The organism is Serratia sp. OS31, assembly GCF_014164835.1.
GTDB lineage: Bacteria > Pseudomonadota > Gammaproteobacteria > Enterobacterales > Enterobacteriaceae > Serratia > Serratia liquefaciens_A.
Map to the genome: position 1 here is coordinate 1 of NZ_JACJFQ010000031.1, position 54,577 is coordinate 54,577.

The 54,577-nt window shown below is 51.5% G+C and carries 62 protein-coding genes, 1 other RNA gene and 2 pseudogenes (1 of these 65 cut by a window edge); 33 read left to right on the forward strand and 32 right to left on the reverse strand.

Annotated elements, in window-relative coordinates; all coding sequences use genetic code 11:
• From H5P17_RS21015 to H5P17_RS21060, 10 genes and pseudogenes are all read right to left on the reverse strand, one after another.
• Window positions 1-571: hypothetical protein (locus tag H5P17_RS21015; RefSeq protein ID WP_370570051.1), on the reverse strand; the 571-nt coding region annotated here is incomplete at its 3' end.
• A complete protein-coding gene (locus tag H5P17_RS21020; protein WP_182825004.1) occupies window positions 553-1,464 on the reverse strand; it encodes a hypothetical protein in 912 nt (303 codons plus the stop codon). The genes H5P17_RS21015 and H5P17_RS21020, both read right to left, overlap by 19 nt.
• 167 nt (window positions 1,465-1,631) lie before the next feature.
• Window positions 1,632-2,707 (reverse strand): annotated as a pseudogene (locus tag H5P17_RS21025) (integrase domain-containing protein); the annotation flags it as partial.
• Window positions 2,708-3,046: 339 nt separating this feature from the next.
• A complete protein-coding gene (locus H5P17_RS21030; RefSeq protein WP_255477973.1) occupies window positions 3,047-3,742 on the reverse strand; it encodes a hypothetical protein in 696 nt (231 codons plus the stop codon).
• A 453-nt stretch (window positions 3,743-4,195) separates the two neighbouring features.
• Window positions 4,196-6,529, reverse strand: a complete 2,334-nt coding sequence (locus H5P17_RS21035; RefSeq protein ID WP_182825006.1) for a primase-helicase zinc-binding domain-containing protein — start codon at window positions 6,527-6,529, stop codon at window positions 4,196-4,198.
• Window positions 6,530-6,541: 12 nt separating this feature from the next.
• Window positions 6,542-6,880: a DUF5375 family protein gene (locus H5P17_RS21040; RefSeq protein ID WP_182825008.1), complete on the reverse strand. Its 339-nt coding sequence runs from the start codon at window positions 6,878-6,880 to the stop codon at window positions 6,542-6,544.
• On the reverse strand, window positions 6,877-7,140 hold the full coding sequence (locus H5P17_RS21045) for a hypothetical protein (RefSeq protein ID WP_115058178.1): 264 nt from the start codon (window positions 7,138-7,140) through the stop codon (window positions 6,877-6,879). The genes H5P17_RS21040 and H5P17_RS21045 overlap by 4 nt, the downstream gene beginning before the upstream one ends.
• Window positions 7,137-7,679, reverse strand: a complete 543-nt coding sequence (locus H5P17_RS21050; RefSeq protein WP_182825105.1) for a host cell division inhibitor Icd-like protein — start codon at window positions 7,677-7,679, stop codon at window positions 7,137-7,139. Before H5P17_RS21050 ends, H5P17_RS21045 begins: the two co-directional genes overlap by 4 nt.
• A 5-nt stretch (window positions 7,680-7,684) precedes the next feature.
• A complete protein-coding gene (locus H5P17_RS21055) occupies window positions 7,685-7,930 on the reverse strand; it encodes a hypothetical protein (RefSeq protein ID WP_182825010.1) in 246 nt (81 codons plus the stop codon).
• Window positions 7,927-8,187, reverse strand: a complete 261-nt coding sequence (locus H5P17_RS21060) for an AlpA family transcriptional regulator (RefSeq protein ID WP_182825012.1) — start codon at window positions 8,185-8,187, stop codon at window positions 7,927-7,929. Before H5P17_RS21060 ends, H5P17_RS21055 begins: the two co-directional genes overlap by 4 nt.
• A 545-nt stretch (window positions 8,188-8,732) precedes the next feature.
• On the opposite strand from H5P17_RS21060, the gene H5P17_RS21065 reads away from it, so the two are divergent.
• Entirely contained in the window at window positions 8,733-9,458 is a 726-nt protein-coding gene (locus H5P17_RS21065) for an NAD-dependent aldehyde dehydrogenase (protein ID WP_182825014.1), read from the forward strand.
• The gene (locus tag H5P17_RS21070) at window positions 9,455-9,709 is read left to right on the forward strand and encodes an ogr/Delta-like zinc finger family protein (protein WP_046374795.1); all 255 of its coding nucleotides are present in this window, start codon (window positions 9,455-9,457) and stop codon (window positions 9,707-9,709) included. The genes H5P17_RS21065 and H5P17_RS21070 overlap by 4 nt, the downstream gene beginning before the upstream one ends.
• A gap of 614 nt (window positions 9,710-10,323) precedes the next feature.
• Here H5P17_RS21070 and H5P17_RS21075 read toward each other — a convergent pair.
• The 5 genes from H5P17_RS21075 to smpB form a co-directional block, all read right to left on the reverse strand.
• Complete coding sequence (locus H5P17_RS21075) at window positions 10,324-10,872, reverse strand: SLATT domain-containing protein (protein WP_182825016.1); 549 nt, start codon at window positions 10,870-10,872, stop codon at window positions 10,324-10,326.
• A 64-nt stretch (window positions 10,873-10,936) separates the two neighbouring features.
• On the reverse strand, window positions 10,937-12,205 hold the full coding sequence (locus H5P17_RS21080) for a nucleotidyltransferase (protein ID WP_182825018.1): 1,269 nt from the start codon (window positions 12,203-12,205) through the stop codon (window positions 10,937-10,939).
• Between the two features lie 447 nt (window positions 12,206-12,652).
• A complete protein-coding gene (locus tag H5P17_RS21085) occupies window positions 12,653-13,846 on the reverse strand; it encodes an integrase domain-containing protein (protein WP_182825020.1) in 1,194 nt (397 codons plus the stop codon).
• 194 nt (window positions 13,847-14,040) lie between these two features.
• Window positions 14,041-14,404, reverse strand: a transfer-messenger RNA (tmRNA) gene (gene ssrA, locus H5P17_RS21090).
• A gap of 49 nt (window positions 14,405-14,453) precedes the next feature.
• Window positions 14,454-14,936, reverse strand: a complete 483-nt coding sequence (gene smpB / locus H5P17_RS21095) for an SsrA-binding protein SmpB (RefSeq protein WP_020828274.1) — start codon at window positions 14,934-14,936, stop codon at window positions 14,454-14,456.
• Window positions 14,937-15,097: 161 nt separating this feature from the next.
• On the opposite strand from smpB, the gene H5P17_RS21100 reads away from it, so the two are divergent.
• Window positions 15,098-15,532: a type II toxin-antitoxin system RatA family toxin gene (locus H5P17_RS21100; protein ID WP_020828273.1), complete on the forward strand. Its 435-nt coding sequence runs from the start codon at window positions 15,098-15,100 to the stop codon at window positions 15,530-15,532.
• On the forward strand, window positions 15,525-15,809 hold the full coding sequence (locus H5P17_RS21105) for an RnfH family protein (protein WP_044554525.1): 285 nt from the start codon (window positions 15,525-15,527) through the stop codon (window positions 15,807-15,809). The genes H5P17_RS21100 and H5P17_RS21105 overlap by 8 nt, the downstream gene beginning before the upstream one ends.
• 114 nt (window positions 15,810-15,923) lie before the next feature.
• Here H5P17_RS21105 and bamE read toward each other — a convergent pair whose 3' ends face one another.
• From bamE to nadK, 3 genes are all read right to left on the reverse strand, one after another.
• Entirely contained in the window at window positions 15,924-16,262 is a 339-nt protein-coding gene (gene bamE / locus H5P17_RS21110; protein ID WP_012146393.1) for an outer membrane protein assembly factor BamE, read from the reverse strand.
• A 113-nt stretch (window positions 16,263-16,375) separates the two neighbouring features.
• Window positions 16,376-18,037, reverse strand: a complete 1,662-nt coding sequence (recN, locus tag H5P17_RS21115; RefSeq protein ID WP_182825022.1) for a DNA repair protein RecN — start codon at window positions 18,035-18,037, stop codon at window positions 16,376-16,378.
• A gap of 86 nt (window positions 18,038-18,123) precedes the next feature.
• Complete coding sequence (gene nadK, locus H5P17_RS21120) at window positions 18,124-19,002, reverse strand: NAD(+) kinase (RefSeq protein WP_020828270.1); 879 nt, start codon at window positions 19,000-19,002, stop codon at window positions 18,124-18,126.
• A gap of 124 nt (window positions 19,003-19,126) precedes the next feature.
• Between nadK and grpE the strand changes: the two genes are divergently transcribed.
• The gene (grpE, locus tag H5P17_RS21125) at window positions 19,127-19,699 is read left to right on the forward strand and encodes a nucleotide exchange factor GrpE (RefSeq protein WP_020828269.1); all 573 of its coding nucleotides are present in this window, start codon (window positions 19,127-19,129) and stop codon (window positions 19,697-19,699) included.
• 51 nt (window positions 19,700-19,750) lie between these two features.
• Here the strand turns inward: grpE and ung are convergent, their stop codons facing one another.
• Window positions 19,751-20,434 (reverse strand): uracil-DNA glycosylase, encoded by a 684-nt coding sequence (gene ung, locus H5P17_RS21130; protein WP_020828268.1) that lies wholly within the window; start codon window positions 20,432-20,434, stop codon window positions 19,751-19,753.
• A 345-nt stretch (window positions 20,435-20,779) separates the two neighbouring features.
• Between ung and grcA the strand changes: the two genes are divergently transcribed.
• The 3 genes from grcA to H5P17_RS21145 all read left to right on the forward strand — a co-directional run bounded on the left by grcA (window position 20,780) and on the right by H5P17_RS21145 (window position 23,060).
• A complete protein-coding gene (gene grcA / locus H5P17_RS21135; protein WP_182825024.1) occupies window positions 20,780-21,163 on the forward strand; it encodes an autonomous glycyl radical cofactor GrcA in 384 nt (127 codons plus the stop codon).
• 186 nt (window positions 21,164-21,349) lie between these two features.
• The gene (locus tag H5P17_RS21140; protein WP_182825026.1) at window positions 21,350-22,312 is read left to right on the forward strand and encodes a DUF2974 domain-containing protein; all 963 of its coding nucleotides are present in this window, start codon (window positions 21,350-21,352) and stop codon (window positions 22,310-22,312) included.
• Window positions 22,305-23,060 (forward strand): ankyrin repeat domain-containing protein, encoded by a 756-nt coding sequence (locus H5P17_RS21145; protein WP_182825028.1) that lies wholly within the window; start codon window positions 22,305-22,307, stop codon window positions 23,058-23,060. Before H5P17_RS21140 ends, H5P17_RS21145 begins: the two co-directional genes overlap by 8 nt.
• A 58-nt stretch (window positions 23,061-23,118) precedes the next feature.
• Here H5P17_RS21145 and srmB read toward each other — a convergent pair whose 3' ends face one another.
• The gene (srmB, locus tag H5P17_RS21150; RefSeq protein ID WP_182825030.1) at window positions 23,119-24,444 is read right to left on the reverse strand and encodes an ATP-dependent RNA helicase SrmB; all 1,326 of its coding nucleotides are present in this window, start codon (window positions 24,442-24,444) and stop codon (window positions 23,119-23,121) included.
• A gap of 99 nt (window positions 24,445-24,543) precedes the next feature.
• On the opposite strand from srmB, the gene H5P17_RS21155 reads away from it, so the two are divergent.
• Entirely contained in the window at window positions 24,544-25,326 is a 783-nt protein-coding gene (locus tag H5P17_RS21155; RefSeq protein ID WP_182825032.1) for a tRNA1(Val) (adenine(37)-N6)-methyltransferase, read from the forward strand.
• Between the two features lie 42 nt (window positions 25,327-25,368).
• Here H5P17_RS21155 and nadB read toward each other — a convergent pair whose 3' ends face one another.
• Window positions 25,369-26,970 (reverse strand): L-aspartate oxidase, encoded by a 1,602-nt coding sequence (gene nadB / locus H5P17_RS21160; RefSeq protein ID WP_182825034.1) that lies wholly within the window; start codon window positions 26,968-26,970, stop codon window positions 25,369-25,371.
• Window positions 26,971-27,183: 213 nt separating this feature from the next.
• Between nadB and rpoE the strand changes: the two genes are divergently transcribed.
• From rpoE to rseC, 4 genes are read left to right on the forward strand one after another with little or no spacing between them, the layout of a single operon-like run.
• A complete protein-coding gene (gene rpoE / locus H5P17_RS21165) occupies window positions 27,184-27,759 on the forward strand; it encodes an RNA polymerase sigma factor RpoE (protein ID WP_012146382.1) in 576 nt (191 codons plus the stop codon).
• 30 nt (window positions 27,760-27,789) lie between these two features.
• Window positions 27,790-28,443, forward strand: a complete 654-nt coding sequence (gene rseA / locus H5P17_RS21170) for an anti-sigma-E factor RseA (protein WP_044554534.1) — start codon at window positions 27,790-27,792, stop codon at window positions 28,441-28,443.
• Complete coding sequence (gene rseB / locus H5P17_RS21175) at window positions 28,443-29,402, forward strand: sigma-E factor regulatory protein RseB (protein WP_020828260.1); 960 nt, start codon at window positions 28,443-28,445, stop codon at window positions 29,400-29,402. The genes rseA and rseB overlap by 1 nt, the downstream gene beginning before the upstream one ends.
• A complete protein-coding gene (gene rseC / locus H5P17_RS21180; RefSeq protein ID WP_182825036.1) occupies window positions 29,399-29,866 on the forward strand; it encodes a SoxR-reducing system protein RseC in 468 nt (155 codons plus the stop codon). The genes rseB and rseC overlap by 4 nt, the downstream gene beginning before the upstream one ends.
• Here the strand turns inward: rseC and H5P17_RS21185 are convergent.
• A pseudogene (locus tag H5P17_RS21185) lies at window positions 29,866-30,701 on the reverse strand (hypothetical protein); the annotation flags it as partial. The gene rseC and the pseudogene H5P17_RS21185 overlap by 1 nt on opposite strands.
• A gap of 542 nt (window positions 30,702-31,243) precedes the next feature.
• On the opposite strand from H5P17_RS21185, the gene lepA reads away from it, so the two are divergent.
• The 7 genes from lepA (at window position 31,244) to acpS (ending at window position 37,869) form a co-directional block, all read left to right on the forward strand.
• Window positions 31,244-33,043 carry a translation elongation factor 4 gene (gene lepA, locus H5P17_RS21190; RefSeq protein WP_020828257.1) on the forward strand — a complete coding sequence of 600 codons (1,800 nt, stop codon included), beginning with the start codon at window positions 31,244-31,246 and terminating at the stop codon, window positions 33,041-33,043.
• 30 nt (window positions 33,044-33,073) lie between these two features.
• Window positions 33,074-34,051, forward strand: coding sequence for a signal peptidase I (gene lepB, locus H5P17_RS21195; protein WP_044554538.1), 978 nt, complete (start codon window positions 33,074-33,076; stop codon window positions 34,049-34,051).
• 307 nt (window positions 34,052-34,358) lie between these two features.
• Entirely contained in the window at window positions 34,359-35,039 is a 681-nt protein-coding gene (rnc, locus tag H5P17_RS21200; protein WP_041414862.1) for a ribonuclease III, read from the forward strand.
• Complete coding sequence (gene era / locus H5P17_RS21205) at window positions 35,036-35,944, forward strand: GTPase Era (protein ID WP_044554539.1); 909 nt, start codon at window positions 35,036-35,038, stop codon at window positions 35,942-35,944. Before rnc ends, era begins: the two co-directional genes overlap by 4 nt.
• 8 nt (window positions 35,945-35,952) lie before the next feature.
• Window positions 35,953-36,684: a DNA repair protein RecO gene (gene recO / locus H5P17_RS21210; protein WP_020828253.1), complete on the forward strand. Its 732-nt coding sequence runs from the start codon at window positions 35,953-35,955 to the stop codon at window positions 36,682-36,684.
• Between the two features lie 73 nt (window positions 36,685-36,757).
• Window positions 36,758-37,489: a pyridoxine 5'-phosphate synthase gene (gene pdxJ, locus H5P17_RS21215; protein ID WP_020828252.1), complete on the forward strand. Its 732-nt coding sequence runs from the start codon at window positions 36,758-36,760 to the stop codon at window positions 37,487-37,489.
• Window positions 37,489-37,869, forward strand: a complete 381-nt coding sequence (gene acpS, locus H5P17_RS21220; protein WP_044554540.1) for a holo-ACP synthase — start codon at window positions 37,489-37,491, stop codon at window positions 37,867-37,869. The genes pdxJ and acpS overlap by 1 nt, the downstream gene beginning before the upstream one ends.
• A gap of 64 nt (window positions 37,870-37,933) precedes the next feature.
• Here the strand turns inward: acpS and H5P17_RS21225 are convergent, their stop codons facing one another.
• A complete protein-coding gene (locus H5P17_RS21225) occupies window positions 37,934-38,194 on the reverse strand; it encodes a YfhL family 4Fe-4S dicluster ferredoxin (RefSeq protein WP_182825040.1) in 261 nt (86 codons plus the stop codon).
• A 215-nt stretch (window positions 38,195-38,409) separates the two neighbouring features.
• Between H5P17_RS21225 and H5P17_RS21230 the strand changes: the two genes are divergently transcribed.
• Complete coding sequence (locus H5P17_RS21230) at window positions 38,410-39,807, forward strand: recombinase (protein WP_182825042.1); 1,398 nt, start codon at window positions 38,410-38,412, stop codon at window positions 39,805-39,807.
• Here the strand turns inward: H5P17_RS21230 and H5P17_RS21235 are convergent.
• From H5P17_RS21235 to H5P17_RS21265, 7 genes are all read right to left on the reverse strand, one after another.
• A complete protein-coding gene (locus H5P17_RS21235) occupies window positions 39,804-40,019 on the reverse strand; it encodes a helix-turn-helix domain-containing protein (RefSeq protein WP_182825044.1) in 216 nt (71 codons plus the stop codon). The two genes, H5P17_RS21230 and H5P17_RS21235, sit on opposite strands and share 4 nt — an antisense overlap.
• Before the next feature lie 14 nt (window positions 40,020-40,033).
• On the reverse strand, window positions 40,034-40,603 hold the full coding sequence (locus H5P17_RS21240) for a 3'-5' exonuclease (protein ID WP_182825046.1): 570 nt from the start codon (window positions 40,601-40,603) through the stop codon (window positions 40,034-40,036).
• 75 nt (window positions 40,604-40,678) lie between these two features.
• Window positions 40,679-41,212 carry a hypothetical protein gene (locus tag H5P17_RS21245; RefSeq protein WP_182825048.1) on the reverse strand — a complete coding sequence of 178 codons (534 nt, stop codon included), beginning with the start codon at window positions 41,210-41,212 and terminating at the stop codon, window positions 40,679-40,681.
• Between the two features lie 75 nt (window positions 41,213-41,287).
• A complete protein-coding gene (locus tag H5P17_RS21250) occupies window positions 41,288-41,821 on the reverse strand; it encodes a hypothetical protein (protein WP_182825049.1) in 534 nt (177 codons plus the stop codon).
• A 230-nt stretch (window positions 41,822-42,051) separates the two neighbouring features.
• Entirely contained in the window at window positions 42,052-42,870 is an 819-nt protein-coding gene (locus H5P17_RS21255) for a DNA-binding protein (RefSeq protein WP_182825051.1), read from the reverse strand.
• Between the two features lie 93 nt (window positions 42,871-42,963).
• Complete coding sequence (locus H5P17_RS21260; protein WP_129941331.1) at window positions 42,964-43,773, reverse strand: DUF2303 family protein; 810 nt, start codon at window positions 43,771-43,773, stop codon at window positions 42,964-42,966.
• A gap of 35 nt (window positions 43,774-43,808) precedes the next feature.
• Entirely contained in the window at window positions 43,809-44,171 is a 363-nt protein-coding gene (locus tag H5P17_RS21265; RefSeq protein ID WP_182825053.1) for a hypothetical protein, read from the reverse strand.
• 185 nt (window positions 44,172-44,356) lie between these two features.
• Between H5P17_RS21265 and H5P17_RS21270 the strand changes: the two genes are divergently transcribed.
• Window positions 44,357-44,668 (forward strand): hypothetical protein, encoded by a 312-nt coding sequence (locus H5P17_RS21270; protein WP_182825055.1) that lies wholly within the window; start codon window positions 44,357-44,359, stop codon window positions 44,666-44,668.
• A gap of 207 nt (window positions 44,669-44,875) precedes the next feature.
• Here the strand turns inward: H5P17_RS21270 and H5P17_RS21275 are convergent, their stop codons facing one another.
• Both H5P17_RS21275 and H5P17_RS21280 read right to left on the reverse strand, forming a co-directional pair.
• A complete protein-coding gene (locus tag H5P17_RS21275; RefSeq protein WP_182825057.1) occupies window positions 44,876-45,034 on the reverse strand; it encodes a DUF1391 family protein in 159 nt (52 codons plus the stop codon).
• Between the two features lie 535 nt (window positions 45,035-45,569).
• Complete coding sequence (locus tag H5P17_RS21280) at window positions 45,570-46,280, reverse strand: LexA family transcriptional regulator (protein WP_182825107.1); 711 nt, start codon at window positions 46,278-46,280, stop codon at window positions 45,570-45,572.
• A 108-nt stretch (window positions 46,281-46,388) separates the two neighbouring features.
• Here H5P17_RS21280 and H5P17_RS21285 point away from each other — a divergent pair, with 108 nt between their 5' ends.
• The 11 genes from H5P17_RS21285 to H5P17_RS21335 all read left to right on the forward strand — a co-directional run.
• The gene (locus H5P17_RS21285; protein WP_182825059.1) at window positions 46,389-46,583 is read left to right on the forward strand and encodes a Cro/CI family transcriptional regulator; all 195 of its coding nucleotides are present in this window, start codon (window positions 46,389-46,391) and stop codon (window positions 46,581-46,583) included.
• A gap of 76 nt (window positions 46,584-46,659) precedes the next feature.
• Complete coding sequence (locus H5P17_RS21290; RefSeq protein ID WP_182825061.1) at window positions 46,660-47,169, forward strand: YmfL family putative regulatory protein; 510 nt, start codon at window positions 46,660-46,662, stop codon at window positions 47,167-47,169.
• A gap of 495 nt (window positions 47,170-47,664) precedes the next feature.
• Window positions 47,665-49,188, forward strand: a complete 1,524-nt coding sequence (locus H5P17_RS21295; protein WP_182825109.1) for a DEAD/DEAH box helicase — start codon at window positions 47,665-47,667, stop codon at window positions 49,186-49,188.
• Window positions 49,185-50,171, forward strand: a complete 987-nt coding sequence (locus H5P17_RS21300; protein WP_129941338.1) for a toprim domain-containing protein — start codon at window positions 49,185-49,187, stop codon at window positions 50,169-50,171. Before H5P17_RS21295 ends, H5P17_RS21300 begins: the two co-directional genes overlap by 4 nt.
• Window positions 50,155-50,733, forward strand: a complete 579-nt coding sequence (locus H5P17_RS21305) for a recombination protein NinG (protein WP_182825062.1) — start codon at window positions 50,155-50,157, stop codon at window positions 50,731-50,733. Before H5P17_RS21300 ends, H5P17_RS21305 begins: the two co-directional genes overlap by 17 nt.
• A complete protein-coding gene (locus H5P17_RS21310; RefSeq protein ID WP_182825064.1) occupies window positions 50,730-51,398 on the forward strand; it encodes a hypothetical protein in 669 nt (222 codons plus the stop codon). The genes H5P17_RS21305 and H5P17_RS21310 overlap by 4 nt, the downstream gene beginning before the upstream one ends.
• Before the next feature lie 350 nt (window positions 51,399-51,748).
• The gene (locus H5P17_RS21315; protein ID WP_182825066.1) at window positions 51,749-52,285 is read left to right on the forward strand and encodes a Panacea domain-containing protein; all 537 of its coding nucleotides are present in this window, start codon (window positions 51,749-51,751) and stop codon (window positions 52,283-52,285) included.
• An 11-nt stretch (window positions 52,286-52,296) separates the two neighbouring features.
• Entirely contained in the window at window positions 52,297-52,779 is a 483-nt protein-coding gene (locus tag H5P17_RS21320) for a hypothetical protein (RefSeq protein ID WP_182825068.1), read from the forward strand.
• A 231-nt stretch (window positions 52,780-53,010) separates the two neighbouring features.
• Window positions 53,011-54,039 carry a site-specific DNA-methyltransferase gene (locus H5P17_RS21325; RefSeq protein WP_182825070.1) on the forward strand — a complete coding sequence of 343 codons (1,029 nt, stop codon included), beginning with the start codon at window positions 53,011-53,013 and terminating at the stop codon, window positions 54,037-54,039.
• Window positions 54,040-54,113: 74 nt separating this feature from the next.
• A complete protein-coding gene (locus H5P17_RS21330; RefSeq protein ID WP_182825072.1) occupies window positions 54,114-54,461 on the forward strand; it encodes a phage holin, lambda family in 348 nt (115 codons plus the stop codon).
• Window positions 54,448-54,577, forward strand: the 5' portion of a protein-coding gene (locus tag H5P17_RS21335; protein WP_182825074.1) for a lysozyme. It continues 305 nt past the right edge of the window; 130 of the gene's 435 nt are visible here — the first part of the coding sequence; it begins with the start codon at window positions 54,448-54,450; the stop codon falls past the right edge of the window. The genes H5P17_RS21330 and H5P17_RS21335 overlap by 14 nt, the downstream gene beginning before the upstream one ends.

The window sequence follows — 54,577 nt, forward strand, 5'->3', positions numbered from 1 at the left end:
CCCACGGAAAAGTATCCTTTGTTTGACCGGCCATATGTAATTCGGAACTAAGGCAAAAAGCATAATCTTCTCCAAAATGTAAGTCAGATAAAACTAATATTTTATTCTTTTTGATACTTTTTCTTTGGAATTTATTTTGCTTTTTGGGAGTCTCATGGCTACTTATTAGATAAGTAGGGTTTCCATTCTCTGCAAATTGAGAATCAAAATCAATTGAATATGAGTCAACTAGTTCTATTTTTGTGAATACAAACCACATATATACTTTTTGAACATTACTTCTATAGTATGAGGGAACTTGATGTAGTTGAGTATCATCTGGTGGAGTATCCCATACCCTAGATAAAGTAGCTTTATATAGCTTATTAAGATCCCTGTTAATTAAATAAACATATTCTTTGTTATACTGCGAAACAAATTCTATTTCCTGAGATGTTAAAGTCTCAGTATCTTTTTTCCACCAACCCCAGCGAACCGCACCTAAATTTTCAATAATTGACTGATGGGCAGGTATAGTGCTAATTGTTTCCTCTGGGTCTCTAAATCGTAATACTAACAGTTTTGAATCCATTTTTTCATCCGTTTGTATGGTGGTTTAGGTATGTCCCATGAAGATAGTTCAGGGAATTCATCGGTGAGATATCTCGTATTGCCAGTGGCTATTAGCTCGTCAAAGCAATCTATTAACTTTGTAGGGTTGCCTATTGCAGCAACTTCATTTTCTGAGCTCCATAATTCAATGTTTTCTCGCCCTAATGCTCTTTGACTAACTGAAGGCCAGATCCAACCATTAGCATGATCAATTTTTTTTATTTTATATAGCTCATGCTTATGAATGGTATCTTTGATTGCAATTTGATAATTGTTTAATATATAACGATGCCATTTATCTCCCATTGATTTATATTCTAAAAGAGTAGGTGTTGATTTTATTTTTATTAGGACTAAATCACCAAATCTAGAGGGGGAGGGAATTGATTTTTTGTATGTGTTTTTTTCAAACTCAGGGATTTCATAGGATAATATATTTTCATGAGTTGTTATATCCCCCCAAGTATTTATCCATGAGTAAAGTTCGTCCTTTTCTTTTTTTGCTAAAGGTCTTGTGCTATCAGGCCAAATTGACAATATAATTATCGCATGTCTCCCAGCAGAATTTGCAGCCCATGAAAGCCATCTGTAGTAAACGTCTAGATACCATGGGGGATCCATTACTACATTTGCAAAATCACCTATAAAGGCTGGAGAATTATTAACATCAATGTGTAAATGATGCTTTGCAATCTGAATTGGATGCCAGTCTACTAAGGTGACATTACGATTTTCATCATCAAGTTTCGAGGCTACTGTAGGAACACCTATTGCCAAAGTAGGATCTTTATTGCACAAGCTAGCTATATAATCAGCTGTCTCATTGGTAAATCTCCAGTCGTAATCTAGTGGATGTGGGTCTGGTCTCTCCATAAATCTCGATTATCCTCAAGTAATTCCATGGTAAAAAGATTCTACTAGAAACTAGTCACAGTGTTCACTTGATTTTTAAATTTTTAACTTTCAATGCATTAGGCTGTGATGGGTCTGTGACCTGCTCCCTGTTGATTAATACACAGCGATGTTAGTAATGTCTTCCCTGCCTCTATGACATCGGCATTAAACTCAGCTTCATTCATGGCTGTACTTGCGATAGAACGCAATCCATGAGCAACAAGCTTACCGCCATAACCGATACGTTTTAGTGCCGCATTGGCCGTTTGACTATTCATTGGTTTACGTGGGTCATTGCGGCTTGGGAATACGTGCTCACGCCTGCCACTGATAGGGTGCATAATTTCCAGTATCTCTAATGCTTGGTTTGACAGTGGAACGATGTGATCACGTTTAGCCTTCATCCGTTCTGCCGGGATACGCCATTCACGGTTTTCAATATCGATCTCAGCCCATGCGGTTGCGGAGGCCTCAGCAGAGCGTATCAGTGTCAGCAACTGCCATTCAAGCAAGCAACGGGTGGGTATCGATAGATTGCTCATCGAGATAGTACGCATCAGTTTAGGCAATTCTTCGGGCCTTATAGTTGGCATATGCTGCTTCTTAGGCCGCTCGAATGCATTACCAATACCAGAAGCCGGATTAGCATCAATCAAGCCAGTGTTGACGGCGTAGATCATGATTTCGTTAATGCGCTGTACCAAACGCCGGACTGTCTCTAATGCGCCACGGGCCTTAATAGGTTCTAACACTTGGATCAGCAAACGCGCTTTGATGTCTTGAACCGGAACATTCTCGATAGATGGCAGTATGTCTTTTTCAAGAGAACGCCAGATGTCTTCAGCATGCTTAGCGCTGACGCTGGCCTGTTTCAATGCGAACCATTGTTTTGCCACATTCAGGAAAATGCTTTCTTGGGCTACCTGCTTTTGTTTCGCCTCTTCTGCTTCTTTGGCCTGTGGGTCAATGCCTCTTGCCAGTATCGCGAGCTTTTCGGCACGTATTTGCCGGGCGTCGGCAAGTTATAGGGCAGGGTAGGCACCGAGGCTAACCATAGTACGTGAGCTGGTGCCGGGGCGAAGGTAGCGTAAGCGCCACAATTTCTTGCCGGTGGTTTTGACTAACGGGAACAAGCCGTCACCGTCATGCAGGGTGAGGTCTTTCTCTATGGCTTTGGCTTTTTGTACTACGGTATGTGAGAGGGGCGTGTAGTCCGCGCCACGCAAGGATTCTTCCATAATCGGTATACGTTTATGGCATACATTTTAACGTATACCTAAACGTATACCAATAAATCCCGGATTTAGCTGGATGTTCTCGGACTACTACAGACACAAAAAAGCCCGCAAACCTAGGTGGTATGCGGGCCTTCCGTACTTCTCCGGACTTATCTGGTAATACCCGGATCATCATTTGGGCTGGGGGAATCTGAATGAATTGATTATCTTGTTGTATTAATTAGTAAAATTTGAGTTCAGATTTGTTGCGTGTACCTAAGCGTGTACCAATGCAGAAAAGTGACACTGATTTAGAGGGCGATTCTAGAATCAGGTATCATCAATTAGCGCCTTTTTTCCCATGCTTGTTTGATGAGCTGCACATCAGGTTTGAAGCGCGACATGTGGCGGATACCTACCACAGGCACATTGAATTGCTTAAACCGTGCTGTAAAGCAGAGCGTAGAGTAGTAGCGGTTTCGGCTTATGTACTCGGGTTCATCGCCATCGCCGAATGTTTTTAATAGCAAGCGCGCTGCTGAGTGAGAGTTCATTCCGTTACTGTAAGCAATAATTAGCTCAGGCTTGCAGAGGGGGACGGTAATATCTTTAAAGAAATCCATCGATTTTTCAATCAGGCGCTCCAAACTGCCAATCACGCTCTCTTGAGCACTTTTTTTGAGCGACAGGGCATCTTTAGAGCACATGAGTAATGCGTTAGTGTAGACGGTATCTTGCCAGCTAAAACCTAGCTGCTCGGGGACTGATTGCAGGCGATTTGCCAAATGTTTGATACCCCATTCACCTTTAGTACCGGCCTGAACATTAGAGAAATAAGGTGAATTAAAGCCGTTTATCACTGCTTCAGCATTTGTAAAACCGTCATCTGCAGATGAACCGTTGAATCCGACCATGATTAAGCGTTTTCTTGCTGGCTGGGCGGCCAGTAATTCGAAGGAGCAGTCATAAGGGCGGCCGGGGAGCTTGCTTAAACCATGGCGCTCTAATCCTTCCATAATTACTTTCTTGGTCGTTTCCATCTTAGCGGTTATCCCTTAAATGAGTCTGTTTTTAGCTCTGCCCCATGATAGATCCAATCCGTCATCTCGCTCAGAAAAAAAGATTTATAGAAAAACTAGTCACACTGTTCACTTTTGATTTTAATTGTTTAAAAACAACAGATTAATCGGTGACTAGTCGGTGATGAGTTTGCTCTGACTGGTCACTCACAGTGAACAGTCAGACCCCAAAATGCAAAATACCGGCCTGAACCGGTGATTTATTGCGCTGTGGGTGAATGGCAGGGCGAGATTTTAAGCAGAGAAAAGGCCTGCAATGCAGGCCTGAGTAGTCACCACTACAGGGGTCCCCGGTGTTGGGTGTATGCGGTTTGTACAGGGGAACTATAAGTGCCCTCACACAACAGCGTCCAATGGGTTCGGCAGATCAATAAAAGCCTATTGATCGGCAGAAACGATCGTGATGCCATTCGCTCAGCGCATTTCACACTTGGGGAGCCAGTCGGCTTCACAGTCTTCGCTCAATATCAGGTTGGTCTGCATCCCCTGATTGGTCTTGCGTTTCAATAGCGCTATTTCGTACTCAACCAGAGTTTGCGGTACGGCACGCCCGAACGCGGTCAGATTCAATGGGTACTTGTGCCCTCGCGCTTCCATGTAAGAGAGGTAAGCGTGATACAGGTATTTGCGCGGGTTCGCCGGGGTAATGTTGGCATTGCCGATATAGAGGCCGTCAGGCGCATTGACTGCCAGCAGGTAGCCACAAAAATCGACCAGAGGATCGGCACTGCGTTTAATCTCCAGCGCTTCATCGGAGTTCTGTTGCGCTTCCAGCAATACGCGGGCGTCACTGGGCGCGGCAAAACGCTTCATCAGATGGCGTACGATCACCGCCAGTTCACCGGTGATTTTTGCCAGCAACTGCGGGTCACGCTCGTTGGCCGGTATCACCTCCGGGAACGGCAGGATCACCCGGCGACGGGACACGCCGCCGCTGCGGTCACTGAACTGCATCGGGTTGTTATTCACCGCCAGTATCACCGCCGGAATGTGCGTGGAGTAGGCATCCCGGTATTTCGGGTCGATAGCCACCGCATCGCCGCCGGTGATCGCTTTGATGCCCGCACCGTCACCGCTCCATTTCTCTTGGTCAGGCAGGATAATCAGCGAGAACCCGACCACGGAGGCGCGTTCCCGTGACGATTCCAGCGTATCAATGGTGGCCGAGGTGGTGTTGTCTTTTCCCGCCAGCAAGCTGGCTATCGCGGCCATCACGCTTTTACCGCTGCCACCGGGGCCGGTGACTTCAAGGAACAGTTGCCAGTCATAGCGGTTCGCCAGCACCATAAACAGCGCGGCAAGAATACGTGCCTGCTTGTCGGGTTGCTGCCCCGCTGCGCGTGTCAACCAACGCCAGAAGTGCGGGGCATGGTCGGCCAGATTTTCCCCGGCCTTGGGCGGCGTGTAATCCACGCTGTTGACGGTACGCAGCCAGTGCGTTTTCTGGTGTGCGCTGAATTGCCCGGTGGCGGTATCAAATACCCCGTTACGAAAGCCAATCAGGTGGCGTGCCGGCGTGCCCATTTGCGGCACCATCAGCCTGAGCGTGTCCAGAATGCTGTTGATACCCGCAGCCGAGAACGGGGCGCGGATTTTCTGGAACAGCGCGGCAATTTCGCGGCTGAGTACCCGGTACGGTAACACCTGCCATGCGCCGTTTTCATAGCGGCACAGGTCTTCACCGACCGGTGGCACGGCCAGCAGGTGCTGGTAGTGCTCCGCCAGCAGTTCGGCCTTTTCACTGGCGCTCAGGGCTTTCAGGTCGGCATCGCTGAGCGTATCAAACGGGCTGGCAGGCTTGGGCTGGCTAAAGGCCGCCAACTGCGCAAGCGCGGCCTGCTTGCCTTGCTGCTGGTAAACGTCGTTCCAGTCGCCGGTTTCGGACGGTAACGCCAGTTTGCCGCCGCTCAGTTGCGCGGCCTCGGCGGCGCGGGCCTGCCCGGTGCCGTTCTCGTCATTGTCAGCTGCCAGCAGCAACAGCGCGTCAGGATAGTGGGTGCGTAACTGCTGCGCCATGGCGGGCAGGTTATTGGCGCTGAGCGCAACGCAGACACTTTCCCCGGTCAGTTGATGCACGGTCAGGCCGGTGGCGTAGCCCTCGGTCAGCCAGATAACGGCATTATCTTGCCCGTGAAGGAAATGGCAGGTGTTTTTTACCTGTCCCCCGGCCAACGTGCGTTTGTCGCCTGCGGCATTGATTAACTGGACGTTGACCACCTCCCCGGCGCTGTCGGTCAGGGGGATCAGCAGATCGCCGGGCTGGTAAGTGATACCGCCCACGCGCAGTGACGGCCCCTGTAATGTCAGGGCGTCAGTGTCCGGCCAGCCCTTGGCGGTCAGATAAGCATTCCCAGCCTGTTGTCGGGCGCTGGCAAGCAGTTGTCTGGCCTGCTGCGCTGCATGATGCTGTGCCTGCGCTTTGTCTTGCTGTTCCTGTTCGGGATTGTGCTTCGCCAAGGTGCTGCCCGACGGCTCACCCAATACCCCGGCCACCTTCACGGCGGCCTCTTTGGCGGTCACGGCCAGTGCCTTTTCGACCAGATTCAGGCCATCGCCACCGCCGCACTGGTTGCAAAACCATGTGCCACGGCCCTGCAGGTTATCAAAGCGAAAGCGGTCTTTGCCGCCGCAGACCGGGCAAGGCTGCGCCCGGCCCCCGGCGGTAATATGAATGCCCAGCGCGGGGAGCAAGACCGGCCAGTGGCCGGTCGCTGCACGTGAGGTGTGAGAAACGCTTAATGCGGTCATTGTTTTGCTCCCTCAGTGCACGGTGGTGTTACAGATGACGGCCATCCGGCCACAGCACAGCTCATCCATCATCTTTTGGCCGAGCATTGTCAGGCGTGGCGGCGCCACCAGAATATCCGGCTGCACCATGTCACTGAGCATGGTGCAGGCCATATCCATGCCCACCTCCGCGCCGTGCTGGCGAACAAAGTAGCCCTCAATGTCCATCGCAATCGCCATTTGCAGTTCATACAGCGTGTAGCCGGGGTTCACCCGGTAAAAGGCGCAGGTATCGAGATAGGCATGGGCCAATGCGCGGCGGTAAACGGCGGTACGGACTTCAACGGGTAAACAAGACTGTGGGGTGTTCATGCGGCGGAAGCCTCCATGCTGGCGAGAATGTGGGAATCACAGGTTTTGACGACCTGCCCGAGCTGGTCAGTGAGTACCGCAATGACAGACGCAAAGGCGGCTTTTTGAGCGGTGTCCGGGTGCTGACCGGTCGATTCGAGCGTGTCCAGCATGTCGAGAAACAGCACGCCGGTAGAATGCGCGTGCTGAAGACGCAGGAAGTCAGCATGCGGAATAGGATAGAAGGTTTCACTGTGGAAACGGGCGGCCAGCGTATTCATGCCACCCCCTGCACGGGCAGACGGCCCGCAAACGACAGAATGTAGTCACGCGCCAACAGGCGGCGGGCGCTGTGCTCGGAATCCGCCACGGTGCGCAGCATGCACGGGGTTGCCGTCAGGGCAGTACGGCGAATGGCCGCAAACAGGAAACAGAATTTAGGATGAGTCGGGGTGAGGGTCGTAGCCATGGTGGCAGCCTCCAATAAGTATTGGTTATTGCTACCACCGAAGTTCTCACGCAAGGGTGGTAGCCCAGACGGGGGTGAGAAACCGGCCTTATTGGAAACCGGCCAGCCCGAAGGCTGCCCCGCCTGAGCCACCATTGTTTGACAGCCACAGTAGCATAGAAACCACTGTGCAAAAAATGAGCGCACTAAGGCTACGACATAAAAAAACACGCTCGGCGCGTGTGGTGTCGCCAATAAGTTACACGGGTTCTCACGCCCGGCTGCCGATTGTGCGACAGCAGGGGGACTATAGCGCAGTGCCGGACGCGGGAGCAAGCCGTAAGACGCCCCCGGATGTTCAATCGATCGCATAGTGATCAACAGTCGGTAAGTTGGTCGTGACGAGTATCGGCGGCAGCGTTGGTCAGCGGCACCGGCACGGCACGGAACAGGCGCGGTTCGGCCTGGCTACTGGCCAGGCGGATCACGCCGTGCTTATCGCTGCGGTGTTCCGGTAAGGCAATATCCGGCTGTTTGCGTTGCAACAGGATGGCTTCCGCCACAAACAGTGCGTCGTTGTCGCTCAAGGTAAAGTGCTGGCGACCAAAGGTTAACCGCATCATGCTGTGGCCCCCTGATGACGGTTGGCGATACGTCCAGCCATCCAGCTTTCGACTTCTGATTCGAGCCATGCCACGGTTTTGCCGCCAAGGGATATTTGGGCCGGGAATTGCTTGCGGGTCATCATCTCGTAGACGGTAGAGCGTGAAAGCCCGGTGGTGTACAGCACTTCCGGCAGGCGAATGAAGCGATCGCGTGGCGTGTAATCAACCGGGATGGGTGAGAGTGTGGAAGGGGTCTGTGTGGCAACTGCAAGCATGGAATGCTACCTCGTTTATGCCCGGTGGGATCTCACCGGCGCTATGTGGGTTCGTTTGGTAGCGCCCTATTATGTGAATATTTTCCCGGTTGGCAACAAGGTGTTGTTGTGTGATGAACTAAGGAATTGCACGTAAAAACAAATAATTGCACTAAGTTGCATTAGCCCACGGCTCCTCACCCTTCCTCACTTTTAACTCATAGCTTTCAGCAATCAAAAAGCCATTTATAAATAGGCATGAACATCAAAAATAAATCTAACCATGGCTAGCCAGAGAAAAGACCTTTTTTAGAAAAGTGAACAGTAGTGAACACTCGGTGATGAGTTTTAGATAAACTGTTCACTACTTTATTTGCTGATTTATATACATTTTCTATTAAAGTGAACAGTAGTGAATAGTTTTTATAAGAACTAAAATCTTGTTGGTGGTTTTCTCGTCAGATTTTGGGGCTGTTGTCCTGCGGACAGTCCAACCGGGATGAATGGCGATGTTGTACGGCAGTCAGCAGAATAGCCTCATATTGACTGACACCGGAGATAGCCCCATGAGCACGACTGCATTACCCCAGCACATCAACGACAAGCTGCAAGCCCTGCGTGATGCCCGCGCCGCCCACGACAAAAACTATCAGGCACTGACAGACGTCATTACGGGGATTGCCCGCTGTCATCAACAGAAGAAAGACACGGAAGTGGAAAGTCATGAGGCAGAAAGCCAGTGGCGCGCCCTGTTTCGTAAGCTGCGCGGGGAAATGACCCCGGAACTGCAAGCGCAGCATCACAGCCGGATTTCCAAACGGGAGCTGGCGAAAGAGTTCGACGGTCTGGTTGAAGAAATGGAGCTGGACAAAATGCAGCTTCACCTCAGTTGCGGCAGAACAGCCCCGGAAGTGGTGACGGCGCACGAAGCGGCCCTGAAGGCCTTTGCCGAACATGCGATGGATAAGGCCGTCGATGCCCTCAATGCCGCCATCCTCAGCGCCGAGGTGATTAATGCCTGCGCGTTGGCGAAACAGGCTTACGGCGTGTATTGGCGCGACCCGCAGGAAATGCTTGAAAAACGCCTGCTGGGGGCGCTGAGTGGTCGTGTTACTGCGGCCACAGCGCTACAGAACATTGAACACCCGGTGCTCAATGACATCGGTCTGACTATCCCTACTGAGACGGGAGTGTTGCCAGAACTGAAAAATAGCCCGATGACACGGATGAAGGTTGCGAGGGAGCTGGCGGAAAAACGTCAGCGCTTGCAACAGAAGGGGGCAAAATCATGATGCGTTGCCCACTGTGTACTCATTCGTCTTATACCCGTACCAGCCGTTATGTCACGGAACAGACGAAAGAAGCCTATTATCAGTGCCAAAATATCGTGTGCTCCTGCACATTTAAAACGGTAGAGAGCGTCGATAAGATTTTATGTCAGCCCATTCAAGCGGAAACGGTGACCGGTGATGATTTACCGCCGCCGGAAAAAAGGACATTAAATCGTTACCGCCGTTATAGCCGAAATCAAACACTTCACTGATTGAACTGCCCCCGCTGCAATGCTGATTTTGCTGCGGGGCTTTTACCGTTCCCCAAGCCTGAAAACAGCCTTTTTTCTGGCTAGCCTGCCTTAAATCGAGCGTGCATGCATAGGGTGCATGATTTCGCATTAATTCCCAGCCTCTCAAAACAGCCGAAACCCCGCGCCACAAGGGCTTACAGGGCCTCTGTGTCATGCATGAAATGTGCATGATAAAGTCAGAGCGCGTAGGCGAGGGAGTATTGCGCGCGCAGAGGTTTGAGCGGCTTTTCGTTTAATGCGTCAGCGCTTCGGTGAGGCGTCTATTTATTGCGATTTAACTCGGCAGGATGCTGGCACTATCGTGCCGTAACGGGCCGCTGAGTGCGCTTTTTCTGATTTGTGAATGGGGGAAAGCTGAGACGCTAAAACGCATCGGAGACCTGCCACTTATTGATTAACATAGCACGATGTTAGCAACATCCGCTTCTGGCACTGAACGGCACAGGCACCGCTCACTGACAGCTTTGAGAGAGGTGTGAATGGTAAAGACTTACTCAGGTAGAAATCGAAGAAACAGACCGGCCAGCATTATGATCATAGAGGAGTACATTGGTGGATATGAAGGCACAGGTCTATTTGCGTTTCAATTCAGCAGGAAGGAATTTATCGATCTCTTCATCCGAAAAAGTCATATCTTCGAGCTCCTTAAGTGCCTTTTGTGCCATCGAGTATGCTTTGTAATTCGTTGAGGGTGCTCCGGCATAAATTGCAGAAAGTTCGAACATCAGGGCATCCCTTTCCTTGAGGATCTCTTCAATGCTTTTAGTTTGCATCTTCAAATCTACGAGCAAGGATAAATATCTTTCTCTGATTAGCCACATATCCCCGGCTGCCTGTCTATGTTTCTGCGCTATAGTACCTAGGTCATAATCCTTCAAATATGAGTTTAGAAATAGAAGTATTGCTGAAAGTATTGACCCAATTACAGCACCAGTTTTAGCATCACCTATGACCGTAGTCATAAAACTGCCAGTAGTGATTGCCAAAAGAACTAGCTGCATGTTCTTCATGTTACTTAGTTTGCTTTGTAGAATATCCGCACATTTCTCATGCGTTTTATGCGTATAAACTATCCTTCCGTAGCATTCTCTAAGCTGTCCTTCCAATACATTTTTTTCCATTGTATTCACCATTGTTGTATGTTAGGTCAGTGTTAGTTTAACGCAGACCTAACATAAAGTATGTCTATTTATGTATCGGTACGTCAATTCTATCTCTTGCTACAACCTGATTATCGTATATAACATAACACTCTACAAAATGAGGTCCTGAGAAATCGGCCGTTTCGATACGTTCAGAATGCCCCTCATCGTTCAAAATCCCCCCTCTAAGCTTCCCTAGACGCTCAGCCTCATCACCTACATTTTTAATTTTCCATTTAATTTGATATGGTTGAGGTATATTTATCTCATCAACATAAAATCTTAATTTTCTGTTTCTACTAATCCCATGCCCTTCGCCAAGAAGATTTGAAAGAAGAGCTTCCAATAAATTATCATTTTTAATTTCACACTCGATAGAAACATGACCAAATAAATTCATTTCATATTGGTCTTCAATATACTGTTCAGAGGTATTTAAATTGCCAAATGAAAGAGTTCCCGAGTTAGGGAATGGTCTACCGAAAATTTTCTTCCAAGCTATGTTTTTTGAGCTTTCAGTGGTTGCAGATAAAGCTTCTTCACAATATGATTTTGTTAATGCCGCAACTTTATTAAATGATTTTTTAACGTTCACTTTTGAACGACTACCGGGAGCATAATAAAAATCCCTGTCACCTTCACGTACTAAGAATGTGAAAAAATCAAGAGATAGCTGATCATAGCTTTTAAAGCTCTTGTCATCATACTCGACTAAATCATAGAAAAATTTATAACAAAGCGTATCAATAAGGAATCCACTGATCTCAACTTCATGACGAGTCCTCCATGCTCGTATCATTTTAGATAGGCGCCTCAGATGTCCCTTTCTATCATCATTTAGCGTCCTAAAAGAAGACATCTCATCTCTAGGGTTACATACTTTCCAGGAACCACCATTATGTGTGTCTGGGTAATTAAAAGTACCATCTTCATTACAGAAAACTGGTACTACCTCAACTTCTTGATTATTAAATTTAACAACAACAACTTGCCCATCGCCGCGAATATCTGTGTTTTTATAAGCCTTTTTAATTTCTGTTTTCACTACCTGCAATAAATATGATTGCCGGTCTCGAAATCTTGGCCACTCGGTTGCAGGAAGAAAATAAAGCATGTCAAGGTCAGAGATACCTCGAATTCCTGTAAATCGCCCATAGGAACCAACCTGTAGTGAATTGGCTGTTTTTGAATCCATGTTATAAAAATATTGGTTTAAAGACTTAGTTATACGCCCGTATCTTTTACCAATTTGACCAGCATTGTCAATTTTTATATTATCTAGTAGAGCCTTAAAGTCAGCAGCTGTGCTCATGTGAAATCCTTATAAAATCAATAATTCTATAAAACCCCATAAACTACATTACTCCGATGTAATATTTTAATTCCTGACAAAAATAACATCAGTTGAGATGTTGTATTATAATGGTTTTTTTCCAAAAACCATGGAAATTAAATAGTATCAAACTGTAAAGCAAAACTCCATTGTCGCTTTAGGAACCCATACGAATCATAGGATTGATAAAAAACAATCATTCCACGCTATTGTAACATATTAACTAAAATTACAATCCTAAACTCTAGGGTTGTTTCACTCCTCGAATGACAACCTAGAGCGAGCACCCTTGGTGTATTTTTCTCTCCAAAAATAAACACTATGCGGAATTTTTAACATCCGCTTCTGGCACAGAGCTGTCTGTCAGATTAGGTATAGCCCTGAACCGTAAAGTGTCAGCTCAGATCTGAACTAATACATAGATGACTATTTTTTTGCGTATACTTCCGCTCCCCACCAATCCATTAACGCACGCCGCTGCTCAAGGTATGTAGAACGGTTATAGGCTCTTCGAACCTCATTCTTATCACAATGTGCAAGCGCAGCTTCAATCACGTCAGCATTAAACTCAGTCTCATTCATGGCTGTACTAGCGATCGACCGTAATCCATGAGCAACAAGCTTACCGCCATAACCTATCCGTTTTAATGCTGCATTTGCTGTCTGGCTGTTCATCGGCTTGCGTGGGTCATTACGGCTAGGAAAAACGTGTTCACGGTTACTACTGATAGGATGCATGATTTCGAGTATCTCCAGTGCCTGATCTGAGAGCGGAACAATATGCTCACGCTTAGCCTTCATACGTTCCGCCGGGATACGCCATTCACGGTTTTCTATATCGATCTCAGCCCATGCGGTTGCCGAGGCTTCTGCAGGACGTATAAGCGTAAGTAGCTGCCACTCAAGTAAGCAGCGGGTTGGGATTGATAAATTGCTCATCGAGATAGTGCGCATCAGCTTGGGCAATTCTTCGGGCCGTATAGTCGGCATATGCTGCTTCTTAGGTCGTTCGAATGCGTTACCAATACCAGAGGCCGGGTTAGCATCAATCAATCCGGTGTTAACTGCGTAAATCATGATTTCGTTGATGCGTTGAACTAATCGGCGAACGGTTTCTAATGCACCACGGGCCTTGATAGGTTCTAGCACCTGGATCAGCAAACGCGCTTTGATGTCCTGAACTGGAACATTCTCGATAGATGGCAGTATGTCTTTTTCAAGAGAGCGCCAAATGTCTTCAGCATGCTTAGCGCTGACGCTGGCCTGTTTCAATGCGAACCATTGCTTTGCCACGTTTAGGAAAATGCTTTCTTGGGCTATTTGTTGCTGTTCCGCTTCTTCTGCTTCTTTAGCCTGTGGGTCAATGCCGCGAACAAGCAGTGAAAGTTTTTCATCGCGGATTTGTCTTGCATCGGCCAATGAGAGTGCAGGATAAGCACCTAGGCTAACGTTAGTTCGTTTGTCAGTACCGGGGCGCTGGTAGCGTAGCCGCCACAGTTTTTTGCCACTTGTCTTGATCAGTAGGAACAGGCCATCGCCATCGTGCAGCGTATAGTCTTTGTCTTGAGGTTTAGCTTTGAGAATTTCATTGTGTGACAGGGGGCGTGTTACGCGCGCCATATCTAGCTTTCTTCCATAATTGGTACACGATTATTGGTACACATTATAGCGTGTACCTAAACATGTACCAATTATCTCTGGATTCAGGTGGATATTCTCGGACTACTACAGACACAAAAAAGCCCGCAAACCTAGGTGGTATGCGGGCTTTCCGTACTTCTCCGGACTTATCTGGTAATACCCGGATCATCATTTGGTGGAGCTGGGGGGATTTGAACCCCCGTCCGAAATTACTACACCGTCGGCACTACATGCTTAGTCCAATCTTTACATTCGCCGGTCAGCTGCGGATGGACACGCCACTAACAAACTAGCCTGATTGGATTTAACGCTTCAGCCCCAGGCAGGACATCCACGCGATCTCTTTTGGGTTTGACCTCTCTTGATCCCCGTCCTAAGAGCGGAGGCTAGGGAGAGAGGGCTCTTAGCAGGGTATTAAGCTGCTAGGGCGTAGTTTTCGTCGTTTGCGACTATTTTTTTGCGGCTTTTTACGAGGCCAACCGCCCCTCGGCATGCTCCTAGGGCTTCGCAAATCCCGTCGAATCCAGAATCAGCCCCAAGTAACTTTGTGCAGTATACCAGAAGTTTAACCCGTTAAGCCAGAGGCTTATCGGTTGGCGTGCTTCATGATACGGGCTTTCGCCGTCTGCCACTCACGATCTTTGATGTCATCGCGCTTATCGTGTTCTTTCTTGCCTTTGGCTACGCCGATTTTGACCTTGACCCAGGCATTTTTCCAATACATGGACAGGGCAACTACGGTATAGCCTTCGCGGTTTACGCGGCCGAACAACGAGTCCAGCTCGCGCTTGTTCAACAGCAGTTTGCGGGTACGTGTCGGGTCGCAGACCACATGGGATGAAGCCACGCTGAGCGGCGTGATGGTGGCGCCAAAAAGATAGGCTTCACCGTCACGGAAGGTCACGTAGCTGTCGCTGAGGTTGGCTTTGCCGGCACGCAACGATTTGACTTCCCACCCTTGCAGGGACAGGCCCGCCTCGATTTCTTCTTCAATGAAGTATTCGAAACGTGCTCGCTTGTTTTGCGCAATGGTGGCTGAACCAGGTTTGTGAGCTTTTTTCTTTGTCATAGTGCGTTCATTATACTGGATGCGTCAGCGAAAGAAATCCTTTACCGCTCAGCACCTGCGCAATTTTTCGCATTTTTGGCTCCTGTCTTGCATAGCAGATTTTTTGTTTGCCGATAGATAAATGGTATGATTTGTATGTTTTGTGTCTCACAGGAAATGATATGCCCCAGATCAGTCGGTCTGCGTTAGTGCCGTTCAGCGCCGAGCAGATGTACCAGTTGGTTAACGATGTTCATTCTTATCCCGATTTTCTGCCAGGTTGTACCGGTAGCCGGGTGATTAACGCGTCCAACAATGAAATGACCGCCGCGGTGGACGTTGCCAAAGCCGGTATCAGCAAAACTTTTACCACGCGCAATACGCTGCTGGATAACCAGAGCATCAATATGCAACTGGTTGACGGCCCGTTCCGCAAGTTGATGGGGGGCTGGCACTTTACGCCGCTCAGTCCGGAAGCCTGTAAGGTTGAGCTGCACCTGGACTTCGAGTTCACCAACAAACTGATCGAGTTGGCGTTCGGCAAGGTATTTAAAGAGTTAGCCGGCAATATGGTGCAGGCATTCACCCAGCGGGCGAAAGAGGTTTACAGTGTCTGAGATACGGGTTGAGGTGGTTTATGCCTTGCCGGAACGTCAGTATCTGCGCAATGTGAAACTGGCAGAGGGCAGCAGCGTTGAGCAGGCCATTGTGGCCTCCGGATTGCTGGAACTGCGCAGTGACATTGATTTGCAAAGTAACAAGGTAGGCATTTATAGCCGACCGGCCAAGTTGGGCGATGTGCTTAACGATGGCGACCGGGTGGAAATCTATCGCCCATTGATTGCCGATCCCAAAGAGCTGCGCCGTCAACGGGCAGAGAAGGCAAAAAAATAAGGCGCTGAATGCGCCTTAATTTTTATCAGAATTTTATCTTCCGAGTTGCAGCCTGTTACTGTCATGAAGAACTTGATTCGTCCCTCACGGGCCGGACGACAGTTCCTGTGCTGGTTACTTGGTCAGCGCAGGCTTGTTCTGAATATCCGTCAATACGCCCGCGCTGTTAAAGGTCAGCGTCAGAGTTTGCTGGGTAATATTTTCATGACCCGGCTGCTGGCGGAACACATAGAACCACGTCTGAGTACCGAACGGATCCTGCAACATTGGGGTTCCCAATGTATAAGCGACCTGTTGCTGGGTCATACCTTTTTGGATTTTAGCTACGTCGGTTGACGTCAGGTAGTTCCCTTGGTTGATGTCAGGCCGGTAAACCACCTTCTCAAAAGTAGAACAGCCTGCAGTCAGCATCACAAGAACCACAGCGGCGGCAGTCAGCGTTTTACAGCGCATAGTAATCACATTCCTTTAGGGCATAGGATGCCGATGATAATAGACCTTGCAGCAGTTGGAAACCTTTACAGGGCCCCAATATGACCTCAGGAAAGTAAAAAAGTTGAGCTTTTCTATGCAGCAAGCAGTTCTTTTGCGTTCGCCAGGGTGTTTCGGGTGACTTCGCTGCCGCCAAGAAGGCGCGCCAATTCTTGCAAACGAGCACGTTTATCCAACGGTGACATCTGCGTTTCGGTTTCCGTGCCGTCAGTCTGCTTGCTGACAAACAGGTGCTGATGCCCACAACCGGCCACCTGTGGAAGGTGGGTGACGCACATGACTTGGGTAGATTCTCCAAGTTGACGTAACAGGCGACCAACAATGGCGGCCGTTGGGCCGCTGATGCCGACGTCCACTTCGTCGAAAATCAGCGCCGGGGTTTCCATCTTGCGTGCGGTGATCACCTGGATGGCCAGCGCAATGCGGGACAGTTCGCCGCCGGAAGCCACTTTCGCCAGCGCTTGCAGCGGTTGGCCCGGGTTGGTGGACACGCAAAACTCGGTGCGGCTGGCCCCTTCAGCGCTCAAGTGTTGCGGCTCGAAGCGAACGTCGATATTGAATTTGCCGTGCGGCATGGAGAGGGCCTGCATGCTGTCGGTAATCAACGTGGTCAGCTCTGCGGCGTAGTGCTGGCGCTTCTGGTGCAATTGTTCCGCTAACAGCAGTGCCTGCTGATGATGCAGAGTGACCGCCTCGTTAAGGTGTTCGTGGTCGTTCTCTTGCTGCGACAGCAACTGCTGCTCATCCAGCATCTGTTGGTGCAGCTGTGGCAGTTCCTCTGGCGCAACGTGATGTTTCCGCGCCAGGTTAATTTGGCGCGAAAGACGCTGTTCAAGTTCTTGCAGGCGGTTGGGGTCCAGATCCATGCGATCGGCATAGTGACGCAGTTCGTCGCTGGCCTCACTGATTTGGATCGACGCCTCTTCCAGCATGTCCAGCAGGCCGCTGAGTTTCTCATCCATGCCGACCAGCTCAACCAGCAGGTGTTTGGCGGTGTATAGCTGGCTCAGCATATTGTTTTCTTCATCGTCGGCCAGCAATTGCAGGGTCTGCTGGCTGATGGTCAGCAGTTGGCCGCTGTTGGCCAGGCGTTTGAACTCCGAATCTATTTGTTCGAACTCGCCGGCCACGGGCGCAAAGTCGTTCAGCTCTTTCAATTGGTACTGCAGCAGCTGTTGACGTGCGTCGCGCTCGATGGACTGTTGCTGATGATGGGCCAGTTCGCGACAGCTTTGGTGCCAACGCTGATAAGCCTGTTGCATCTGCGCCAACAGAGCAGGTTCGTCGGCATAGGCGTCGAGCAGTTGTTTCTGGTGATCGGGCTTGAGCAGCAACTGGTGGGCATGCTGACCGTGGATTTGAATCAGCAACTGACCGAGTTCGCGCAGTTGCGAAAGCGGCACGGAAGTGCCGTTGATAAAGCCGCGCGAGCGGCCGTCTGCGTTGATGACCCGGCGCAGCAGGCACTCATTGCTGTCGTCCAGGTGGTTCTGTTCGAGCCATTGGCGTGCAGAAGGGGTATCTGCCAGTGAAAAACGGGCGCAGATATCGGCACGGGCGGCTCCCAGCCGGACGACGTTACCGTCGGTGCGGTTGCCGAGGCACAGCCCCAGCGCGTCGATGGCGATAGATTTACCGGCACCGGTTTCACCGGTAATCGCCGTCATACCCGGTTGAAAATCAATTTCCAACTCACGAACGATAGCAAAATTGCTGATGGTCAATTGCGCCAGCATGGGAACCTTCCTGTGTATAAACACATAACTGTAGTTTCATACAGTATAAACTGGTTTTATATACAGTAAAGGGGCTGGCGATATTTTTAGAACAATTTTTTAGACCAGCCCAGCTTGGTGCTTAACGTGTTGAAATAGCTGTAGTCCTTTGGATGAATAAGATTCAAATGGAAATCACTGCGGCGTATCAATACTTCCTCTCCTTCCTGGATTGGCAGTGCGATCTGGCTGTCGCAGCTGATTTCCAGATCGCTACCGATCTGCGAAAACTTCAGGCGAATGGTGCTGTTGCCGTTGATCACCAACGGGCGGGCCGAGAGGGTATGCGGGAACATCGGCACCAGTGCGATGGCTTCCAGCGATGGCGTCAGGATCGGGCCGCCGGCAGAAAGCGAATAGGCGGTCGAACCGGTCGGGGTAGCGATAATCAGGCCGTCAGAGCGTTGCGAGAAGGCGAAGCGATCGTCGATATACACCTCGAACTCGATCATGTGCGCCACTTTACCGGGGTGCAGCACCACTTCGTTGATGGCGGTGCTGATGCGGCACTGTTGGTTCTCTTTGTGCACGATGGTTTCCAGCAGGAAGCGCTGTTCATCGATGTATTCGCCCTCCAGCACGTCGGCCAGTTGCTGCAGCGCGTTGTCGGGATCGAGATCGGTCAGGAAGCCGAGATTGCCGCGGTTAACACCGATCACCTTGATGTCGTAGCGGGCCAGAACGCGTGCAGCGCCGAGCATATTGCCGTCGCCGCCGACCACTACCGCCAGGTCGGCTTTTTGGCCAATATCCGCCAGGCTGCCGGTTACCGCATCTTTTAGCCCCAAATCCTGAGCGATTTGGCGTTCAATCATCACTGAATAGCCTCGGGCGACTAACCAGTGAAACAACATCTCATGCGTTGCCAGCGCCGAAGGGTGACGCGGGTGGCCAACAATGCCAATACAGGCGAATTTTTTATTCATTGTTGTGATTTTCCTCACCGGGACCAGTTTATGCCCCACATTGTGACCGGTTGACTTGAAACCCCGGTTTTGATCCCCATAATAAGCCAAGTTGCGAGATTAATGCTAAAACGCGGAGATATTCATGAGTAGTAAAGAACAGAAGACGCCAAACGAGCAAGTCTCGGAAGAAATGGAACAGCAGGAAGTCTTGCCGGAAGCGGCTGAGGGCGTCGATCTGCGGGATGAGCGCATTGCTGAGCTGGAAGCTCAACTGGCCGAAGCCCAGCAGCATGAACGCGACAGCCTGCTGCGTGCCAAAGCGGAAATGGAAAATGTCCGCCGCCGCACCGAGCTGGATATCGAAAAAGCACACAAATTTGCGCTGGAGAAGTTCTCCGGTGATCTGCTGCCGGTGCTTGATAACCTGGAGCGCGCGCTGGAACTGGCGGATAAAAACAATCCGGAACTGACGGCGATGATTGAAGGCATCGAGCTGACGCTGAAGTCCCTGCAGGACGTCGTACGCAAGTACGGGATCGAAATCGTTGGCGACATTAACGTGCCGTTCAACCCGGATGTGCACCAGGCAATGAGCCTGATGGAGTCTGCCGATCACCAGCCGAACCACGTCATGATGGTGATGCAGAAAGGCTATACGCTGAATGGTCGCCTGCTGCGCCCGGCGATGGTGGCGGTTTCCAAAGCCAAGGCTTAAGCCGAATTCAATAAGGAAAAGGCACCTGCGGGTGCCTTTTTTGCGTCTGGGTTAAGCCTGCGGCAGTCGCGGTAGCCAGTCGATAGGCGCCAACCCCTGCTGTTCCAACAGTTGGTTGGTCTGCGAAAAGTGGCGACAGCCGAGGAAGCCACGGTGGGCGGAGAGCGGCGAAGGGTGCGGCGCTTTCAACACGTGGTGGCGGTTGCGATCGATAAAGTTGCCTTTTTTCTGCGCATGCGATCCCCACAGCAGGAACACTATGCCTTCGCGGTTTTCATTCAGCGCGGCGATCACTCGGTCGGTAAAGGTTTCCCAGCCCAGTTTGGCGTGGGAATGCGCCTGGCCGCCTTCAACGGTCAATACCGTGTTCAACAACAGCACACCCTGTTCCGCCCAGCTTTGCAGGTAGCCATGGCTGGGGCGCTCAAAGCCCGGGATATCCGTCGCCAGCTCTTTATACATGTTCACCAGCGAAGGGGGAGCGGGCACGCCAGGGAGCACCGAGAAGGACAGCCCGTGAGCCTGATTCGGGCCGTGATAGGGATCCTGACCGAGGATCACCACCTTCACGTCCGCCAGCTCGGTATAACGAAAGGCGTTGAACACGTCTTTTTGCGGTGGATAAATGGTCTTACCGGCCTGGCGTTCAGCGGCAACAAAGGCAAGCGTTTCATGAAAATAGGGCTGCTCTTTCTCCTTGCCGATAACATCATGCCAGGTTAGGGAGGTGGACATAAACGCTCTCCTTTGTTTTCGTTAGCAATTCACTGGGCATAGCTTACCGTTTAGTGCCACGCAGCGAAACCCGCTTTTCTTTTTCCACCGCAGCCCTGCATGCAAATATTTTTTAAAATTTACAAAAATAATTGCGATGTGTTCTGCGGGGAAAATTGACATAAAACATAAACTTGCCCATTCACGCCATGAGGTCACCCCGCAAAAATTGACTTTAATCAAAGAATTGCCTCAGCCAGACTGGTATACAGAACAACAAGACAACAATGGTTTTACCAAATGGCCGAAACCAACATTGGGTTTTTTTCGAAGTAGAATTTTTCGCCCTTGTACGGAGGCAACAAAATGATTACTGGTATTCAAATCACTAAAGCGAACGACCAGGCGCTGGTGAACTCTTTCTGGCTGGTGGACGACGAAACATCAGAAGCCCGCTGCGTTTGCGCTAAAGCCAACTATGCGGAAGATCAGGTGGTACCGGTCAGCGAACTGGGCCAGATCGAATATCGCGAAGTGCCGTTGGAAATGCAATCGACCGTTCGCGTTGAAGGTGGTCAGCACCTGAACGTAAACGTGCTGCGTCGCGAAACGCTGGAAGATGCGGTTAAGCATCCGGAAAAATACCCGCAGCTGACTATCCGCGTGTCCGGCTATGCGGTGCGTTTCAACTCGCTGACGCCAGAACAGCAGCGTGACGTGATTACACGTACCTTTACCGAAAGCCTGTAATTCTTCGCACGCTTAATAAGGGAGCTTCGGCTCCCTTTTTTCTGGCCGCAACGGCCAGAAAGTGAATCCGGATCACATTCCTCGCAAAGATAATCCTTCTCATTACAGAACTGCTCCGACCTGCCGATAGCTACATCAGCACCCAATGAGGTGCGGCATTGATAAGTCTATCGACAAGGAGTCGGCATGAGTATGTCTTTGAGTTTTACCTCTGCGATCGCCCCAGCAGCCATTCAGCCCCCGATGGTGCGTACGCAACCAGAACCGTTGAGTTCCTCGCAGCCTGTAGAAGCTTCTGCAACAAAGGCTCCGGTGGCCACGCTTTCCCAAAACAGCCTGAACGCCCAGAGCCTGCTGAACACGCTGGTCAGCGAGATATCGGCAGCCGCGCCGGCGGCGGCGAACCAGGGCGTGACGCGCGGGCAGCAGCCACAGAAGGGGGACTATACGCTGGCGTTACTGGCTAAAGACGTTTACAGCACCGGTAGTCAGGGAGTCGAAGGTTTCAACCGGTTGAGCGCCGACGCCTTGCTGGGTGCCGGCATTGACCCTGCTAGTCTGCAGGATGCGGCATCGGGTTTTCAGGCCGGGATTTACACGGATAATCAGCAGTATGTGTTGGCCTTCGCCGGCACCAATGATATGCGCGACTGGTTGAGCAACGTGCGCCAGGCGACCGGCTATGACGATGTGCAGTACAATCAGGCGGTATCCCTTGCGAAAAGCGCCAAGGCAGCCTTTGGTGATGCGCTGGTGATCGCCGGTCATTCGCTTGGCGGCGGTCTGGCGGCTACGGCAGCGCTGGCGACGGGCACGGTGGCGGTGACTTTTAACGCTGCGGGGGTTTCCGACTATACGCTGAATCGTATGGGGATCGATCCGGCAGCGGCGAAGCAGGATGCACAAGCCGGGGGTATCCGCCGTTACAGCGAGCAATACGACATGCTGACCGGAACGCAGGAATCCACTTCGCTGATCCCGGATGCCATCGGGCATAAAATCACGCTGGCCAATAACGACACCCTGAGCGGCATTGACGACTGGCGCCCGAGCAAACACCTGGATCGCAGCCTGACGGCTCACGGGATTGATAAGGTGATCAGCTCGATGGCGGAGCAAAAGCCATGGGAGGCGAAGGCCAATGCCTGAACGGCGGCGCCTATGGCAGACGTTAATGATCGCCACGCTGGCGGTAATCGCTATCGCCGGTTTGCTGATGATGGCTAAGGAACAACAGATGAATCAGGAAATTTCTCCGTTTAACGGGCGCGGCAATCTGGCACTGGCTCAGGCGGTGGCGCGTGGTGACACCAACGGGATTACCGAGCAGGCAACTCAGACGCGCCTGCATGAACAGGGGGACCGTCAGGTCACTTTGCTGCAATGGGCCATACTGTCGCAGCAACCGCAAAGCCTAAGCTCGCTGCTGGCGTTGGGCGCCGATGCGACCACTCCGGGCCTGGATGGCAACAGTGCGTTGCATACCGCCGCTGCGGTGCAGGACCCGCAGTATCTGCGATTGTTGTTGGCACACGGGGTGCCGATGAATCCGCGCAATGCGGTGACTGGCGCTACACCGCTGGCAGCGGCGGTGTTGGCGGGGCGGGAAGAGCAAGTGCGGTTGCTGTTGGTGTCCGGTGCCGATGTCACGCTGAGCGATCGGCTGGGGGATACGCCTTTGCACCTGGCGGCAAAAATCAATGCGCCGCAGTTGGCGCTGATGCTGTTGCAGGCGGGGGCAGACGCCAAAGCCCGCAATCAGCAAGGCGTGGCCTTCCAGTTCTATTTATCGCAGACGCCGACGGCATTGCAAAATGAAGAAATGCGCGATCGCTATCGTCAACTGAACGCCTGGCTGAAAGCCCATCAACTGGCGGCGCAATACGGACAGCAGTAACGGGGCATAAAAAAACCGCCTGCAGAAAGAGAGGCGGTTTTTATTCACTGCGGTGGTATTATTTCGCGCCGCTGTCCTCTGGCTTGGCCTTTGGCTGGCGGCGTTTGCCTACGTTTTTCGCATCGCGATGACGTACTTTCACCTTGGCTTTTTCTTTGTTCTTTTCTTTGTCTGAGGCGCGCTTGGCCAGTACCTTCTTCGAAGGCTTGCCGTTGCTCTTTTCGCTTGGCACTTTGGTTGATGGACGCAGCTCATCGATCACGCGTGCTTTCAGCGGCTCGTTCAGATAACGGCCCACTTTGCCCAGCAGCAGGTGGTCGTGTGCTTCAACCAACGAAATTGCGGTGCCTTTTCGCCCGGCACGACCGGTACGGCCGATACGGTGCAAATAGGTATCCGCGGTGCGCGGCATGTCGAAGTTGAACACGTGGGTGATATCCAGGATATCCAGACCACGGGCGGCAACGTCGGTAGCGACCAGCACGTTGACACGGCCGTCCATCATGCGTTTTACCGCTTCGTTGCGCTTGGCCTGCACCATTTCGCCTTCGAGGTAGCAGGTGTTGATGCCTGCCTCGCGCAGCCAGCCGGCCAACTCATGCACACGCTCACGTTTGCGCACGAAGATCACGGATTTCTGCACGTCCGGCTGCTGCAGCAAGTGCACCAACAGGGCGGTTTTATGCTGTACGTCGTCGGCGCGGTAGTACCATTGCAGGATCTTTTTACGTTCGCGGCGTGACGGATCGGCTTCGACCTCTACCGGTTCTTTCAGAATGCGTTCGGCGAATTCGCGGATGGCATCGCCTTCCAGCGTCGCGGAGAACAGCAGGGTCTGGTTACGCCAGCGGGTCTCGGCGGAAATGGTTTCGATGTCCTGCGCGAAGCCCATGTCGAGCATGCGGTCGGCTTCATCGAGGATCAGCGTCTCTACCGCGCGGCAGTCGAAGTTTTCTTCTTTAATATACTGCAGCAGGCGACCGGTGGTCGCGACCACCACGTCCTGGTTTTCACTGAAGACTTCCGCGTGGTTCATATAAGCGACGCCGCCGGTGATGGTGGCGATATCCAGCGAAGTATGAGCAGCCAGTTCACGAGCCTGATCGGCTACCTGCATCGCCAGCTCGCGCGTTGGCGTCAGGATCAGTACGCGCGGTGGGCCGGACTTCTTGCGTGGGAAGTCGAGCAGATGTTGCAATACCGGCAGCAAAAATGCCGCGGTCTTGCCGGTGCCGGTTGGCGCCGAACCCAATACGTCGCGCCCATCCATCGCAGGCGGGATCGCCTCGGCTTGAATGGCGGTTGGGCGTTCGTAGCCTTTATCGCGCAGGGCGTTTATCAGGCGTTCATCGAGTTCGAGTTCGGAAAAATTGGTTACTGTCATGGTCTACCTCTACTTGGGGCGCCGATTATAGACGGGTTGGCCGCGTTCTTCACCTATTTAAGCGGAAAGCATCTCTTTTCCCAAAAATCAGATTGCCTTATGCTACGCCAGTTTTGTCTTCAGGTGGTTATTGTGAGTACTCAATCGAAAGCAAATTTCACCCCGCGTCGCGGTGGTTTTACCTTTAAGCAGTTTTTTGTTGCTCACGATCGCTGTGCAATGAAGGTGGGCACCGATGGCGTGCTGCTCGGCGCATGGGCGCCCTTGGCGCAGGCGCAACGCGTGCTGGATATCGGCAGCGGTAGCGGACTGATCGCGCTGATGCTGGCGCAGCGTTCCGCCGAAAACGTGCGAATTGACGCAGTGGAACTGGACGAGGCTGCCGCAGCACAGGCGCATGAAAACGTGCAGGAGTCTCCCTGGTCTCAACGCATCCAGGTGCATGCGCAAGACATTCACCACTATGCTCAGCATCATGCCGGTGAATATGATCTGATCGTCAGCAACCCGCCATATTTTGAGCCGGCTGTCGCCTGCCGGGACCAGGCGCGCCATAACGCGCGTTATACCGAAACGCTCACCCACGACGCCTTGCTGGAAAGTGCGGAACGGTTGATTGCCCAGCAGGGGACTTTTTGCGTAGTGCTGCCGCATGATATTGGTGAGGCCTTTGAAAGTAATGCACAACGCCGTGGATGGCATACTGCGCAACGGCTGAACGTCAGCGATCGCGCCGATACGCCGTTGCATCGTGTGCTGCTGGCTATGACCCGTCAACCGACGGAAGAAAAAGCGGTGCAAAGCCTGGCGATCAAGCTGGCTGATGGCAGTTACACCGAGGCGTTCCGCCGTTTGATTACCGATTTCTACCTGTTCTATTGAAATGAAAAGGGCGCCACAGTGGGCGCCCTTGCGGTATCGCTGCTAGGGTTGCAGTATGGTTGGCAGCGCTTCCGGCAGCATATCCGGGTAGTCCAGCGTATAGTGCAGCCCGCGACTTTCTTTACGCGCCATCGCGCTGCGTACGATCAATTCCGCCACTTGCACCAGATTTCGCAGCTCCAGCAAATTGTTGGAGATACGGAAGTTGGCGTAGTACTCATCAATTTCCGCCTGCAGCGTATTGATGCGGCGTAACGCACGTTCCAACCGTTTGGTGGTGCGCACGATCCCAACGTAGTCCCACATAAACAGCCGCAGTTCATGCCAGTTGTGCTGAATGACCACTCGCTCGTCTGCATCATCCACCCGGCTCTCATCCCACTGCGGCAGCTGTTTCGCCAGCTTGATGAACGGCAGGCGCATCATGATGTCTTCTGCCGCCGACCAGCCGTAAACCAAACACTCCAGCAGTGAGTTGGATGCCATTCGATTGGCGCCATGCAGGCCGGTATAGCTGACTTCGCCAATGGCATACAGCCCGTCCAGATCGGTACGGCCATGCTGATCGACCATTACGCCGCCGCAGGTGTAGTGCGCGGCGGGTACGATAGGGATCGGCTGCGTAGTCAGATCGAAGCCCAGCGTCAGCAGTTTTTCATGGATCATCGGGAAATGCTGAGTAATGAATTCAGCCGGTTTATGGCTGATATCCAGATACATGCAGTCCGCACCCAGCCGCTTCATTTCGTGGTCGATGGCGCGGGCAACCACATCTCGCGGCGCCAATTCGCCTCGTGAGTCAAAATCGGGCATAAAGCGGCTGCCGTCCGGGCGCTTCAGATAAGCCCCTTCACCGCGCAGGGCTTCGGTTAGCAGGAAGTTTCGCGCCTGTGGGTGGAACAGGCAGGTCGGGTGAAACTGGTTAAATTCGAGGTTGGCGACGCGGCACCCTGCACGCCAGGCCATGGCGATACCGTCTCCGGAAGAGATGTCCGGGTTGGTGGTGTACTGGTACACCTTGGCCGCACCGCCGGTAGCCAGCACCACCGTTTTGGCACGGTAGGTTTCTACCTGTTCCAGTTCGCGGTTCCAGACGTAGGCGCCGACCACTCTGCGGGTTCCCGGCAGGCCGATTTTGTTGGAGGTGATCAGATCGACCGCATTGCGGCGTTCCATCACGCAAATATTGGGGTGGGCGCTTGCTTTCCCTACCAGTGTGGTCTCTACTTCTTTACCTGTAGCATCGGCGGCATGCAGGATACGGCGGTGGCTGTGCCCCCCTTCCCGCGTCAGGTGGTAATGTTCTTCGCCCTGGGCGTTGACTTCGGTGTCGAACAAGACCCCTTGATCAATCAGCCACTGCACGCAGTGGCGCGCATTGCCTGCGATAAACTCAACGGCGTCTCTGTCACACAGGCCGGCTCCGGCAATCAAAGTGTCATCAACGTGTGAGGCAATACTGTCCGTTTCATCGAAAACCGCGGCAATCCCGCCTTGGGCATAGAATGTGGCGCCTTCGTTGAGCGGCCCCTTGCTGAGTACGGTAACCTTGCAATGCTGCGCCAGGCGCAACGCCAGTGACAAGCCCGCAGCACCGCTGCCGACGATCAGTACATCGCTAACATGTTCAGATGATGGTTGCATAACGTATGATGTGTGCAGAAGAAGAGTGAAATTCATGTTAGCCTAATTGTCCGGGCAAAAGCCACGGATGGGTGACATCAACATAAAAAACAATGGCAATATGGAACTTCGCGTTCTGTATGAACTCCAAGCGAGTGCTTGCTCAGGAAAATAATGTATGGCTGGCAGTACAATTTTACGCGTGGAGACGGATTTGGGGAGAGTTTACCTCGGATGAGCGAGCAGTTAACGGATCAAGTTCTGGTTGAGCGGGTCCAAAAGGGCGATCAGAAATCGTTTAATTTACTGGTGATTCGTTACCAGCATAAAGTTGCGAGTCTCGTTTCCCGGTATGTACCGCAGGGCGATGTGCCGGATGTGGTGCAGGAGTCGTTTATTAAAGCCTATCGCGCACTGGAATCATTCCGTGGGGATAGCGCTTTCTATACCTGGTTGTATCGAATCGCCGTGAACACGGCAAAGAATTATTTGGTTGCTCAGGGCCGTCGTCCGCCGTCCAGCGATGTGGATGCCAACGACGCCGAAAATTACGAAAGTGCGGGTGCACTGAAAGAAATTTCGAACCCTGAGAACTTAATGTTGTCAGAAGAGCTGAGACAGATAGTTTTCCGTACCATTGAGTCTCTCCCTGAGGATCTTCGCATGGCGATTACCCTGCGGGAGTTGGATGGTCTAAGCTACGAAGAGATAGCGGCCATCATGGATTGCCCGGTCGGAACGGTACGTTCGCGTATTTTCCGCGCCAGGGAGGCTATCGATAATAAAGTTCAACCGCTGATTCAACGTTAGCAATGGCGGACACAGGAAGGGTACTTAGGCATGCAGAAAGAAAAGCTTTCCGCTCTGATGGATGGAGAATCGCTCGACAGCGAGCTACTGAGTTCATTGTCTAAAGACAGGGCGCTTCAACAAAGCTGGCAGAGCTATCACCTGATACGTGACACACTACGGGGTGATATCGGACAAGTCATGCATTTCGATATCGCAGATCGTGTTGCTGCTGCACTTGAGAAAGAACCCGCACGTCTGGTTCCTTCTGCAGTGCCGGAGTCTCAGCCGCAACCGCACACCTGGCAGAAAATGCCGTTCTGGGACAAAGTTCGTCCCTGGGCCAGCCAGATCACACAGATTGGCATGGCGGCCTGCGTGTCGCTCGCGGTGATTGTCGGCGTTCAGCAGTACAATCAGCCGACAGAACAATCGGCTGCCGCTGAATCACCGGCGTTCACTACCCTGCCAATCATGGGGCAGGCGTCACCGGTTAGCCTCGGCGTGCCGGCAGACAGTTTCTCTACCGGCAGCGGACAACAGCAGCAGGTGCAGGAACAGCGCAAACGTATTAACGCTATGCTGCAAGATTATGAGTTGCAACGTCGTTTGCATTCTGATCAGCTGCAGCTTGAGCAAAGCACACCACAACAGGCTGCCGTTCAGGTTCCCGGAACTCAGTCTTTAGGAATGCAACAGCAGTAATGAAGCAAATTTGGTTCTCCGTCTGTCTATTGACGGGCAGCCTGCTCTACTCAAGCATCGCCCCGGCGCAGCCCACTGCGTCCGGGGCGTTGTTGCAACAGATGAGCAGTGCCAGCCGTTCGCTCAATTATGAACTCGCCTATATCAGCATCAGCAAGCAGGGAATTGAATCGCTGCGCTATCGTCATGCGGTGATCGATCAATTGCCGCTCGGCCAACTGCTGCATATGGATGGTCCACGCCGTGAAGTGTTACAACGCGGCGGCGGGATCAGCTATTTCGAACCCGGTCTGGAGCCCTTTACGCTGTCCGGCGATCACATCGTCGACGCGTTGCCGGCGATTGTTTATGCCGATTTCAGCCGCCTGGCGAAATATTACGATTTCATCTCCGTTGGCAGCACCCGTATTTCCGATCGTCCCTGCGAAGTGATCCGCGTGGTTGCACGTGATGGCTCACGCTATAGCTATATAGTCTGGATGGACGAAGATACCAAGCTGCCACTGCGGGTGGATCTGATCGATCGCGACGGCGAAACGCTGGAGCAATATCGGGTGATTTCGTTCGTGGTCGGGCCGCAAGTGCAAGGCGTGATGGAAGGGCTGATCAAAGCTAACCTGCCGCCGTTGCTGTCGCTGCCTGCGGTAGATAAAATCAAGCTGAGCTGGAGCACGGGCTGGTTACCGGCTGGGGTGGACGAGGTGGCGCGTAATCGCCGTAAACTGCCGAATGTGACAGAGCCGGTAGAGTCACGGCTTTACAGCGATGGTTTATTCAGCTTCTCGGTCAATATAAGTCCTGCGGGCAGCGGTGCAGGCCAGCAGTATTATCGCCAGGGTCGACGCACGATTCAGACCGAAGTGCGTAACGGCAATGAGATTACCATTGTTGGCGAATTGCCGCCGGCAACGGCTAAACGTATTGCTGACAGTATTTCTTTCAAGGTATCGCCACAATGATGAAAGAGTGGGCCACGGTAGTCTCGTGGAAACAGGGCGTAGCGCTGTTGCGTTGTGAACCGAAAGCCGGATGCGGTAGCTGCAATGCCCGTTCTGGCTGCGGGGCGCGTGCGCTCAATGAGCTGGTGCCCGAAACCGAGCACCAGCTGCAGGTGCGCATCGAGCAGCCGCTCGAACCAGGCCAGCGGGTTGAAGTAGGCATTGCAGAAGGCAGCCTGTTGCGTTCTGCGATGCTGGTCTATCTGACACCGCTGGTGGGCATGATGCTGGGCGGCAGCCTGTTGCAATACTGGCTCGGCACCGACGCTTCGGCCGCGCTCGGTGCCTTGTTGGGCGGTGGGCTGGCCTTTATTCTGGCTCGCAGCCTGGCACAACGTCTTGGCGAACAGGCGAATTACCAACCTATCGTTTTACAAATCGGTTTACCGCCTGGGGCCATGCGCCTGCAGACGGAAAACGAATAAAACTGCTGCCGCATCACCGCCGGTTATGGTAGGCGGGGATGCGGCTGTAGATCATATGCTCCAGCAGTGCGATAAACAGATCGGCGCTGAGCAGCGAAAAATACCCTATCGTAAACAGAGCATTGCCCTGATTATCCAGCAGGCGGATCGTGCCATGCCGTGGATTATTCTCGAGTTCGCGGATCTGCTCAATCGGGATAATTCCTTGTGCCGTAATCAGTGCATTGGCACTTAGCTTCAGCGTTTGGATCTGTTTCCCTTTCCGGTTGCCGGGTAACAAATGACTCAGCCAGCGCGCGCCGCAGCTGAGATAGTGAAACGACAGCACTTCCCCCTGATACAACGCATTCAGCGCAAGCGGCCCACGTTGCTGGATCTGCTGATTGATAAGGGTATCTGCCAGCCGCCAGGAGTGAGACAGGTTGCTGAACACCGGGCACCAGGGGTGTTCCGCCGAGGTACGAAAGGCCATTACGTCGAACAATCCGCCAAAAAAGCGACCACAGCGAAAACGATAAATATCCCCAATTTTTTCAAAGGGAACAAAGCGTTCCTTGTGAGTTCGTTGGTTCATCACCCGAACGCCGTGTTCGTATAGACGATAGGTCAACGCCGGCCGCAGAAAGTGGCGCAGTGCCAGAAGAATACAGCCGAGTAGAATAGTGGCTGCGCCGGTTTGCAGTAGGGTCAGTATCGCACTTTCATCCATATTGCTCAGCAGCGGCAGTAACAGCAGTGCCGCACCAATGGTTAACAGCAGCGCAGCCGCCGTCAGAATGCCCCAATTGACCTTAGAAAAATCGTGCCGGCTCAGCATTTGCCCTTTATCGATCATTTTGCACCTTCCAATCAACACGCAGAGATATGCTGGTGAACCCCGGTGGGCATGCCGATGTAGTGCCCTAAATTATGTTTTGTCGCGGTGTTCACCCTCATTTCTATAGAAGCCACCGGGACGCGTATATGGGGTTTTTCCTAAAGCCACAGACGCAAAGTGCAATTCTAAGATGTTGATCCGGATATTATTTTATCAATAACTCGGAGAGGGTTTATTGCGTTATTGGCGGTTATGTATTACTGCCGAATCTTATCGATGATGGCGAAAGGCATGCGAGCAACAAAGGCGGTTGCAACTTGGTGTGGCGGGCACGCTGAGTTTTGTTAACATCGGCTTTCATAACCCGGAGCGCGCTGTAACATTAAAGTGCACATAATAGAATGCCTTCACTGCACCGATCGCTAGGTTTTCAGTGTTGTGACATGTAGAATGCAGCGATTCAGGCGCAAGACGGCCGAACCCATTCACTGTCGCTTTAGGTCCATGCGGGTTTCTATAGGCGAGTAATTCAGAAATACCAAGGCAGAAAAACTTTTATAATGAAGCATATACGAAATTTCTCCATTATTGCCCACATTGACCACGGTAAGTCGACGCTGTCCGACCGCATCATTCAAATTTGCGGTGGCTTGACCGAACGTGAAATGGCCGCGCAGGTGCTCGATTCTATGGATCTGGAGCGCGAGCGCGGCATTACCATCAAAGCGCAGAGCGTTACGCTGGATTATAAGGCGCAGGACGGTCAAACCTATCAGCTCAACTTTATCGACACCCCAGGGCACGTTGACTTCTCTTACGAGGTTTCGCGCTCACTGGCCGCCTGTGAGGGCGCGCTGCTGGTGGTCGATGCCGGGCAGGGCGTAGAAGCTCAAACGCTGGCCAACTGTTACACCGCGCTGGATATGGATCTGGAAGTGGTGCCGGTACTGAACAAAATTGACTTGCCGGCAGCCGATCCTGACCGCGCCGCGCAGGAAATTGAAGATATCGTTGGCATCGACGCGACCGACGCGGTGCGTTGTTCCGCCAAAACCGGTGTAGGCGTGCCGGAAGTGCTCGAACGCCTGGTGCGCGACATCCCGGGGCCGCAAGGCGATCCGGATGCGCCTCTGCAGGCTCTGATCATCGACTCCTGGTTCGATAACTACCTTGGCGTAGTTTCCCTGGTGCGCGTTAAAAACGGCACCATGCGCAAGGGCGACAAGATCAAGGTTATGAGCACCGGCCAAACCTACAACGCCGATCGTCTGGGTATCTTCACGCCGAAGCGTGTCGATCGCGACGTGTTGAACTGTGGCGAAGTAGGCTGGTTGGTCTGTGCAATCAAAGATATCCTCGGCGCGCCGGTGGGCGATACCCTGACGTTGGCACGCCAGCCGGCGGACAAGGCCTTGCCGGGCTTCAAAAAAGTGAAGCCGCAGGTTTATGCGGGCCTGTTCCCGATCAGCTCCGACGACTATGAGTCCTTCCGCGATGCGTTGGGCAAACTGAGCCTGAACGACGCCTCCCTGTTCTATGAGCCAGAGAGCTCCACCGCGCTGGGCTTCGGCTTCCGTTGTGGCTTCCTCGGCCTGCTGCACATGGAGATCATTCAGGAACGTCTGGAACGTGAATACGATCTGGAACTGATCACCACCGCACCGACGGTAGTGTATGAAGTGGAAACTACCAGCAAAGAGACTATTTACGTTGATAGTCCGTCCAAGCTGCCGCCGCTGAACAACATCGAAGAGCTGCGTGAGCCGATCGCCGAGTGCCACATGCTGATGCCGCAGGAATTCCTGGGGAACGTCATCACGCTGTGTATCGAAAAACGCGGTGTGCAGACCAACATGGTTTATCACGGCAATCAGGTTGCGCTGACTTACGAAATCCCGATGGCGGAAGTGGTACTCGACTTCTTCGACCGTCTGAAGTCCACGTCCCGCGGTTATGCGTCGCTGGATTACAACTTCAAACGCTTCCAGACCTCTGACATGGTGCGTGTTGACGTGCTGATCAACAACGAGCGTGTGGATGCGCTGGCGCTGATTACTCACCGCGACAATGCGCAATACCGTGGCCGCGAGCTGGTGGAGAAGATGAAAGAGCTGATCCCGCGTCAGCAGTTCGACATCGCCATTCAGGCGGCGATCGGCACCCATATCATCGCGCGCTCCACGGTGAAACAGCTGCGTAAAAACGTACTGGCAAAATGCTATGGCGGCGACGTCAGCCGTAAGAAGAAGCTGTTGCAGAAACAGAAAGACGGTAAGAAACGCATGAAGCAGGTGGGTAACGTAGAGTTGCCGCAAGAAGCGTTCCTGGCCATTCTGCACGTTGGCAAAGACAGTAAGTAAGCGATAAGTTCGCGTAACTAGGGAGTTTGCATGGCGAATATGTTTGCCCTGATCCTGGCGCTGGCAACGTTGGCTACCGGGATCATTTGGGCCTTTGAGCGCTTTAGATGGGCGCCTGCCCGCCGGGCCAAGATTGCGGCGGTAAATGCACAAACCGCGGGTGCCGTAGACGATAAAACGCTGGCCAAAGTGGCGAAACAACCGGGTTGGATTGAAACCGGCGCGTCGGTGTTCCCGGTCTTGCTGCTGGTCTTCGTAGTGCGTTCATTTATTTACGAACCTTTCCAAATCCCGTCCGGTTCAATGATGCCGACGTTATTGATTGGCGATTTTATTCTGGTGGAGAAATATGCCTACGGCATTAAAGATCCTATTACCCAGACTACGCTAATTGAAACCGGTCATCCGAAACGCGGTGATATTGCGGTATTTAAATATCCGCTGGATCCGAAGCTGGATTATATCAAGCGCGTGATCGGCCTGCCGGGTGACCGTGTAAGTTATGATCCGGTCAATAAGCGTGTGACCGTTCAGCCATCCTGTACTGGCGGTCAGTCATGCGATACCGCGTTAGCAGTGACTTACAACGATGCGCAGCCAAGCGACTTTGTGCAGTTGTTCAGTCGCAGCGGCATGGGCGAAGCCAGCAACGGCTTTTACCAGATCCCGCTGAGTGACAACGTGCCGCAGGGCGGTATTCGTCTGCGTGAACGCCAGGAGACGCTGGGTTCGGTTTCTCACCATATTCTGACCGTGCCGGGCACGCAGGATCAGGTGGGTGCTTACTACCAGCAGCCGGGTAAACAGTTGGCGGAATGGGTTGTGCCGGCGGGTCATTACTTCATGATGGGTGATAACCGCGACAACAGCGCCGACAGCCGTTACTGGGGCTTCGTGCCGGAGAAAAATCTGGTGGGCAAAGCCACGGCTATCTGGATGAGTTTTGAAAAGCAGGAAGGCGAATGGCCTACCGGCGTAAGGTTTAGCCGCATCGGTGGAATTCATTAATCCAGTGTTTCTACCCTATGAATTTCAAGCTGTAGCTAGGCGACCAGCTCGCTCATCCCCAGGCGCTTACTCAAGTAAGTAACTGAGGGGAGCGAGTGCAGGTAACAACGCTATAGTTTGAAAGGCGACGGGTATATTAACGCAGCATTATATTTCCACTCGTTGTAGAATACCGGCTCGAGCGATAAAAAGTTGGCTCCCTGTTGGGAGCCACTGCAAACGAAACAGCTTTGGATTGGCTTTCGGCGAAGCAGGCCTGTTCCGTATGCTGCAAGTTTTTGACGCATTCTTGATCTATTGGTAACTCATGAACCCCATCGTAATAAATAGGCTGCAGCGGAAGCTGGGCTACACTTTTCAACAGCAGGAGCTCTTACTGCAAGCGTTAACTCACCGTAGCGCCAGCAGTAAACACAATGAACGTCTTGAGTTTCTGGGTGACTCTATTCTTAGTTTTGTCATCGCCAATGCGCTCTACCATCGTTTTCCTCGCGTAGACGAGGGCGATATGAGCCGCATGCGTGCCACGCTGGTGCGTGGCAATACGCTGGCGGAGATGGGGCGCGAGTTCGATCTGGGCGAGTGTCTTCGCCTCGGGCCGGGTGAGTTGAAAAGTGGTGGATTCCGCCGCGAATCAATCCTGGCGGATACGGTGGAAGCTTTAATTGGCGGCGTGTTCCTGGATAGCGATATTCAAACTGTTGAACGACTGATTTTGGACTGGTATCGCAGCCGGTTGGACGAAATCAGCCCCGGTGATAAGCAGAAAGACCCCAAAACCCGTTTACAGGAGTTTTTGCAAGGTCGTCATCTGCCGTTACCTTCTTATCTGGTGGTGCAGGTTCGCGGTGAGGCGCACGATCAGGAGTTTACTATCCACTGTCAGGTGAGTGGTTTGAGCGAGCCCGTGATGGGTACCGGCTCAAGCCGTCGTAAAGCCGAGCAGGCGGCAGCGGAACAAGCGCTGAAAAATCTGGAGCTTGAATGAGCGAAGTAAAACAATACTGTGGTTTTATTGCGATAGTCGGTCGTCCCAACGTGGGCAAATCCACGTTGTTGAACCAACTGCTGGGGCAAAAAGTCTCCATCACCTCGCGTAAACCGCAGACGACCCGTCACCGCATTATGGGTATCGATACCGATGGCGCCTATCAGGCCATTTACGTCGACACCCCGGGTCTGCACATCGAAGAAAAGCGCGCCATCAACCGTTTGATGAACCGCGCCGCCAGCAGCTCAATCGGCGACGTCGAGCTGGTGATCTTCGTGGTGGAAGGCACTAACTGGACCGCCGACGATGAAATGGTGGTCAACAAACTGCGCAGCCTGAAGTGCCCGGTCGTGCTGGCGATCAATAAGGTCGACAACGTCACCGACAAGTCCAAGCTGCTGCCGCACATTGCGTTCCTCAGCCAACAGATGAAGTTCCTCGACGTGGTGCCGATCTCCGCTGAGAAAGGCATGAATGTCGATACCATCGCCGCTATCGCGCGCAAGGTATTGCCGGAAGCGGAACACCACTTCCCGGACGATTACATCACCGACCGTTCCCAGCGCTTTATGGCGTCGGAAATCATCCGTGAAAAGCTGATGCGTTTCCTCGGTGAAGAACTGCCTTACTCGGTGACGGTTGAGATCGAACAGTTCGTGCCGAACGAGCGCGGTGGTTACAACGTGCACGGTCTGATCCTGGTTGAGCGCGAAGGCCAGAAGAAGATGGTCATCGGCAACAAGGGTGCGAAGATCAAAACCATCGGTATCGAAGCCCGTCAGGACATGGAACAGATGTTTGAAACCAAAGTGCATCTGGAACTGTGGGTGAAAGTGAAATCGGGCTGGGCGGACGACGAACGTGCGTTGCGTAGCCTGGGCTATACCGACGACCTGAAATAACATCTCCAATGGACGGCTGGGAGCGCGCTTTCGTCCTGCATGGGCGACCGTACAGTGAAACCAGCCTGATGCTGGATATGTTCACGGAAGGTCATGGACGGGTGCGCTTGCTGGCAAAAGGCGCGCGCAGCCGTCGTTCTAATCTGAAGGGTTGTCTGCAGCCCTTTACCCCTCTGTTAGTCCGCTGGGGCGGTCGTGGCGAAGTCAAAACGCTGCGTAACGCCGAAGCGGTGTCCCTGGGTTTACCTCTCAGCGGCATGATGCTGTACAGCGGCCTCTACGTGAATGAACTGCTGTCGCGGGTGCTGGAGCAAGAAGCCAATTATTCGGTATTGTTCTTCGACTATCTGCAATGTTTGCAGGCGCTGGCGGCAGAAGACGTTTCGCCGGAGCAGGCACTGCGCCAGTTCGAATTGGCCTTGCTGAATCATCTGGGTTACGGTCTGGACTTCCTGCACTGCGCCGGCAGCGGCCTGCCGGTCGATGACGGCATGACCTACCGCTACCGTGAGGAAAAAGGCTTTATCGCCAGCCTGGTGGTGGATCACTACAGCTTTACCGGCCGCGAACTGCGCGCGCTGGCGGAGCGCCAGTTCCCTGATGTGCAAACCTTACGTGCCGCCAAGCGTTTTACCCGTATGGCGCTTAAACCCTATCTGGGCGGCAAGCCGCTGAAGAGCCGCGAACTGTTCCGTCAGTTTGTCCGTAAACAGCCGGATACGCCGGTCGACGACGCCTGACCTTTTCTCCTTTTGCGCTACTGCACCCGCGTGTAAACTACGGCCACTGAAAATCGTTTTTTAGAGGGTTGTCATGGCTGATTTGCTGCTGGGCGTCAATATCGATCACATCGCCACGTTACGTAACGCGCGCGGAACCCAATATCCGGATCCGGTTCAGGCGGCATTTATTGCCGAGCAGGCTGGGGCTGACGGGATCACGGTGCACCTGCGCGAAGACCGTCGTCATATCACCGATCGCGATGTTCGCATTTTGCGCCAGACCATCCAGACGCGCATGAATCTGGAAATGGCCGTGACCGATGAAATGGTGGATATCGCCGTTGAGCTGAAACCGCACTTTTGTTGTCTGGTACCGGAAAAACGCGAAGAAGTGACTACCGAAGGTGGGCTGGACGTTGCCGGGCAGCAGGACAAAATGGCCATTGCCGTTGAGCGTTTGGCACAGGCCGGCATTCTGGTTTCGCTGTTTATCGATCCGGACCATCGTCAGATTGATGCAGCGGTAGCGGTGGGGGCTCCCTACATTGAAATCCATACCGGCGCTTATGCGGAAGCTGAAGGCGAACTGGCGGTCAAAGCCGAGCTGCATCGCATTGCCGTTGCCGCCACCTACGCCGCAGAGAAAGGTCTGAAGGTCAACGCCGGCCACGGTCTGACTTACCATAACGTTCAGCCGATCGCGGCCCTGCCGGAAATGCATGAGCTGAATATCGGTCATGCCATCATCGGGCAGGCGGTCATGTGTGGTCTGCCGGCGGCGGTGACGGATATGAAACTGCTGATGCGTGAAGCGCGTCGCTAATGGCCGTGCTGGGGCTGGGCACTGACATCGTTGAAATGGCGCGTATCGAAGCGGTAGTTGAACGCAGCGGCGATCGTCTGGCGCGCCGCGTACTGAGTGATGCTGAATGGGAAGTGTATCAACAGCATCAGCAGCCGGTGCGCTTTCTCGCCAAGCGTTTTGCGGTGAAAGAAGCTGCCGCCAAGGCCTTCGGCACCGGGATCCGTAACGGATTGGCGTTTAATCAGTTTGAAGTGTTCAACGACGATCTAGGCAAGCCGAATATCCGCTTGCATGCTCGTGCCGCCGAGCTGGCGCAGCAAATGGGGGTCACCACCATTCACGTTTCGCTGGCGGATGAACGCCGTTATGCTTGCGCGACGGTGATTATCGAAGGGTAATGCAGTGTTCGGCTAGCAAACAAAAGGGCGCCTGTTGGCGCCCTTGTCGATCGGTGTTTCTGTGTCACAGCCGATCGGCATGATGCAGCACCACAAACTTGTCCCACAGCTGTTCGTTGGTTTCGCGGTGCTCTGAATTGACGATAATGGTGTTGTCGATCGGGCACACCTGCTGGCAGGTTGGAGTATCGTAATGACCGACGCATTCGGTACAGCGATCGGTATCGATCTGGTAGATATCATCGCCCATCGAAATGGCCTGATTGGGGCATTCCGGTTCGCACATGTCGCAGTTGATGCACCGCTTTGTAATTAGTAAAGCCATATCAATCACTTACGCTTTTATTCTATTTAAATCATGCAGTTATCTGCATTTCCTATTGCGCACGATTCCGCACAATGTGTATATTTATACAGTGTTTCAAACATTGAAAAACCATGTTCAGCAACACAGAATGGCAACACATGCCCTTTTTAGCCTCCAGATATAACCTCATGTGTGAGCTTCAAGCTGGTGGCCTCTGATACAAGGAAATATCAATGCCGCGCACTGTAACACAGATGCAGGATAACCCCAATAATGATGAGTTCTTAGCCGCATCTGCGCGTTGGGAGGACTGCAAACCACCATACGCAAGCTCACACATAAGAATCTGTGTTGCTGCCGCCAAAATCATTTTAGCGCACGTAGGGCAGGCTCGGCGCTCGAAGTACGAAAAGGACAACTATCTCCGTATAGATTTCAGTAAAGCAGGAAAGGTTACGTTCTATGCTGAGTTCCCAAAGAAAATGGGATTGAAGGGTAAAAAGCTGGGGGAATGGCCAGAAATGGCTATTCAGATTGCTAGGGAGAAGGCGAAGGATATTGCGGATCATGGCTTGAAAGCTGAGTCGGTCCAACAGGCCATCAAAGAGTATGAAGGAGACCTAAGCGCTAAGGTTGATCGCCAAAAGCTGGGGGAGGATAGTTATAAAACTTACTGTACCAGGACTAAACAGATCGCCGCCGCATTTGGTGAGCGTGAAGTTTTCAGTGATATAACATACAACCGGCTGCTAGAGGTTCTCGACCTTTGGATTGAAACAAAGTCCAATAACCAAGCTCTGGAGTTATCAGCAGAACTACGACGCTTCTGGAAATTTGGTGCGCCGCGATACTGCAATGGACGTAATGTAGCCGCAAGTTTGCCAAGCGATTATATATCTTCACGGGTACAGAAACCGACGCCGACCCGTCTTTACACCGATATTGAGTCGATCGCCGGTCTATGGTTGAACATAGCTGCCGCCAGCTCAGTGCATCAAAAAAATGCCATGAGGTATATGATCCTTACGGGAGTTCGCCCGATCAATGTCGGAAATTTGCGATGGAGTTTTGTTAACGAAGAGGCGGGAGAGATTGTCTATCCTGCTGGTGTGATTGGTATGAGAGGGGCGATGAAAACGCAGAAGGAATTCCGACTCCCAATCACGCCTGGTATCAGGCAAATTTTGGATGAGCAGAAGAAATGGAGGGATTCTGTAGAAGGGTGCAATAAAGAGTATGTTTTCCTTCAGCCGCGTGACCCGGAAAAACCATTCGCCAAACGTTCTCTGGACAAGCTTATCAAAACATACAGCCCAGAGAACGCCGTGAAGGGTGTTAGACACGATGGCACTGTGAAGGGAAAGGAAGGTGCATTTAATACAATGTGCCGTAAATTCCTCAAGAGCAATATCATTGCTGCGATGCGTAACAAGGGACATTCTCGCAGTGACTCGAAAGAAATTAGCATTCTTTGCATGCATCACTCTGACAAGGAATCAGACCCGATGGGGGAATTCTATGATTTCTCGGATGAGATTTTAAACGAAGAAATGGCATTAAAGCGGCTGGCCTTTGAAGCCCATGAGACTAGCATACTCGCTCAGGTCGCGTTGTTAAGAAAGAAACGTTAATAAGCGCTTCTGCATTTAGCAATAAAAGCCAAAACATTTTTGCGCTCATATCGGACTACTTTATGTGTAAACCGAATGGGCGCTAAAATCTGCCGGTGACGGTGATTATTGTTCCAATCCCTCAAAGTTTTAGTAGTAACCCCTCCAATAAGTTTGCATACCTCTTCTGGGGTTAGCAAATCCAGCTCTGAACCTTCTTTATTATTATTCATGAACCCCCCTTGATTTAATCTTGCTGGTGGCCTGCAAATAGGCGCTGATAAATTGCGGAAACATACTTCGCCTGGTGGATAGCATCGGCTAAGGCGTTGTGACGCTCGCCGTCAAACGGCATATCACGCTTAGGATCAAAGCCAACCTCGCGGCCAAGCTCGACGATAGTGCGCACGTCCCTGTCGTTGTACCATTCCCACGGTAACGGAACGCATTCACGCTGGTAAGACTCACGCAGGATAATGTTATCGAATACAACGCCGTTCCCCCATACGCGCAGGCTACGAGGATTGGCGGCATTGGCCCGGATAAACTTATTCAGGTCATACAACGCAGACAGCAACGACGGCGCACCTTCAACGCAGATCGCCGCGCGGGCTTCGCTGCTTTGCTTCATCCACCAAATAATCGTATCGGCGTCAGGTGTCGCCTTATTGGCCATAGCGCTTTGCAGGTCAACAGCGGTATAGAACGATTCCCCCAGTTCGCCGTTGCGCGGTGAAAAGAGTACGGCTCCGATGGCCACAATAGGAGCGCAGGGCTTCTTACCCATAGTTTCAAGGTCAAGCATTAAATGGTTCATCAACTTTTCTCCAGGCATAAAAAAACCCACTTAGCAGCGGGCTTTATAAGAAATTTTAAGGAAAATCTCAGAGAGTTAATGAATTTTTAACTCTTTTTTAGCTTCTGAGACTAGGTCAGTAAGTAACTTTTTTGTAAGCTCGAAATCCCTTTCAGATGCTTCTAAACTGCTAAGAGCATCGTCGTAACAGTCATCCATTATTCTTTTTCTGGCACTTACGAAGTTATCTAAAATGATTTTGACATTTGCAGTTAATGTGAAATCAGCTAATTGTGCTATTCTTTCAAGCTCTTGAAGGTCAAGCCAGTATGCGGCTAACAACTTCTCCTCAATTTCTTTAGGATGCGGCTTAAATCTTGATTCTAAACCTTCCATTTTTTCATATTCGCAATCCAGGAGGTACTCATTAGCCATTTTGATTCGATACGCAATATTGATGATCTCGGTGAAAGTTTGCAGACGCTTCTCCCACCATTTTTCCTTGTAGAACTTATTTAGAGCAAATTTGGCAGAAAAATATGCAGCGAATGCTGCTACAACTAGCGGGACGATGATTTTGGATATAAAGTTCATAATTTCCAACGAAGACTGTATCGACGTAGCGCTCAATTTTTACTCCTTGGACTCTATTCCTCGCAATACGCACAATTATATCGTTATTTCCTAATCTATTTAAGCTCGTTCTCAATTTTTTGCATTCCCATCCTCCGGTGCTTCTGCCTGCATTCCGGTGCGGCAGGTATCCACGGCCGCACGGTAGATATCCTTGATTGTTCCCCATGGAACGGTGATTTCTTCCTCGAATTCTCCAGCATCGCCACAATCATCACAGCCTTCGCCGCCACATTCACGGCATCTAACCGTACAAGAAACTTTAAACTCACCAGACAGCGCACCTTTCGCGCCGTTTGCTGCGGTCAAAGTCAGCGGCATGATGCAATAGCCATCCGGTGTCGCTAGTTTGGCTCGGAGGGATTCACTTTCGATAATGATGGCCTGTGCAGCCTTGATGGAATCGTAACAACCATGCACGAACAGGCTTCCATCCCCGCTGCCGACGCCCATACTCATTGCTGTTTTGGCCTCCAGCTCGGCGATGTACTTTATTGCAGCTTCGGCAGTCCAGATTGTGAAGTCGATGTCATTCTGGCTGGGTGCAGGTAGTTCGCCGGATTTAACTTTGCGCCAGTAGTCGGCTGTAGCCTTCAAGTTATCCATTGCTCCTCCTTGGAGTTAGGTATCGATTACGGAGTTGTAATCATTGTGGGTAAGCAACTGCCAATTCTGGCCGTCATCTTTTGAAAGTAACCGCCAACGCTTATTAACCCGGAAGGTGAAGTATTTTTTACCGTGGGTTTTTCTGGGGAATATTTGACAGGCACTGAACTGGTTTAATATTTCCAGTGCCTTGGCGGTTATCCACGAAGGCGCGTTGTTCAAATTGACGCTCATTGCTGGTGGGCTTCATTGCGATAATCACTGATTATCTGCATCACCTCGTCTTTGCTGCCTTTGGAAAGCATAAGCATGTCGCTATCACCATTAACAATGGGAACGGCGTCAAAGAGCAGCTCCAGCATCCTGCGGGCTTTTTTGGCGCTGAATTGCGGCTGTGCGATGCTCTTAGTGACTTTCGTCTTACCAGCGTCCTCTGCCTTTTTCATTAATCTAGCGGCTTCTTTGTCAGCATAAACGCCGTGCTCGCGGTTGATGCTGATTGCCAGGGCGTAATTCATTGAACCGGTGCGAACCAGGCTTTTAACGTATGGGGTGCATTCCTGCAATTGAAGGTGCTGGAGAATGTCAGACTCAGACCGCTTAACTTTTTTGGCGATCTCCGCGTTGGTCCAGCCCTGGTTCACAAGCCGCTGATAAGCCGCTCCACGCTCAATTGGAGAGAGTGGTTTACCTTGAGAGCTAGTAATCATTAGGGCGATTTTATCGGCTTCTGAGCCTGCAAAATCCTTGCATTCAATACGCACAAGATTGTGGCCAGCTTCTCTTGCAAGCAACGCACCGCTATACCGGTGGTGCCCATCAATAACTTTTACGCCTCGCTCAGTAACCTCAACAACTAATGGCGGAATATACTCATTTTCAGCCATCCACGCGTCCCTAAACCCCTCAATATTTTCTTGAGACAGTTCACGAACGTTAAAACCCTCCTCTATATAAATTTCATCCAGAGGTACTAAAAATGTTTTCCTTGTCGCAATATCCGAGCCAATGCTTTCTCTTGCTGAATAACGCTGACTTAAAGTTGCCATAATTTATCTATCCATTCTGAGGGGTGAAAATGCTTCACTATGCGCCACACACGGCGGCGCATAAGGCTTCACTTTATTGGGATTTAATCAGGCTTAAATGCGGCCTTCGAAAAGAGGCACGTCCGGCAGTTGGTTTTGCAGGTCGACCAGAATTTCGTTGTACGCATGCTCAATGATTTTTTTCGGGTCGATCAGCTCATACCAGAGAGCCAGCTTCCCTTCGCGGAGACGGTAGCGAATGCGAGCATCAATCTGATATGGCGTGCCGTTATGGAATGGTGAAATGGCCAGAGCGATTCTTTCCGGCAGTTGCGTGTTGCCGCTGCCAGTTTTTTCGTTACTGAAAGCCATTTGATAGGTGCCATCATTCAGACGAGTGACCGCTTTAAATTCAGATGTGCGTGTTTCTTGGAAGGCCAGAACCATTTCTAAAAGTGCGTTGCCTGATGTGAGGTTTGAATCAGAGGCTGGCGCAATACAGTTAATATACTGCTCAATAAATTCTGCAAACGTCACCTGATCCATTTTTTCAGCGTCAAATTTATTAAACGCTTTCCACTCATCGGACAGAGGGCAGTCATATGTAACGACGTGCGTATTTTTGAACGGTGTTTTGCCATCCAAGTGATAGTCAAGCACCGCGCGGAAGCGAGTGTTTTCAGTGTCGGCGAAAATAACACTGCGCTCATCTTTGAAGCGGACTACATAGCCAATTAACGATGAGGGTGAGATAACAGCAACGTGTTGCTTAACCTGTTCTTCATCAACGATGAAGTCTTTCAGTGATTCAACCCGGTAATCACGCGGTACAATTGCGTAGGGAATGTCAGTTTTAATTAAGCTATTTGTTACTGCCAGTTCGGCAATATGCTTAACGGATTCATTATTGTTGGTAATGTCCATTTAATATCCTTTCCAGTTATGGATGGTTGGGGGGGTTAGCTGTTCTGTGCTAATTTAATAGGCGCAGTGGCAGGCTTGGTATCAATCACTTTCAAATCCATCTGCACTTGCGATGGATCATCACGCATTAAGTCGCCGTCTGCGGTTGAGAACATAATGGTGTCAGCCCGATCAAGTTCAGGAATGGATTTCTTGACGTTGGGCGTGATCTTCATTGTGTTTTCGTCGCGGGTGTTCAACATCTGGCAATTAAGCGTCAGAGTAATAGCGCCTTTCTTGCCAGTTTCGCGGACTTGTTTAATTACCTCGGCGAGCGCTTCGGTAAGTTCGGCATCGAGTGCGCCACGGTTGATATAAGCCAGTTGTTGGCTAAATGGGGTGCTTTTAATTTCAGACATGATATTTCTCCTCGTCACATACAGAGAAGAACTCAGGCCGGGTGACGCCCTCCACGGTTAGTAGATGCCTAAGTTCTTTTCTCTATGAAAAAGGGCGACCAGCCTATGAACATTATCTTCACCTCTCATGGGTTGAAGTTCGGTCTGGTCGCCAAAGACTACACACAGCAAAGCTATTAGAGCGGGTGGCCTTTCTGGCAGAGGATTTTGCGCAGGCGGGCGAAGAAGGTGAGGCGAACGGCCTGCACGGATGGAGCGATGCGCATAACGTCTACAACGATTGTGTTAGCATTGTGGTTGATCATGTTGAATCTCCGTTCTACTGGTCAGGCCCCGGCAAAGATTGGCGTCTGCAGCCGGGGCTATTTAATTCAGAAGTACCAGCGGGCGTAGCAGTTGAGCATGCTGGTACCATTGCAATGGCCGAATTCCGTGATGGCTCTCCGGCGCTGAGTGCGTATTTCCCGCCGAGCCCTGCGGCGGCAGCGCTTGGTTAAGGTAATTTTCATGGGGTGTCCTGCAATTGCGCCCCGTAGGGCGCGGTGGGTGTTACTTCTTGTTAAAGGGAAAAGTAACAACTTGGCGAACTGTTGGCGCTCTGTTGAATGCGCTATCCAACCACTTAAAACGGTGATACCAGCGGCGACCATATTCACCAGAAACGAATCGCTTGATTGTAATTTTCATCGTGTAACCCTCTGCTGTTAGTCGGCCATCTGGCGTGCAATCCAGCGCTGTGCGCCAACTGCGGTTTTGAAATCGCGGCTCTTGGTGAATGTCATCGCGGTAAACGTGCCGTTGCCGTTTTGGATAACGCCGGTTTTTACTGATTCGTTATTGCCCATATCGTGAGTAGTGTTCATCGCTGATCCTCAGTAGTTTTATGCCTGTCCGCCGGATGCTCTCGGCGGCAGGGTAAATCCACTCGTCATTTTTAGGCTGGTTGCTGCGTTAATGGGTCGCCATGCCAAACTGCCCAGTGCTCAATGCGCTTCCTTTCCCCTGGTGCGTCGCTGCGGGAACCCGACCTGTAACACCGTCGTCGCGAATCTCTTACTGCTTCATTGGCCTATCTCCTTATGGTTGTTAAAGAGCTTGTCCAGTCGATCACCCTCTGAAGGTGGCTGTCCGGTGATTTCATCGCTCACCGTGTGGCGTGTGGCTTTCCGTAACGTTTGTGGCGGTGGTTTGCTGGTGGCGTTGCGGTGTTGATGGGTTAAGATTACCCAAGGTATTTATTATTGTAAATACGCAAGGTATTTATTTTTAATGGCATGATGCTATCCAAATGAATCTCTTAGGTATTTATTTTTTGATGAGGATTGAGATTTAGAGGGAGGTAAAGCGAAGGTGGTGATAATTTGGCAAGAAAAAGCCCAGCATTCAGCTGGGCATAGATTACACCAGACGCATCATGGTCTGTATCGCAACTCCAATAATTTTACAGTTACCATTGATCTCTTTCATGGGCCATGCGGGGTTAAGTCCCTTGAGGTACTTTTGTCCGCCATCAATGATAAGTTTTTTAAAGGTAGCCTCGTTTGCGTCGATCATTTTTGCGATAACCAAGCTACCGTTAACCGCTTCTCGGCCTGTATCTATCAAGACTAATGTTCCCTCAGGAATGCTTATCCCTGTTGGCGCTGTCATAGAATCACCATCGACACGCAACCAGAACGCCTTACCGAAAACTTTTGCATCAGACTCGTACCATTCATCGATTTGATCGATGCTGTACGGTTCCATAGCTTCCGCCCAGGCTCCTGCTTGAACCCAGCTGATCAGCGGATACTCCCTACCTTTGTTGTAAGGCCCTATGTATTTAATGTTTGAAGGCTCACGCGAAAGCATCTTTTGAGCCTCGTTCCCGATAGAAGGACTGAAATCGGCAATCGACACCTGGAGTATCTTTGCAAATGCAGCCGCTACAGAGAGGTTCAGTGCATTTCTCCCGTTAAGGTAATGGCCAACAGCACCTTGTGTAATCCCCAATTCGTCCGCGATGGTGTACTGCGTGACGCCCAGTGATTTCTTCTTCGACTCATACAAAGCTTTGAGACGTGCGGCATCTTCAAGCTGTTCTGTCGTCAGGCTCTTTTTGGATTCCATAACAGTCATTCTAATACCGTCACTATTAAAATTAAAAATACCCACCATATTGACAGCTATAAATACCCAAAGTATTCTTTCGGCATAGTAACTAAACGGAGCGTACCTATGAGTCGGATGACATTAGCCGATTACGCCAAGATTCATGGCCAGGCCAAAACTGCCAGCGACTTTGGAGTAATCCAGTGTGCAATCAGCAAAGCCATTCGTAGTGGTCGCGATATTTTTGTGACCATTCAACAAGATGGAAGCGTTAAAGGGGAAGAGATTCGTCCTTTCCCCAGTCATAAAAAAGCCTCTTAACACGCCTTTGGTAGCTGAGATAAGCATTATCCAACAGCGATGACTTAAAGGTAACCACAGCCCGAGGAACACAACTGTGTCACAGCAAAAAGCGCCGGATTGGCAGGCAGAGAAACAGCCTGAATGGGTAATTAGTGCCGCCCGCAAAATTATCACTGGTCTGCCTGGCGGTTATGCAGAGGCAGCTAACTGGCTGGGGGTGACTGAGGACGCGCTGTTTAACCGTCTTCGCCCAAACAGCAATCAAATTTTTCCGATTGGCTGGTTCATGGTGTTGCAGCGTGCTGGTGGAAATACCCACTTTGCCGACGCCGTATCCCGTCAATCGCACAGCGTGAACGTGCCTCTGCCCAAGGTGGAAGACGTCGACCGCGACGATATCAACAGCAAGCTGATGGAAGCTATCGAGTACATCGGCAAGCACTCCGAATTAGTCCGCAAATTCACTGAAGACGGCGAGATTGACGACGTTGAACGTAAGGCTTTGGACGAAAACACACACAAGCTGATGGCGACGTTCCAAGAGCACGTCATCTTGCTTTACAGCGTGTTCTGCCCCGCAGAGGAACCTAAACCCGTGAGGTAAGCGTATGCAGTCTGCAACGTTTGTTCGAACCGTCATGCCCACGGTGTTTTGCCGTGAGGATGCCGTATGGATTCAAGAACAGCTTGGCATGTTACCGCCTGCGCAACGCGGAAAGATTGCGCTCGCATACGCGGAGGCTTACCAGGCTGCATTTGACCTCGCAGAGGTTTCATACCAGCAAGACAACGCGGGCCGCAGGGCAGCGAATACACGGCTCAGAACCTACGTCGAACGGTATTCACGGGCAGGCCAGGGAATAACAACAGCGCCACCGCTGGTGGGGCAGAACGGGAAAGCGGCATGAAAATTTTTAACGGTTTTTTTTTAAACGGGGGAGAGGGGAAGGGTAAGAGGGGGGAAAGGGGGGTGATCGGGTTGGGGTGTGGGGGCAGGAACAGGCTTTACCAGAGGGAAGATCTTTAAGGGATCGAGTTGTTAAAAAGCGCCAAACGGAAATTTAGACGGCTAGACGATAAAACGAGGAATGAAACGATGATGCTTACCATCCAGCCACGCGAAAAACAGATTGTTGCACTGAATATGCTGCGCTCGGCATGGAAGCAACACGGCTCATTCATGATGTATGCGCCGGTAGGGTTCGGCAAAACGGCAATCGCTGCGCTTATCGCCAGCGGGTTCATCAGTCGCAACATGCGCATAATGTTTGTGGCCCCGTATACCGTCCTGCTTGACCAAACAGCTAACCGCTTCATTGAGTACGGCTTGCCTGCTGAAGAGATTGGCTATATCTGGCGTGACCACCCGGCCTATGACCCGAGCCGCCTTATTCAAATTGCCTCTGCCGATACGCTTATCCGTCGTGACTTCCCGGAAAACATCGATCTGCTGATCATTGATGAAGCCCACCTGAAGCGCAAAAAGATTCTGGAAATCATCGACCACCTGACGAGCAACACCGACGTGAAGGTTATCGGCCTGTCCGGTACACCGTTCTCCGCCTGGCTTGGGACGTATTACCAGAAGCTGATCAAACCGACCACGATGAAAGAGCTGATCGCAATTGGCGCACTCAGCAAATACGAATTTTACGCACCATCACACCCTGACATGAGCGATGTGAAAACGTCGGTACAAGCAGGTTATGGCAGGGACTACAACGAAACGCAATCCGGCGAGGTCATGAGTGACCCGACGCTGGTGGGTGATATCGTCAAGAACTGGCTGGAGAACGGCGAAGACCGCCCGACGATCTGCTTCTGCGTCAACGTGGCCCACGCAAATTACGTGACCGTTGAATTCAGCCGGGCGGGTGTAATGGTTGAGGTTATGACGGCATCAACACCCCATGAAGAACGCCAACTGACGATCAGCCGCTTTGAACAGGGCATCACTAAGATCATCATCAACGTTGGGGTGCTGGTGGCTGGCTTTGACAGTGACGTCCGCTGCATCATTTTTGCCCGCCCGACTAAATCAGAAATCCGGTGGATACAGATTCTGGGCCGTGGCCTTCGCCCTGCGCCTGGGAAAGATCATTGCATCATCTTCGACCACACCGGCACCGTCCATCAGATGGGCTACCCCGACGATATCGAATATGACTACCTGCCAGCCACCTCGGACGGGATGGAAGATGCCCCGGCCCGTGTGGTTAAAAACGAACAGCCAGAGCGCCTGCCGAAAGAATGCACCCAATGCCATTACGTGAAGCCGGTCGGCATTTACATCTGCCCGAAATGTGGTTTCAAGCCGATCGCTGGTGAAGACATCGACACTGACAAAACCCGCAGCCTCAAGAAAGTTAAGCAGGCCAAGGAGCTGATCACTAAAGAGGTGAAACAAGCCTGGTGGAGTCAAATTCTCTATTACCAACGCACGCGCAGCGCACAGGGGAAACCCGTTAGCGATGGCTGGTGCTCGCACGTCTACCGCAAAAAATTCGACACATGGCCCAACGGGCTGCACAGAACGCCAATGGCTATCACGCCGGTGGTGAGCAACTTCATTAAATCAACACAGATAGCCTACGCAAAATCTAAGCAGGGGAAAGCCGCATGAATACCAAACAGGCAGCTATAGGTCACTGGTCAAAAATATTCGACTTCTACGGCTTACCACCGATTACCGGCAAAAAACATTTTAAGGGGGAATGCCCGCTGTGTGGGCGTAAGGGGAAGTTCCGTTGTGACGATAAGAACGGGACCGGCTCCTACATTTGTTCATGCGGCGCGGGTGACGGTTGGGCATTGTTAACCGGCGCTACCGGGAAGGATTTCAAAACGCTGGCGTCAGAGGTCGATAAGCTGGTGGGGCGTACATATTCACCGGAAGAGAGCTATCAGGCTGGTGGCCCTTCTTCTGGTATAGCCTCCCAACGGCAACGCGTCAGCTGCAAGTTTGCAGGGTTAACAGGTTTACGCGGCACTGGCGCTGATCGCTATCTAAAACAGCGAGGTATTACCAGCCTGCCGATCGAGAACGTGCGTTATTGCGATCGTCAACGCGCTGCCGGTGGTGAATACCAGTCTATCTATGCATTGGCAACGGACGACAAGGGCGAACTGTGCTACTTGCACCGCACCCTGTTGGACGGCGACCAGAAAGCCACCGTTGCTGGCGCACCGAAGAAAATGATGCGACTGCAAGAGGACAGCTACCTTGAACACGCCACCTCTGTTGCCATTCGTATGTTTCCGCCGTCTGCAACGTTGGGTATCGCAGAAGGTATAGAGACCGCGCTTTCCTGCCACCAAATAACCCAGTGCAACACCTGGGCGACGCTGAACGCCACTTTCATGAAGAAGTTCCGCGTACCCCGTGGCGTACAGCGCCTGATCATCTTCGCCGACGCTGACGCATCTGCTACGGGCCATGCTGCCGCCTTTGAATGTGCTCGTGCCAATCTCTTGGCAAAAAACGATCTCCAACAAGTCTCAGTCCGCTGGCCTAAATCTGGCGACTTCAACGATCTGCTGCTTAACGGCTCAGAAGTCTACGAGTGGATATTCCACCGTGAGGGAAAAAATGAAAAAGCCAACTAAGCCCAAGCAGTACAAGGACAAGGTCTGCGCTCAGTGTGGAACGACATTCACGCCGGAGAAGTACCTGCAAAAAGTCTGCGGCCCGCTCTGCGCTATGCACTACCAGCGCGACGCACGCAAACGCCAGGAGGAAAGGGTACGTAAGGACAAGCTGAAGATTCGCAAGCTGGCGGTTAAGCCTCTGCGTTATTTCATCAACCTGGCCCAGACAGAGTTCAACGCGTATATCCGCGAACGTGACGCAGATGAACCATGTATCAGCTGCGGTCGCCACCATAAAGGCCAATACCATGCCGGGCATTACCGCACCGTAGGGAGCAACCCAGAGCTGCGCTTTGATGAAGATAACTGCCATAAGCAGTGCTCGGTCTGTAACAACTTCAAGTCCGCGAACCTGAGTGAATACCGCCCTAATCTGATAGCCAAGATAGGCCAGGCACGTTTTGACCGGTTGATGGGGCCACCGCCCAAGGTAGGCAAGTTAGGCCGCAGTGACTACGAACGTATCCGCGACACATATAAAGCTAAGCGCAAAGCATTGAAGCAGGAGAAGGCAGCATGACCCCGAATCAGAGACGACAAATCAAACACAACGCATGGACAACTGTTGCCGGTGTTTCTCGCAAGAAGTACCTGGGCAAGTTCCAGCGACTGACCCGCCTGCAAACATTGTGGATCACCTCCTTACTGAACGCGTGGGGTGATATGTACGGCGGCAATACTGATGGGAAGTTGAAGTGCAGCGGCGGCAGCGGTGTTTGGGGGCAAATCATGCCTGAACAGTGGGACGATGAAAGTGCGGCCCGAATTGTGAAGGTGATGGCAGACTTGCGCGCCCTCGGCTATCGCGGTGAAGAGCAGCTGAAGAAAGCAACCACCATTCTCTGGCCTCAACGCTCTCTGGAATCAATGCTGGTGGCTGCTGATGCTGGAGAAGAGTGCGACTTCATGGAAAAAGCGGTGCTGGTGTCAATGAAGCACGATAACCCGGTCTATGTGATTGGCAAGCTGTTCTATACGGGCCGCAACAACACCGTGTCGGTACTTGGGCGCTATATGCAAAATCATTACGCCCCATGGCTGACACGCGACCAGGTGGATGACAGGGTGCGTTGGTGCATTGAAATATTCAATTCTTCGGTGTTCTTCGCCGTTCGTGCAGCTATCTGCATCGAAAATGAAGAAAGTTGCAAAAATAACTTGAAAATAGCCAAGGAAGCTGCATAATACAGGTATGCTTTCGCGAAGCTGTACCATCAAGCGATGCAACAGAATGACCCGCCAGTGAGCGGGTTTTTTTACGCAAAAATGTTGCGCACGAAAGTTACTTTCTTATCTGCATCCCACACAATAACGCACGATCATGCACCGAACATGTCGACTATGTGCATTACCTTAATGGTAATGTGCTGTGAACGTGCAGATATCTCCGCTTAAACGTAATGTAAATGCGCTGAACAAGACGCTAAAATGAGCAGGTTAGCCTTGCCTAATTATCGCCCGGGCTATTACAATGAGGAATAACTAAACTTTATAGTTTGAAAGCCCGTGTGTGATGTGAGAAGGAGGATATTGAGATGCTTAAGAGACGATTCGATGCGGAGAAGGCTATTGAGGCCATTCTGTACGTTGCCTCCAATGCACCGATCCCTGACTTGTACCATGTCGGCAAGATTTTGTACTATGCTGATCGCATCCATCTTGAGAAATATGGTCGCCAGATTACGGGCGATAGATACAGGGCAATGTATAACGGACCTGTCGCGTTCGGGGTGTATGATCTTCTAAAAACAAGCAACAAAGAAAAGTCGGAAAAACAGTATTGTCCTTGTGACAAAAAACTTGTGACTAGTGCTTTCGAAATGCTTGGAGAAGAAGAGGATCATCTGATCATCAAAAAGCGTGACTATGATGTTGATCTTTTCAGCAAGTCGGATTTCAAGTGTATTGATGAAGCTATCAAAATGGTTGGTAGCTTAGGATTTGGTGATTTAAATGACTTCAGTCATGACGAAGTTTGGAAGTCAGTAAAGTTAAACCAGGAAATCCCCTTGGAAACCATTGCAGGTCATTGCAAAGATGGTGAACTCTTGGTTGAATACCTCCGTGGCTGATGGGGGGTATGATGGCAAACTTGGGTTCTCTATTTGGTGTTGGATTTACAGAGCAATTAGCTGACGCTAATTTGATTGCTGGCGCAGTAATCTATATGCCTTGTGAATTTACCACGCCTCCGAAGAATAAGTATTTGTTGGTGGCGTGCTGTGAACCTGAGTTGTTGGTTTTGGTCATAAACTCCGAAATCAATCCCTTCATAGCTGAACGTCCTGAACTCTTAGATTGCCAGGTTGACGTACCTCAAGCAGATCACGATTTTTTGCAGCATGATTCATACGTCAACTGCATCCAAACCCATACTGCTTTTAAGATGACAGCTATACGTGAAGCTATAGTGGCTAATTATCCCGCCGTCTATAAAGGAAGACTTGCTGATTATGTAATTCGGCAAGTAATAGACGCCGTAGATAGGTCAGAAACTATGGAAGTTCGTTACTGTAAAATGATAAAGCAAGGATTAGCGTCCTGCCTAACTAAAACCCGCATCTAGCGGGTTTTTTTATGGAAAAATTAAAGCGAAGCTCCATCCGAAATTAACTCGGCACCCCAGTTGAGGGGGGGTGTCGGTATCTGGTGGATGGTGCTTCGCCTTAATGTTTGTGAAGTGGGCGGCGGAAGGGTGAGGTAACACCCTGTCCACCAGTTGCTCATGTCAATGGTCACAAGCGAACCTTTGCCCGTGCTGCTAACAGCAGGACGAGCCTATCAAACAAGGGCGCTTATGATATCCAGCACACGTCTTGTCAACGCTGACACACTCGAATATATCAAAACCCTGCCTGATGACTGCATCGACCTGATTGCGACTGACCCGCCGTATTACCGGGTGAAGTCTTGCGACTGGGATAACCAATGGAAAACCGAGGCTGAGTATTTAGCCTGGCTGGATTCATTGCTGGTGGAGTTCTGGCGGGTGCTAAAGCCGAACGGCAGTCTTTATATGTTCTGTGGTAGCCGCTTGGCCTCTGATACTGAGCTGTTGGTTCGTCAACGTTTCGACGTACTGAGCCACATCGTATGGGCTAAGCCGTCCGGCGCATGGAAGCGACAGCATAAAGAAGGGCTACGTGCATTCTTCCCTGCTACCGAGCGGATCATTTTCGCCGGTCACTATGCTGGGCCGATACAGCCAAAGATTGACGGCTATGCGGTGAAATGCACCGAGCTTAAGCAAAACGTATTCAAACCGTTGATCGACTACTTCAAATCTGCCAGGCAGTCTCTTGGTGTCACTACGAAGGACATTAACGCGGCGACAGGTAAGCAGATGGCCAGCCATTGGTTTAGTGAGAGCCAGTGGCAGCTACCGAGTGAAGAGCAGTATCACAAGCTTCAGGCACTATTTGACCGCATAGCTAATGAGAAGCATCAGGCTGGTGGGTTGAATCGTGCCCATCATGAACTGGTAAAGGAATACAAAACCCTAAACCGTGAATATCTGGAGTTGTGCCAAGAATATAAATCATTGCGGCGCACCTTCACGGTATCTGCTGCGGTGCCTTACACCGACGTTTGGACTTATCCGCCGGTAGCCTTCTATGCCGGTAAGCATCCATGCGAAAAGCCTGCTGAAATGATGGAGCATATCATCAGTGCCAGCAGTCGCCCAGGTGATGTCGTTGCTGACTTCTTCATGGGTTCCGGCTCAACGATTAAGGCGGCTATCAAGCTGGGCCGCATTGGGCTGGGGGTTGAGTTGGAACCAGACAGATTCGAACAAACACAGCGGGAAATCTTCCCGAGTAACTAAGTCGCCCTGGCATTTGCCGGGGCTTTTTGTTTCTACCACCCGACGATCGGGCACAGCCCCGGCAGGGGGAGGATATGAGAATGCCAAACACTCCGCATGGCTGGACGGAAATCAGTGAAATCTTGGCAAGCTGGTGGCGCGGTGATGTGCCGATCGGTGGCGTGGTTATGGCTGTAGTCATGGCTGTATTACGAATGGCCTATTCCGGTAGCAGTAAGAGAGAAACCTTTTTTGAAGGGTTGATGTGCGGCGCGGTAGCACTGACGACTTATTCGGCCCTGGATTACTTCGACGTCCCGAAAGCCTTAACGGTGGGCATCGGTGGCTTCATCGGTTTCGTCGGCGTGAAAAAACTCAGTGCGTTCCTTTCCGGGTACGTAGGCAATCGCTTTGGTGGAGGTAATCAGGATGCGAACAAGTAACAAGGGCCGTAACTTTATAAAGGGGTTCGAGTCCCTTGAGCTGGTGGCTTATCCAGACCCAGCGACAGGCGGTAAGCCTTGGACAATCGGATGGGGTCATACCAAGGGTGTAAAGC

Bases quoted from the DNA above. Each gene is read 5' to 3' on its own strand.
- acpS (WP_044554540.1), top strand. From the start codon at position 37,489: ATGGCCGTGCTGGGGCTGGGCACTGACATCGTTGAAATGGCGCGTATC.
- H5P17_RS21225 (WP_182825040.1), bottom strand. From the start codon at position 38,194: ATGGCTTTACTAATTACAAAGCGGTGCATCAACTGCGACATGTGCGAA.
- H5P17_RS21235 (WP_182825044.1), bottom strand. From the start codon at position 40,019: ATGAATAATAATAAAGAAGGTTCAGAGCTGGATTTGCTAACCCCAGAA.
- H5P17_RS21315 (WP_182825066.1), top strand. From the start codon at position 51,749: ATGCTTAAGAGACGATTCGATGCGGAGAAGGCTATTGAGGCCATTCTG.
- rnc (WP_041414862.1), top strand. From the start codon at position 34,359: ATGAACCCCATCGTAATAAATAGGCTGCAGCGGAAGCTGGGCTACACT.
- H5P17_RS21320 (WP_182825068.1), top strand. From the start codon at position 52,297: ATGGCAAACTTGGGTTCTCTATTTGGTGTTGGATTTACAGAGCAATTA.
- H5P17_RS21280 (WP_182825107.1), bottom strand. From the start codon at position 46,280: ATGGAATCCAAAAAGAGCCTGACGACAGAACAGCTTGAAGATGCCGCA.
- H5P17_RS21250 (WP_182825049.1), bottom strand. From the start codon at position 41,821: ATGGATAACTTGAAGGCTACAGCCGACTACTGGCGCAAAGTTAAATCC.
- H5P17_RS21260 (WP_129941331.1), bottom strand. From the start codon at position 43,773: ATGGACATTACCAACAATAATGAATCCGTTAAGCATATTGCCGAACTG.
- H5P17_RS21275 (WP_182825057.1), bottom strand. From the start codon at position 45,034: ATGAACACTACTCACGATATGGGCAATAACGAATCAGTAAAAACCGGC.
- era (WP_044554539.1), top strand. From the start codon at position 35,036: ATGAGCGAAGTAAAACAATACTGTGGTTTTATTGCGATAGTCGGTCGT.
- H5P17_RS21035 (WP_182825006.1), bottom strand. From the start codon at position 6,529: ATGACCGCATTAAGCGTTTCTCACACCTCACGTGCAGCGACCGGCCAC.
- H5P17_RS21285 (WP_182825059.1), top strand. From the start codon at position 46,389: ATGAGTCGGATGACATTAGCCGATTACGCCAAGATTCATGGCCAGGCC.
- H5P17_RS21155 (WP_182825032.1), top strand. From the start codon at position 24,544: ATGCTACGCCAGTTTTGTCTTCAGGTGGTTATTGTGAGTACTCAATCG.
- H5P17_RS21140 (WP_182825026.1), top strand. From the start codon at position 21,350: ATGAGTATGTCTTTGAGTTTTACCTCTGCGATCGCCCCAGCAGCCATT.
- H5P17_RS21145 (WP_182825028.1), top strand. From the start codon at position 22,305: ATGCCTGAACGGCGGCGCCTATGGCAGACGTTAATGATCGCCACGCTG.
- H5P17_RS21330 (WP_182825072.1), top strand. From the start codon at position 54,114: ATGAGAATGCCAAACACTCCGCATGGCTGGACGGAAATCAGTGAAATC.
- pdxJ (WP_020828252.1), top strand. From the start codon at position 36,758: ATGGCTGATTTGCTGCTGGGCGTCAATATCGATCACATCGCCACGTTA.
- rseA (WP_044554534.1), top strand. From the start codon at position 27,790: ATGCAGAAAGAAAAGCTTTCCGCTCTGATGGATGGAGAATCGCTCGAC.
- H5P17_RS21065 (WP_182825014.1), top strand. From the start codon at position 8,733: ATGAGCACGACTGCATTACCCCAGCACATCAACGACAAGCTGCAAGCC.
- recO (WP_020828253.1), top strand. From the start codon at position 35,953: ATGGACGGCTGGGAGCGCGCTTTCGTCCTGCATGGGCGACCGTACAGT.
- bamE (WP_012146393.1), bottom strand. From the start codon at position 16,262: ATGCGCTGTAAAACGCTGACTGCCGCCGCTGTGGTTCTTGTGATGCTG.
- ung (WP_020828268.1), bottom strand. From the start codon at position 20,434: ATGTCCACCTCCCTAACCTGGCATGATGTTATCGGCAAGGAGAAAGAG.
- lepA (WP_020828257.1), top strand. From the start codon at position 31,244: ATGAAGCATATACGAAATTTCTCCATTATTGCCCACATTGACCACGGT.
- smpB (WP_020828274.1), bottom strand. From the start codon at position 14,936: ATGACAAAGAAAAAAGCTCACAAACCTGGTTCAGCCACCATTGCGCAA.
- H5P17_RS21300 (WP_129941338.1), top strand. From the start codon at position 49,185: ATGAATACCAAACAGGCAGCTATAGGTCACTGGTCAAAAATATTCGAC.
- H5P17_RS21310 (WP_182825064.1), top strand. From the start codon at position 50,730: ATGACCCCGAATCAGAGACGACAAATCAAACACAACGCATGGACAACT.
- H5P17_RS21060 (WP_182825012.1), bottom strand. From the start codon at position 8,187: ATGCTTGCAGTTGCCACACAGACCCCTTCCACACTCTCACCCATCCCG.
- H5P17_RS21305 (WP_182825062.1), top strand. From the start codon at position 50,155: ATGAAAAAGCCAACTAAGCCCAAGCAGTACAAGGACAAGGTCTGCGCT.
- H5P17_RS21080 (WP_182825018.1), bottom strand. From the start codon at position 12,205: ATGAGCACAGCTGCTGACTTTAAGGCTCTACTAGATAATATAAAAATT.
- H5P17_RS21030 (WP_255477973.1), bottom strand. From the start codon at position 3,742: ATGGAAACGACCAAGAAAGTAATTATGGAAGGATTAGAGCGCCATGGT.
- H5P17_RS21230 (WP_182825042.1), top strand. From the start codon at position 38,410: ATGCCGCGCACTGTAACACAGATGCAGGATAACCCCAATAATGATGAG.
- H5P17_RS21100 (WP_020828273.1), top strand. From the start codon at position 15,098: ATGCCCCAGATCAGTCGGTCTGCGTTAGTGCCGTTCAGCGCCGAGCAG.
- rseB (WP_020828260.1), top strand. From the start codon at position 28,443: ATGAAGCAAATTTGGTTCTCCGTCTGTCTATTGACGGGCAGCCTGCTC.
- rpoE (WP_012146382.1), top strand. From the start codon at position 27,184: ATGAGCGAGCAGTTAACGGATCAAGTTCTGGTTGAGCGGGTCCAAAAG.
- grcA (WP_182825024.1), top strand. From the start codon at position 20,780: ATGATTACTGGTATTCAAATCACTAAAGCGAACGACCAGGCGCTGGTG.
- H5P17_RS21070 (WP_046374795.1), top strand. From the start codon at position 9,455: ATGATGCGTTGCCCACTGTGTACTCATTCGTCTTATACCCGTACCAGC.
- H5P17_RS21020 (WP_182825004.1), bottom strand. From the start codon at position 1,464: ATGGAGAGACCAGACCCACATCCACTAGATTACGACTGGAGATTTACC.
- H5P17_RS21265 (WP_182825053.1), bottom strand. From the start codon at position 44,171: ATGTCTGAAATTAAAAGCACCCCATTTAGCCAACAACTGGCTTATATC.
- nadK (WP_020828270.1), bottom strand. From the start codon at position 19,002: ATGAATAAAAAATTCGCCTGTATTGGCATTGTTGGCCACCCGCGTCAC.
- H5P17_RS21045 (WP_115058178.1), bottom strand. From the start codon at position 7,140: ATGAATACGCTGGCCGCCCGTTTCCACAGTGAAACCTTCTATCCTATT.
- rseC (WP_182825036.1), top strand. From the start codon at position 29,399: ATGATGAAAGAGTGGGCCACGGTAGTCTCGTGGAAACAGGGCGTAGCG.
- H5P17_RS21050 (WP_182825105.1), bottom strand. From the start codon at position 7,679: ATGCGATCGATTGAACATCCGGGGGCGTCTTACGGCTTGCTCCCGCGT.
- H5P17_RS21055 (WP_182825010.1), bottom strand. From the start codon at position 7,930: ATGATGCGGTTAACCTTTGGTCGCCAGCACTTTACCTTGAGCGACAAC.
- recN (WP_182825022.1), bottom strand. From the start codon at position 18,037: ATGCTGGCGCAATTGACCATCAGCAATTTTGCTATCGTTCGTGAGTTG.
- H5P17_RS21240 (WP_182825046.1), bottom strand. From the start codon at position 40,603: ATGAACCATTTAATGCTTGACCTTGAAACTATGGGTAAGAAGCCCTGC.
- H5P17_RS21325 (WP_182825070.1), top strand. From the start codon at position 53,011: ATGATATCCAGCACACGTCTTGTCAACGCTGACACACTCGAATATATC.
- grpE (WP_020828269.1), top strand. From the start codon at position 19,127: ATGAGTAGTAAAGAACAGAAGACGCCAAACGAGCAAGTCTCGGAAGAA.
- nadB (WP_182825034.1), bottom strand. From the start codon at position 26,970: ATGCAACCATCATCTGAACATGTTAGCGATGTACTGATCGTCGGCAGC.
- H5P17_RS21255 (WP_182825051.1), bottom strand. From the start codon at position 42,870: ATGGCAACTTTAAGTCAGCGTTATTCAGCAAGAGAAAGCATTGGCTCG.
- lepB (WP_044554538.1), top strand. From the start codon at position 33,074: ATGGCGAATATGTTTGCCCTGATCCTGGCGCTGGCAACGTTGGCTACC.
- H5P17_RS21295 (WP_182825109.1), top strand. From the start codon at position 47,665: ATGCTTACCATCCAGCCACGCGAAAAACAGATTGTTGCACTGAATATG.
- H5P17_RS21085 (WP_182825020.1), bottom strand. From the start codon at position 13,846: ATGGCGCGCGTAACACGCCCCCTGTCACACAATGAAATTCTCAAAGCT.
- srmB (WP_182825030.1), bottom strand. From the start codon at position 24,444: ATGACAGTAACCAATTTTTCCGAACTCGAACTCGATGAACGCCTGATA.
- H5P17_RS21075 (WP_182825016.1), bottom strand. From the start codon at position 10,872: ATGGAAAAAAATGTATTGGAAGGACAGCTTAGAGAATGCTACGGAAGG.
- H5P17_RS21040 (WP_182825008.1), bottom strand. From the start codon at position 6,880: ATGAACACCCCACAGTCTTGTTTACCCGTTGAAGTCCGTACCGCCGTT.